Genomic DNA, 41,892 nt, shown 5'->3' with positions numbered 1-41,892 from the left:
CTGACGGGTGGAAAACTGAATATTTCCAAAGGCATGATAAGCAGACTAAACCGGGAGTTTGCTTTAAAAACTGAGCCTGAACGCAGGTCTGCCTATGTAGATATGCTGCTTTCCCCTGTTATGTATACGGATTGTACAAATGCCAGGGAAAACGGAAAGAGCTGTCAGGTATATGTCTGTGCAACACCGGACGGAAAAGCCCTGTACTTTGCCCGCGAGAAAAAGGGACACGAAGGAGTAAAGGGTACGGTTACAGAATACTATCAGGGGATCCTTGTCCATGACCATGATATTACCTTTTATAATTATGGAGCAGATCATCAGGAATGCCTTGCCCATGTACTGCGGTATCTGAAAGCCAGCATGGAGAATGAACCAGACCGTACCTGGAATAAAAAAATGCATGCACTGGTGCAGGAAATGGTCCACTTCCGAAATGGATGCCGGCAGCCACACGGACCAGATACGGAAATAGTCTCCGGATTCGAAAAACGATGCCGTGAGATACTGGAAACTGCCCAGAAAGAATATGAAGACATTCCGGCAAATGATTATTATAAAGACGGGTACAATTTATTCCTGAGAATGGAGAAATACATGCACAACCATCTGTTGTTCCTGCATGATATCCGGGTACCTGCCACGAATAATGAAGCCGAAAGGCTTCTAAGGAATTATAAGCGGAACCGACAGCCTCTTTCCTATAAAGTAAAAAATAGGGACACCCGCTTTTAACAAGTATCCCTATAATCTATCAATTATCTGATAGCTCTCTATTCATTTTCATATTCAGAATTCTTTGTGTTCCCCGTACCGAGGTCTAATGCAACAACAACGGTTACTTTCTTCACAAGGCTCTTTTCTTTGTGATTTTCGCCTATTTTTTTGAAACTGAAAAACTCCACAAAGTGCGTAAATTCAAAGATTTCTACATATTCTTCCTTTGTAGCAACACTACAGTCTCGACAGTTGTTTCAGTTTCCAAGGGAAGTTCTTTCACTTCCTCGCCATCAACAGGCACAGGGAAGTTGAACACAATCTTTCTTATCCAGCTTCCGTCTTTCCTTTTCTCCGGGAACATCTCAATTCGCTCGATAAAGGCTTTCATAAACTCTTTCTGTTCCGCTTCTGTTGCGGAATGGTAGACTTCATCAAATGCCAGTAAGAGCCGATAGATATTGTTACCGGAGATTTTCTCCTGCTGAATGCTGCGGATTTGACCTTGCAATTCGCCAATCTGAACTTCGATATCCTCTATTGTATCATACTGCTCATCATAGCGGCGCTGCAAGTCCAAAATCTTTCTGTCATAGTGGGCATCGTTGATGTCCAAGGTGTCCATCTGACGCTCCAAGCGGCTTTTCGTTCCAAAGGCTTGCTTCAACTGTCCTTGCAGGACGGCGATCTGCTTTTCCATATCCTCTGTATCAACAGCCGAGCCGATTTTCGCCTGAATCGCTTCTACAAACCGGGGATTGTTGACCATAGCGGATATAATCTTAGCCACAAACTTGTTGATCTCCGTCTGCTCGATATTCAGTCGGAAGCTGCACTCATGTCCGGTAGGTGTTACCGTGTTTTTGCAGTAGTAATAATACCTCGTTTTCTTGTCCTTGCTGTGAGCCCTGGCGATATTGCCGTACATACTCTTTCCGCAGCATGGGCATTTCAGAATGCCGGACAGGATGTGTGCATGATCTGGATTGTTGACCTTTTCCCGCTTAAAGGAATTGATCTTACGCTTTTCCTGTGCCAGATACCAATCTTCTTCCGAAATGATGGCTTCGTGCTGTCCCTCATAAATCGGGAACTCCGACTGCTCAACTACGTGCATCTCATTTCTTGTGCCTTGCTTCTTTTCCGTCCTGCGTCTGCCATAGGCGATCTTTCCCATGTAAACGGGATTGTCCAATACATCCTGCACGAAGTTCCTTGAAAATCCGGGAATGGTATTGTTCTGCCGCAGTTTCTTGATAAAGCCGTTGCGGTTCAGATATTTAGCAACCCCGGCAACGCCCTCGTTGGTGTGAATGTAGCGGTCATAAATGACACGGATTACTTCCACTTCATCCTCCGCAATGACCAAATCTCCGTTTTCCAGTTTGTAGCCATAAGGAGCGAAACCACCGTTCCACTTGCCCTCACGAGCCTTTTGCTCACGTCCTGCCATTGTCTGGGTGCGGATATTCTCTCGCTCTATTTCTGCCACCGCAGACAGCACGGAAATCATCAGCTTTCCGGCATCCTTTGAACTGTCGATGCCATCCTCCACGCAGATCAGATTGACACCGAAATCCTGCATGAGCTGCAAAGAGTTCAGAACATCCGCCGCATTTCTGCCGAATCGGGACAGCTTAAAGACCAGCACATAGGAAACGCCGTCCTTGCAGTCCTGGATGTCATTCAGCATCCGTTGGAAGTCCTGCCGCCCTTGGATATTCTTTCCGGAAAATCCCTCGTCAGAATACTCCCCGGCAATAACCATATCTTCGTATGCCGCATACTTCCTCAGCTTGTCACGCTGGGCATCCAAGCTGTACCCGTCAACCTGCATAGAGGTGGACACTCTTGTATAAATATAGCATTTAAGTTGTTTCTTTTTCAGAATCTCCACCTCCCTCATTCATTTCCTTTACCATAAGTCCCTCGTTGCGGATATAATACTCCAAAAGCCACAGCACATAATCCGGTGCATGGCGGTTGTCCAATTCCCACTCGGTCATAGTCCGGTAAGGGATATGGACGAGCTTGCAAAAATCTTTCCGGTTCAGTCCTGTGCTTTCCCGCAACTTGATAATTCTGTTCTTACAATCCATCTGTCTTTTCTCCATAAAAAACAAAAATACACGTTGCGTAATCATTATAGCATAGCCGCAGTGAATACGCAACGTGTAAATTGTAAATTTTTACGCAGCCTTATTCGTCAAAGGCTGTGCTTGATTACTTTCCTTGGAATGCTCCACTTTCTGAGGGGCATCCTGTTCCAATTTATCCAAAACCTGATGTCCATATTTCTGGAGCATCTGGCTCATAACATCCACACAGCGGACAAATGCCGCATTATATTTTGCATCCTCATAATATTTCTTCAATAGGCAGTTACCTCCATCAAATTTCCATGTCCTGTCCACGCTTACGGGCAGGTGCTTTGTGTTCCTGTGTTTCCTTTCCTCTGGCGAGGATGGAATTGATAAAAGCCCGAACCTTTTCGGATGCAATTTCCAGTGCATCCAGGAAAGGCTGGGCTTTTTGCTTCAACTCTTGATATTTTTTATTCGCTTCTTCACATCGCTGCTTCCAAATGGATGCAGACTTTTGAGCAGATTCCAGTTTCCCTTTCAATCGCTCATTCTCTGCATGAAAGAGAATGCCGTTGGTGGCATAGCGTTTCAACGTGTCGCATTCATCCGGTGTCAGCGTGATATTGTTTCCGAACGTGGCTTTCTTGCCCATCGCTTCAATATCCTGCACCGTAAGTGCAATGGCCTTTGCTGCCTTGGTTTCCTTTTGCAGAGCTTCCAGTTTCTTTTTCTGCTTTTCCGTAGCAGCTTTAGCATCCTCCAAACTCTGTTCTGCCTGTGCCACCTGTCCTGTCACAGCTTCCAAACGCTGCTGTTCCGCCTGCACCTTAAACTGTGTCACCGTCAGATGTTCCTCGGTGCTGCCACGCTCTCCACGCTCCACATCGGTATATCCGGCAGCACGCATGAAATTAAAAAAGTCATCCTGCAACACGCTGTAGGATGACCTTAAAATCTTTTTTCCTTTTTCATTGAGCTTGGGATTTCCGTCCTCGTCAAGCACCGGTTTGGAGTCCCATTTCTTACTTCGGCTGACTTGTGTGATCGTTTCCTTTACCGTTCCCCGGAGAGCTTCATCCTTACATCGCTTCGACCAAAGGATCTGCTTTTCCACTACCGGAATATAAACCACATGGAGGTGATAGTGGTACACATCCTCGCCAAGAGCTTCGGACATTGCCCGGTTGTGCTCATCGGCGTGCATCACAGCAGAGAGGATATACTGCTCACCGCCTACGATCTCCACGGCGGCTTTATAGGCATCAGCATAAAACTGTTTTGCAAATTCATAGCCGCCGTGGTTGTAGAAATAAGCGGAGTTCACATCAAAAACCAACTCGCCGTATTTGATGGCATCCGGTTTCAGACCTCTGGTGGAGATCACGCCATCCTGTTCCATTTGCTCAAACATTTTCACATAATCATCGGTGGGAGTCTTGAAGTGAACATTCAGCGGAGTGCGTTCCGGCACAATGTCTTGATTGCTGTAACTGTCCTTTTCTCGCTCATTGTGTTCCTGTATTTTTGCCACATCGTCCGGTGTCGGTAAGTCCTGATTCCGGGCTACGGTGCGGTCTATTCCATCATTTCTTGCCATAGATTTTTTGTCCTTTCCTTAAAATTTGCAGACAGCGGGGAGCTGCGGAGAGGCACTTTTTCAAAGTGTAATAACCCACTATAACACTTTCATCCATACTGGCTGCAAAGTGCCGTGGGCTCTCCGAGGGCTCTCCCGAGGGGGAGTGCGGTTGCTGCGGCAACCTCTGCTGACCAATGCGAAAATGTCTGCAACTTTTCCCATGGTCAGCCCGTCTGCATGAAGCTGTTCCGGTGAACTTCTCTTTGCAGACGGCGGCAGCGAAAAGCGTATCTTTCACTGCCATCCATAGACAGCACTGCGGTGTGCCTATGGGGACGGGAACTACGAGGGGATGTTGCCGGGGCATCACTTCTCCCGTCTTTGCTGCCATACGATGTCGTATCCCAGCACATCGGCAAGCTCCAATACTTCCTTGTATCGGATGCTTTCCCGCTGTAATTTTGCGGACAGGTTGGAAACGCTGTCGCTCCAACCGTACTCGTCCGAGAGCAGGTCAACTACTTCCTGCATAGTCATTCCGGCACGGATGATCTGTGCCTTGATTTCGTTGCGTACATTCATATTGTAAATTCCTCCATATTTTTGATTTACAATTCGGTGCAAAGGCTACTCCCCAAAGCGGAGCAGATGCACCGAACAGTGAAAAATCTGCTTTCTCCAAAATCGCTTTCATTTTGTGAGTGCGATACTCTGTCCATACAGGCATATATCCCACTTTGCTGTTCCGTGGGATTTTGTCTGAAACAGTGAAAACACCCATTGTTTCGTAAACTGGGTGCATGGTTTGGAGAAGCACGATTTGGTGAAATGGTTTCGTCCTGCGGTCAAGAACTTTGCTGTTTCCATTACCATTGATTTTCAATGCCCGAAAACAGGTCAGTTCTGACAGCTGATTATTCCTATAAAAAAGGAAAACAGGTAAAACGCTGTGTACATACATACAGAAAACGAAAGACAGGAATCAGTCCTTCCATTCCTCCGGTACGTACGTACATGGCGAAACGTCGTAAAACCCGTTTATATTAGGTCGTGCCACAGCTTCCACACCCATAAATCCCCATACCCGCCGTCCGGCTGAGTTGGTGATGTTGTTGCAATGCTCCAAATTAAATTTCTTTGCATTGGCAACCATGGCATCGCTGAAGCTGCGGGATTTCAGAGGGGCAAGGGAGTTTTCCTCACACCACAGGCGATAGATAGCGTAAAAGTCCTTGGAACTGATGGACGCATCCGCCTTGCGCCGGATATATCCCTCGGAATCCATGAAGTCAAAAATGTTGTTATTGTCACGCTTGACCGCTTCCCGGTTTTCACGGATGCGGTCGCTCTCCGTAAACTTAAAGTTGTTGGCAACAAGCCGCTGCAAGCCTTCAAATGCCCAGAGGAAAATCCCCTCGGCTTCGGCTTTCATCTTCTCTGCAAGATCGGGATCGTCGGCTCTGTCCACGGGCTTTTCCTTGGTAGTCAGCACAAGCTGTCTACGGTAAAAACCATCGCTACGGTCATACAGGGCTTGCAGATCGCCATTGCTGAATGCCATCAACCGGGCGAACATCCAGCCCTGATAGCTCTGTTTACCTTTGCGTTCCAAATCCATCTTGCCCTGTGCGGTTACAATGGATTTTACATAGTTGGTCTGGCGCAGAGCTTCCATCCGCATATCATCATCCACGCACAGCAGGATGTGTTCCAGATCGGCACGGGCGAAGCGGTTTTCGGAAATTTTACCGATACTGCCGTCTTTCATATTCGTGCCGAATATGGTGGACAGCACCGCACCGATTTGAGATTTGCCCTCGCCGCCGTTGCCCTTAATTACCATCATGCGCTGTCCCTTATTGGAGGGAATCAGGCAGTAGCCGATAAATTCCTGCAAGGTGGGAATATCTTCTTCATAGAGCAAACCGTCCAAAAAGTTCAGCCACAGGGCAGGTGCAGCAGCGTTTGGATTGTAGGAAACAGGCAAGCGGCTCTGTACAATTTCCTTTTTCCCCTCGATAAATCTCCCATCCAGCATGAGCGTTCCGTTGGCAACATGGATGCGGTCAGGCTGCGGCGGAAGATCCTCAACCATTGCTTCCAGTTTCAGCAATTCCATGATGTTTTTGATCTTCTGCGGTACGCTGCTGATGGTGTAGCTTTTCAGCTTTTCGTAGACCTCGCCCCGCAGGAAAATATCATCCGTCACCCGTCCATTGGGCGTAAAGAAAGCCCTGTTTGCAAAGATGATTCTGCGCTCCTGCAGAAATTCTTCACAAAACAGAGCTTCGTTGATGTTCTGCCCGTCAAACCAGACAGGCAAATTCATATCAGGCGTTTTCCGGTTCTTCGCCATGGTGCGCCACCTCCTTTTTCTTTCGTGCGGTGTACTCTTGCAGAAAAGCAATTTTGCCGTCCTGCATCAGTTTGTCCACCAGTGCAACCCGTTCTTCCAGATCACCCACCGTCAGCACATCTGCCATATATTCGATATGGCAGTGCATCTGGCAGGCTTCCACAAAACGGTCATCCAGAGCATCTTCCGGTGTCTTGGGTGCATATCGTACTTTCCAATCTTCCAGCAGATGCAGATAATCCGTCAGCACCCGGAAACACAGCATTTCATCCTCCCGGAACTGACGGATATAGGGACGCTTTGGCTTGACAATAGCTACGTCAGTGGGCGGTTTCGGGTCAAGCCCGAAGTCCGCAGCCAGCTTTTGTGCTGCTTCATAACTACTCAGATCGAACAGCCTTGCCACAAGGTCAATTACATCTCCCTTGGCTCCGCAGCCGAAGCAGAAGAAATAGTCCTCGTTCAGCCTCAAGCTCGGATGCCTGTCATTGTGGAACGGGCAGCAAGCCATACCGCTGCGGTTGACTTTCAGCCCGTAGTGTTCGGCGGCTTGCTTCACGCTGATCGCCGCCTTGATGTTTTCATAGATTGTCATAGAAAAACCTCCGTTCATAATAGTCTGGAAAGCACGAAGCACCCGCCGTGATTGGCAGGTGTTTCGCCCTTTCTACTATGGTTATGACGGATTTTTCAAAAAGCAGGCTAATGACAGGACAACCCCGTTTCAAAAAACAGGACAACTTTTTGGAGGATGTAGATTTCTTCACATTTGCATGGTATAATTAGAAAAACAAAAAAACAGGACAGGAGGGCAAGCATGAATCAAGAACTGATGACATTGGATTTTTGGCAGGACACGGTCATATATGAAGGCAAAACATTTCCTATCGGTACTCTTGCCTGTGATGCGCTGAATGTCCCTGCGGATACCATTGCTAAAATGAACGAGCAATGCGAGAAAATCAATCTGCTGCTTGGAATATTAAACACCGGACAGGATGCTTCTGCACTCTTTCCTATGGCAAAGGAAGCTGCGTTGGCAATGTTACATATTCTCAGTCAAACCCCACCGTTTTCCTATATGAATATCCCAAAGCACAGAGAACGGATTGAAAAAGTCTTTACTGCGGACAATGCGCTGAAATATGTGGAGTTTGCCATAAAAGCCGCAACCAATTCCTTGCAGTTTGAGGAAGTTCCGAACTATGCTGATGCAATCATGCTCCAGCGTTACACCGCTGTATTCGGGCATCTGGCATACTCTCTCGGAGAATACCAAGCCGCAATGCTTGATTTTGCGGAAAAATCAGACGGAAACGAAGCAGATCGCACCGCAGATGGCTTCGCCAAAATGTTCGGCAGCTATTTCCCGCCGGAGTTCTCTATCACAGAGGGCAATGCCTGGATGTCTACCCTGAACAATTCCGTTCAGTATGTATCAGTCATCCGTCCCGGCGAAAAAGTGGCAAAGCTGGTCAAGCGGATGCACTATGTATCCTTTGTAGGAATGTTCCGATCTGATCTTTTTGAGGGCTTGTGTGTCGGTCATGCACCGAAGAAATGTAAAATCTGCGGTAAATGGTTTCTGACTACCAACGCAAGGCATACCAAATACTGCGGCGGCTATGCGCCGGGGGACAAGCTACACCGCACCTGCCGACAGATCGGCAATCTGAAAGGCAGAGAACAACGGGAGCTTGCAGACGATCATCCTGTTATCCAGATATACGAAAAGCGGCTGAATACCATAAACCGCTATATCAAGCGTGGCAAACTGGATGAGGATTTAGCAGAGGTTATGAAGAAACTGGCGAAAGATAAGATGCTCCGGGCAAAAAGTAATGTCGCTTATGCCCAGGGTGCTTATGAAAAAGAAATGGAACAGGCTAATTTGAAGAAAGAAGCAATGAGAAAACTTTGAAGTTTGCAGGGGGAAATTTATGGATTACTGTGAAAACAATTTAACGTATCAGGACTATGTTTCATTAAGAAATTCTGTTGGTTGGGATAATTTTGCCGAAGAACAGGTTGCAAAATCTATAGGTAATAGTTTATATAGCGTCACTGTTTTAGAACATAATAACACTATTGCAATGGGAAGATTAATTGGAGATGGAATTTATTATCTGATAGCTGATGTAATTGTAAAACCAGAATTTCAGGGAATGGGGATTGGAAGTAAAATTATTGATATGCTTTTAACATATGTGGATAATAGAACTCCGATCGACGGCAGGTCAAGTGTTCAACTGATTGCCGAACAGGGTAAAGAAAACTTTTATATAAAAAAAGGATTTAAAATTATCCCACATCAATTTTGCGGCTCTGGTATGCGCAAAATCATTAGAAAGTAAAAATAAAAATTATGCTTCGATGAAGATATATAAACACCATTAATACGGAGGAGGTGCGCTATGTTGCATTCTTTTACATGGAATATGACCGGATACATACCAAAATACGCTGTCAATCCGCACGGTGATGGTATCATTCCCTATATGGCAGAGCGCATCTTCCAACTGGAACCGGAGCCGCCAGCGGTGGGCAGTCTGAATGAATATATCCTGTCTGCCTTGCGGGAAAAGAATTTGATATATTTCTCGTTCTTCCTCCACCATTATGAGCCACAGCTCAATAAGCGCATCAAAGGCTTTTGGGGTGTGGATGGCGGCGATCTGTACGATACAGACCGTTTTATAGATATAAAGCTCTCCTGCAGGGAACAAATGCTCCAAAAGCTGATGGACTATGATCCTGCCAAGGGTGCGGAGTATGCTACATACATTTTCCCGTTCATCCGGGATGCTATGCTCCGCTTCCGCATGGGCGAAGAAAAATGGTCGGTATCCTCTCTGACCAATTATAAAATGGTGCGGTCAATGGCTTGGCTGTACCATAACACCAAGGATGCGGTCAGCGAGTTTTCCAAAAAGTATAACTGTGACTTTGCCCTTGCGGAAGAATATCTGAGAGTTGTTCGAGGTATCCGCAATCAGCAACCATTCTATGTGACAGATGAGGACGGCGAGGAAACGGGCGAAGATGTTGCTCTTGATGATACTTGGAACTACTCCGACATCCTCTGGAACGGCATACAGGCAGAAAAGGTGCAGCGAGCTTTTGATAAGCTGAACTACCGGGAACAGACCTTGCTTGAAAAGCGGCTGGCAATCTGCATGACCTGCGGGCATGTCGGCTCATGGAAAGGCCGTCCCACCTTTGAGGAACTGGCTGTAATGTTTGAGGGCAGCACTGCCAGCGGTGCGGAGCGAGCCTACCGCAGAGCAGTGGACAAACTGACAGAATTGTTGGTTGCCGAGGGCGCAATCCATGCTGTCCGCTTGAAACAGAAATCCAAGACCAAACGAAAAAAGAAAATCGCCACCGCAATCTACGAATACCAAGCAGACTGCGACGGCGAATGGGGCCAGATTTCATTTGATTTTGAGAACGGCACATCAGAAATAGTCCGACTTGCCGATTGGGATACAATGAAAACAAACCGCTTTGCGAACAAGGCAATAGCCTACCTTCTAAACTGCGAAAACGAGAAGTTGCCAAAGGAAACGATAGTAGCGTTTGAACTATAAAAGGAAATTGACGAGGAACGAGAATGAAAACAATCGCAATCATAGATGATGATATTCATATTGGAGATATGCTGAGAGAAGTGCTGGTGCAAGAGGGCTATTCTGTTCTTCGTGCATACTCCGGCACAGAAGCGTTATATCTTCTTTCACAAAACAAGCCCGATTTGGTGCTGCTGGATCTGATGTTGCCGGGATTGTCTGGCGAGGAAGTTCTGCCCCACATTGAGAACATTCCTGTTATCGTTCTCAGCGCAAAAGTAGATGTGCAAGACAAGGTAAATCTTCTGCTGGGCGGTGCGGCAGATTACATGACCAAGCCTTTTGATACAAAGGAGCTTCTTGCCCGTATCACTGTTCAGCTCCGCAAGGCAGAACAACATGGCGAAACCAAATCTCTTTCCGTTGGCGATTTGGTTTTGGATATGGTTTCCCTTTCTCTGACAGTACAGGAGCAGCCTGTGAAGCTGACCCGAACGGAGTATGCCATCTTAAAACTGCTGATGGAAAATCCCAAACAGGTAATTTCAAAGAGTGTCCTGCTTGACAGAATCAGTCTGGACACACCCGACTGCACCGAGCGTTCTTTGAAGCAGCACATCAGCAATCTTCGTAAAAAGATGCAGGATGTCAGCGGTGTAGACTATATCGAAACAGTCTGGGGAATTGGTTTCAAATTGGCAGAACAAAAAATCTTGACCAAATCTTGACGTTTTTCTTGACCACTTTCTTGACTTTTGTTTTGTAAACTTAGGTCAGCAAAGGAGGTAATACAATATGAACTATATTTTGCAAACAAACAGCCTGACAAAAAAGTATAAAAACTTTCAGGCATTGAATGGTCTTACTATGAATGTTCCCAAAGGTTCCATCTATGGCTTTGTGGGAAAGAACGGCGCTGGTAAGACAACCCTGATCCGCTTGATCTGCGGATTGCAGGAACCGACTTCCGGTAGCTTTTCTCTGTACGGCATCCGCAATGACAGCAAGGATATTATCAAATCCCGCCGTCGCATGGGTGCTGTGGTGGAAACACCGTCCATCTACATGGATATGACTGCGGAGGAAAATCTGAAGCACCAGTATCTCATTCTTGGTCTGCCATCATTTGATTGTATTCAGGAATTGTTGAAGCTGGTAGGTCTCGACAACACGGGAGAGAAAAAAGCGAAGAACTTCTCCCTCGGTATGAAGCAGCGTCTGGGCATCGCTATCGCATTAGCCGGTGATCCCGACTTTCTTGTTCTTGATGAGCCTGTAAATGGTCTCGACCCTCAGGGTATTGTGGAAATGCGAGAACTGATTTTGAAGTTGAACCGAGAAAAACAGATTACAGTTCTTATTTCCAGTCACATTCTGGATGAACTTTCCCGTCTGGCTACTCATTACGGTATCATTGATAATGGTCGCATGGTGAAGGAACTGAGTGCAGAAGAACTGGACACAGTTTGCCGCAAGTGTGTCCGCATGGAAGTGACCGATACTTCTACTCTGGCTCGTGTGCTGGATTCCATGAATCTGGAATATAAAATTATCTCCGCAACAACAGCCGATGTGTTCGCAAAGATCAATGTGACACAGCTGACCGTTGTACTGGCAAAGGAAAACTGCGAAGTGCTGTCTATGCAGGAAAAAGATGAAAGTTTGGAGAGTTATTACATCTCTCTGGTTGGAGGTGATAATAATGCGTAAACTTTTTCGAGCAGCCTTTTACCGTACAGAGAATAAAAAAATGATTCGAATAGAATTAGTGATTGCTGTATTGCTTTCCGCATTCATCATCCTCAACGGTTACTTCCAGACGAATTTGACTAATGCATACATCTATAAGCTGGTCGCCCGTTTTTTTGGATATTCACCCCTGATGGGACCATTTATCGCCGTATTTGCCGCATATTTGTGGGGAACAGACTATGAATATGGAACTCTGCGCAATAAACTAATCTGCGGACACACTCGTGAAGAAGTTTATTTTTCCAATCTTCTCCTGACCATATGTGCTGGACTGAGTACTGCACTAATCTGGTTGATAGTTAATGGGATGCTGGGTATTCCGCTACTGGGTACGGCAAGCCTGAACCTCTCTTTGGGAGAGATGGCATTTTATATTTTTTCAAGCCTTTTGATGGTCGTTGCACTCTCCAGCGTATGTTGTCTGTTGGCAAGTCTGGCGGAGAACAAAAACTCAGCGACACTTCTTTGTCTGGGAGCTGTAGCTGCAATGGTCATAATCGGGATGCTCCTTTATGATCGTTTTGCAGAACCAGAGTTATTGGATGGATGGATGTGGAGTGATACAGACCCAACTGTGCGATGGCATCCCCAAAATATCAAATTCATCGGTGGAACATTTCGTATCCTGCTGGAATTTCTTATCTGTCTGACACCTGGAGGACAAGGTGTAATTCTTTGCGAAGAAGGGGTGGAACACCTGATTTTTCTTCCATTGTGCTCTGCGTTTGTAATTTTTTCAACATCTCTTATAGGAAGTCGTTCCTTTAAGAAAAAGAACCTAAAGTAAGGAGGTAGAAAGATGTTCCCTTGGATTTTGTGTTGTATTTTGCTAATTGTTGTATTTTTTCTAATCACAAAGATTATTTTTATAGAAAAAAGTATTGATGAAATTCATACAGAATTCCAGGAACGTCTTTCCTCCGACACAAACACTCTGATTGATATTTCTTCCAGCGACCCTCATCTGAGAAAACTGGCTTCGGAGATTAATATCCAGCTTCGATTGCTCCGCAAGGAACGCCATCGTTACCAACAGGGCGATCTGGAACTGAAAGAAGCTATCACCAATATTTCCCATGACCTGAGAACTCCGCTTACGGCGATAAACGGTTATCTTGACCTATTGGAACGAGAGGAAAAAAGCGAAACGGTACACTGCTATCTTTCTCAAATCCAAAACAGAACAGATGTTTTAAAAAATCTAACCGAAGAACTATTCAGATATAGTGTGGTTACTTCTTTTCAGGAACTGAAACCAGAACGTATGGATGTTGTCCGGGCATTGGAGGAAAGTCTGCTGTCTTTCTATGCGGTCATGCAGGAAAAAGGCATCCAACCGGAAATCGAATTGCCGGAGGAACCGGTTTTCCGTGAACTGGATGCAGGTGCGGTCAACCGTATCTTTTCCAACATTATCAGCAATGCGCTGAAATACTCTGACGGCGATCTGTCCGTAGTCATGGATAAGAACGGCTGTGTTACATTCAGCAACACGGCGCACAATCTGAATTATGTGACGGTCGGCAGATTGTTTGACCGTTTCTATACAGTAGAAGCCAGTCGCAATTCAACCGGTTTGGGATTGTCCATCGCCAAGCTGCTGATTGAGCGTATGGGCGGAAGTATTGGAGCAATCTACAACAATGACAAACTGCAAATCAAGATAATCTTTGCAAAATGAAATAAAAAAGAGTTTATATGAACGGAGGTGTTTTGATTATGAAGAAATACTTGAAGGAGATACTAATACTCTTAATTCAATTATTTATGTTTTATGTATTTCCATTATTTGCAGGACCAACAGACGTTATGGGAATGATAGTTTTGCTTATTTTAGCAACATTATTGCTTTCAATTCTAATTGGCAGCATTTCAAATCTGAAAGTAAAGTACTTGTATCCAATAATCATAGCAATTACATTTGTGCCATCTGTGTTTATATACTATAACGAGACAGCATTGATACATTCGCTTTGGTATTTGGCAGTATCATCCTTTGGTTTGATAATCGGCATGGTCATTCATAAATTGATTCTTAAAAAGTAGAAAGAGCAAAACTTTCAAAGGCTACCCAGTCAAAAAGATTGGATAGCCTTTATTTATGTTTTCTAAAATTAAAGTTGAATATCTGCCTTAGCCAATAACTATGGGCTTAGAGGTTTAGTGAGCCAGGCAAATCGCTCCAATCGCCGTATCCACAGATTTATACTCTGTAACAGTTTTTCAAATAGGTTTTGGAATCTCCGTTCAATATCAAATCAGCATATCCAATCGGGTCATTGTAAATCAGATAATCCAGTTCCGACCTCTGATACATATTGTCGGCAACCTCGTTCTCAACCGCAATCGTATCAATCGCAATCATACTACCATCAAAGAATTTCAGTTCCACACAAGCGGTATCCATGTTAAACTTACAAGAAATCAATCTATCCATAAGAAACCTCCATTTTACGGGATGTTATATCATCCCAAAATATTTGAATGCTTCTCGGATTGCTTTCTCTTTTTCCGGTGGACACAGAGGCTGTCTGGAATCTTCGGACTTCGGCAGATTGTAGTTCTTACCAACCTCAATCCCACATTTCCGCTTAATCTGTGAGATATACAGGTTTGATACCTTTAATCCGCTATGTTCCAGTACATAGTCCTTGATCTGCGTGTAGGTTGCCCCATCTTGAAATTCGGACATATCCATATCTTCTAAAGAGAACTCAACCCGAATCTTTTTCGAGTCGACCTCACCCTTGGAAAGCAAAACAACCGTCTCGACATGGCACGTCATCGGAAACTGATCAACCCCTCTTACCTTCTTCACTTCATACCCCAGTTCCCCGAGCACCTTCACATCGCGTGCGAGTGTCGCGGAATCGCATGAGACATACACAATCCGGTCCGGCTGCATGCTGGCCATGGTGTGGAGGAGATTTTCTTCACAGCCTTTGCGCGGCGGATCGACGACAATGACATCGGCATGCGCCTGTTCGCCCGGATGGTCTTTGGCGTACTGGTTGTAATAGGACGGAAGTATTTCTTCGGATTTTCCAACGAAAAATTCTGCATTTTCGATCTGATTGATTTTTGCATTATTTTTTGCATCCGCAATCGCTTCCGGGACAATTTCCACACCGTAAACTTTTTTTGCTTTCTGCGCAAGGAACAGCGAAATTGTTCCGATGCCGCAGTACAAGTCCCAAACGGTTTCATTACCGGTAAGACCCGCATATTCCAGGGCAAGGCCATACAGCCTTTCGGTCTGGGCCGGATTGACCTGGTAGAACGACAGTGGGGAAATCTGGTATTTTACATTTCCTATATAGTCGGTGATATAGCTCTGTCCCCAAAGACAATGGATTTCTTTCCCCATGATAACGTTGGTTCGCTCACGGTTTACGCTAAGTGAAATGCTCGTCATTCCTTTCAGTTCCGTCAGAGAGCCGATCAGTTTTTCCTCTGCCGGCAGCTTCTTTCCGTTCACAACCAGACAGACCATAATCTCTTTCGTTGTAAATCCAAACCGGATCAGAACGTGACGTACCAGGCCTTTGCCGGTCTCTTCGTTGTATGCCGGAACACGGTTCTCTTCCATCCACGTAAGCACACGGTTCAGGATTTCTTCATTTTGTTCCACTCCAAGATAACAATTCCGGTTTTCCATAATCTGATGCGTTCTTCCCGCATAAAATCCGGTGATCCGTTTTCCGTTTTTATCCTGGCCGATTGGAAACTGTGCTTTATTTCGATAGCGGAACGGAGTTTCCATCCCTACAATCGGCTCCATCGGTATTTCTGTCATACCGCCGATGCGCTGAAGATTTTCAGCGATCTTTTTTTCTTTAAACCGCAGCTGTTCTGCGTAGTCGAGCATTTGAAGCTGACATCCGCCGCAGGGACGTGCAACCGGGCAGATTGGCTCGACGCGGTGTTCCGAGGGCTTGATCAAGCGCATCAGCCGCGCGTAGCCGTAATTTTTCTTTGCTTTGATCACTTTTACCTCGGCAAGATCGCCGATGACGGTGTCCTTGACAAAGAGGGTATAGCCCTCGCATTTGCCTATACCCTCTCCGTCGTGTCCCATATCTTCAATTTTCACCGTCAGTACATCATTTTTCTGATAGCTCATGAAAAGTCTCCTGTTCTGCGGATATTGGATTCAAAAAATCTGTTGTAGCCAAGCCATTCATTACCGATCGGCGCTGCATCGAACAGCTCCGTCAGCGTTTCCATTTTGGCATCGGCATTGTCTGCAAGATTCAGCGCTACGGCCTCTACCATTGCCGGTTTTTTCGGGGAACCGTATTCCAGCTCTCCATGATGTGCCAAAATGCAGTGTTTCAGCTGGTTTTCTAACTCCAATGGAAAATCAGCTATTTTCTGTGCCGCATCGTGCACCATCTCTGCCCCGATCATAATGTGGCCAAGAAGCTGTCCGTCGTCGGTGTAATCATTCTGCGGAAATAATGAGAGCTCTTTCGTTTTTCCGATATCGTGCAGAATTGCCGCTGTAATCAACAGATCACGGTTCAGAATCGGATACGATTTTGCCATAAAATCGCAGAAACGGGTGACACTTAACGTATGCTCCAAAAGGCCGCCGACAAATCCGTGATGCACGCTTTTTGCCGCAGAGCTCATGCGGAACCGTTTTGCGGTCTCCTGATCCTGGATGAAATAATACGTCAGCAGTTCGGAGAGATACTGATTTTTCACCGTTCCGATCCAGGAGAGCAGCTCCTGATACATCGTATTGATGTCGTAACGGCTCGTCGGCAGATAGTCCGCCGGATTATATTCGCCCTCTTCCGCTTTTCTTGCATTTTTAATGGAAACCTGAAGTGCTCCATTGAAACTGGAAACATCTCCCATAATATCTACATAATCCAGTGCTTCAAATTCACGGATTCCCATAGAATTCGGATCCCAGATTTTCGCATCGATCGTACCGGTTTTATCCTGTAAGATCACGTTTTCGTACTGTTTTCCGTTTTTGGTAACAGCCGACTGTTTATGTTTGCAGAGATAAATTCCGGAAATGCGGTTTCCTTCCCGGAGTTCGTTGATATACTTCATAAAAATAAATCCTCTTTTTCTAAAATAAATGCGGACACAGTGTTCCGTTTTTGTTTCTATGATGCCGTTTTTATGATGCAAAGCCTGTGCTCCTGCATGCCTTACCAATTCTACCAGATTTTCCTGCAGAATGCACGTATTTTTTCATCCGCCAGTGGAAAACCATTCGAAAAGAAAAGCTTCCGGAAGCCCCACCGGCTGAAACCGGCTTTTTCTGCTCCCGAAAGCCTCTGTTTTTTATACTTCCCCAATCGTCACATCAAACGTCATCTCCGCATACCCTTCGGCGCCTTTCCGCATCGCCGTCACGGTAACCACGTCTCCTGTGCTGTATTTGCCAAGCTGTTCATGGTACTGTTTGATCGTCTCAACCTTGTGCTCCCCGAGCTTTACAATCACATCGTACTCTTTCATGCCCGCCATCATCGCCGGAGAATCGTCTGCGACGCGGCTGATGAGAACGCCTTTTGGGATGCCGGTTTTATCGGAAAGCTCTTCTGTGACGTCCTGCCCGCGGATGCCGATATAAGCGCGGCTCACGTTGTTGGAAAGATTTTCGATCAGCTTTTTGATCTGGGAAATCGCAATGCCCGTCACCACGTTGTTTCCCTTGGCACTGTAGCTCTGTGCGATAATTCCCACAATTTCGCCGTCGAGATTCACCAGAATACCGCTGCCGTCCGTGCTGCCGAGAATATCAGTGGTGAGCAGATTGTACTCATTGTCCAGCGCGGAAATCTTGTTCGTAACCGAAGTCACCACGCCGTACGCTATCGAATCGCTGTAGCCAACCGGACTTCCGACCGCCACGACCGGATCGCCCTGGCTCACAAGATACGAACTGCCGAGCGGCGCAATCGCAAGACCGTCCCGCGTCTCCTCATCCAGCTTCGATTCGTCCACCTTTACAATCGTAAGGCCGGTGCTCGGATCGTGGCGCTGGTATGTGGCATCCACCATAGTCTCATCCCAGAACGTGACCTGAATCCGCTCCACATTTTCCACAATGCGGTATTCCGTCAGAATAAAGAGATCCTGCCCGTTGTCCGCAACGATCAGGCCGGAAATCTGCTGCTGGTTTTCATAGTTCTGGTTAAAATAGTCCATCTGATTCGTAATGCCGATGACGGTAACCAGCGCTCGTTTTGGTTTTTCCGTTACTTCCAGCATATCCTGGTAGAGCGCTTCATAATTTTTCAGGCTGCTGTCCTTTTCCTCCGCATCCGTTTCCCCATCGACACTGGAAACCTCACCGCTCTCCTCCGTCTCTTCGGAAGTGCTGTTTTCTGTTCCCTCTGCCGCTCCGTTCTCCTCCGTGCTTTCGGAAACCGTACTTTCGGATACACTGCTTTCTGAAGTACTGCTATCCACTGTGGAACTGCTGATTTCCGAACCGGAACCGCTGCTGTCTACCGGCGCACTCGCAGAAGATGCCGTAATCGTCTCATCCGGCTCCTGTCCATTGTTCGGGTCTTCATCACCCGGGATATCCACTTTGGCTGGCGGCTCCTCTTTTGTGATGGCACCTGCAATCTTTGGTTCTGTCACCGCAAATACCGCGGCCGCAACCAGACCTCCAAGTGCTGCAATGACCAGCCATCCGGCGATCAGAAGAACAATCTTTTTCCAGTCGGGCGGCTGCTTTTTGATGCTCTCTTTCATGAATTTGTAAGGTTTTGGGTCATTTTCCATACATTTCTTTCTCCATACATCTGTATTCCATACCGAACTGCTCTGCGCATATGCGCTTCCGCAATCTTCACATATATAAAAACTTTACCAGATAGATATGAACATTTTATGAAGACTGTTACATTTTTTTCTCATTTGCGCAACATCCTTGATTTTCTCGTTCTTGGGGTTTCTTTCTTTTCTTTTTTAAGGTATAATTGGTGGAGTGGAAAAACCTGTGACCCACATTCCACTTCCGGTCTGTACTTCCCGTGCAGATATATGATCAGATCGCTACTGTTCACTCAGCAGTGAAACACTTGCTGTTTCGCTGCGTAAGAAAGTGATTCAGGTGTGAGCAGCCCTCCTTTTGCGAAGCAAAACTTTAAATAAGGGCTGCGAATGTTACAGTTCGCAGGGTACCTGTAAACTGTAACATCAGATCCGTGCGGTATTGCATCAAAAATACCGCGTTATCTGTAGACAATGACTGAATTATGAATTACGAAAAGGTAAGTATTATGAATCAGAAAGCATTAAAAACGCTCGAATACGACAAAATTATCGAACAACTGGCTTCGTATGCCAGTTCTCCGCTGGGCCGGAAGAAATGTCTGGAACTCGTTCCTTCTTCTTCCCTCTCCCAGATTACACGGATGCAGCACGAGACACACGACGCGCTCACCCGGCTCTTTAAAAAAGGCCACATTTCCTTTGGTGATGCCAAAGATATCCGCGGCGCATTAAAGCGTCTCGAAATCGGCAGCTCCATGAACATCACGGAGCTTCTGCAGACCGCCGCACTTCTGGAAAACACGGCACGCGTCAAGGCGTACGGCCGCCGCGAAAATGCGGACCAGACGCCGGACAGCCTCGAAGATCTCTTCGAAACACTGGAGCCTCTGACGCTGCTTTCCACGGAAATCCGCCGCTGTATTCTCTCCGAGGATGAAATCAGCGATGATGCAAGCCCGAATCTGCGCCGCATCCGTCGTTCCATCAAATCGTGTGAGGAAAAAATCCACAGCCAGTTAATCTCGCTCGTCAACGGTTCCTACCGCACGTATCTGCAGGATGCCGTCATCACGATGCGCGACGGCCGCTACTGTATCCCGATCAAATCCGAGTACAAAGGCCAGGTTCCTGGCATGGTACATGACCAGTCCTCGACCGGTTCCACCTTCTTTGTCGAGCCGATGGCCGTTGTCAAACTGAACAACGATATCCGTGAGCTGGAAATCGAAGAAGCAAAAGAAATCGAGGTCATCCTCTCCACCTTAAGTGCTCAGGCGGACCTGCACCGCGATGAGATCCGTTACGACCTCGAAAACATGGTGGAGCTTGACTTCATCTTCGCGCGCGCCGCTCTTGCAATGGAGCAGAACGCCAATGAGCCGATCTTCAACACCGAAGGTAAAATCCACCTGCGCAAGGCACGCCACCCGCTGATCAATGCGAAAAAAGTCGTTCCGATTGATCTGTCGCTCGGCGAAGATTTCGACCTTCTGATCGTCACCGGACCGAATACCGGCGGTAAGACGGTTTCCTTAAAGACGGTCGGACTCTTAACACTGATGGGCCAGTCCGGACTTCACATTCCGGCACTCGACCGCTCCTCCCTTTCTGTTTTCGACGAGGTTTACGCCGATATCGGTGATGAGCAGAGCATCGAGCAGTCGTTGAGTACCTTCTCCTCCCACATGACGAATGTGGTTTCCTTCCTCGACAAGGCAGACCGCAATTCCCTCGTCCTGTTCGATGAGCTCGGCGCCGGTACCGACCCGACAGAGGGCGCGGCGCTTGCCATCGCGATCCTCTCTACGCTCCACGAGCGCGGCATCCGCACCATGGCAACGACACACTACAGTGAACTGAAAATCTATGCCTTATCCACACCGGGCGTGGAGAATGCCTGCTGTGAATTCGATGTCGAGACTTTAAGCCCGACATACCGCCTGCTCGTCGGCGTTCCTGGAAAGAGTAATGCGTTTGCGATTTCCAGCAAACTCGGCCTGCCGGACTACATCATCAACAAGGCAAAAGACGAAATCAGCGAGCAGGATGAATCGTTTGAGGACGTTCTGACCACTCTCGAGCAGAACCGGATCACGCTGGAACGCGAAAAAGAAGAGCTTGCCCGCACCCGCGCGGAAGTCGAATCCCTGAAGCAGAGCCTTGCCAAGAATCAGGAACAGATCGATGCAAGAAAAGAAAAGATGATCTCCAATGCAACCGAGGAGGCACAGAGAATTCTCCGCGAGGCGAAGGAATACGCCGACCAGACGATGCGCGATTTCCAGAAATTTGGAAAAGAGAATGTTTCCGTCCGCGAAATGGAGCAGAAACGTACCGCTCTGCGTGAAAAGATGAACAAGCTCGATAAGAAAAAGGCGAAGGAAGTGCCGAAGCGCACCGGAAATCTCCGCCCGCAGGATCTTCATCTCGGCGATGCCGTCAAAGTCTTAAGCATGAATCTCAAAGGTACTGTCAGCACCCGCCCGGATTCGAAGGGAAATCTCTTCGTCCAGATGGGTATCATGCGGACCAAAGTGCATATCTCCGACCTTGTGCTGATCGACGAGGCTGTCATTACCGGCCCGTCCATTTCCCGCACAAGCAGCGGAAAATCGAAGCTTTCCAAGGCTGCCACGATTTCTACCGAGATCAATCTGCTCGGAAAAACGGTGGATGAAGCGGTTGCCGAACTCGACAAATATCTCGATGACGCTTATCTCTCCCATCTGCCGAGTGTCCGCGTTGTCCACGGAAAAGGAACGGGCGCACTGCGGAAAGGCATTCACAATTATCTGCGCCGCCAGAAACACGTAGCGGACTTCCATTTAGCGGAATTCGGCGAGGGCGATGCCGGCGTTACGATTGTTACGTTTAAGAAATAAAAACTCAGGAAAATATGGGACGGAACGCATACTGTATGCGGTTCCGTCCTGTCCCCAGTGAAGGAGAATCTTTTATGGCTTCCAAACAGAAAATTCTGATCGTCGATGACGATAACAATATCGCAGAACTGATTTCTCTCTATCTGACCAAGGAATGCTATGACACAAAAATTGTAAACGATGGAGAAGAGGCTGTCCGGGAGTTTCACTCCTTCCAGCCGAACCTGATTCTGCTCGACCTGATGCTGCCCGGCATGGACGGCTACCAGGTCTGCCGCGAAATCCGGCACGATTCCGATGTTCCGATCATCATGCTCTCGGCAAAGGGCGAGGTGTTCGACAAAGTCCTCGGCCTGGAGCTCGGCGCGGATGACTACATCATCAAACCATTTGATTCCAAGGAGCTCGTTGCCCGTGTGAAAGCAGTGCTGCGGAGATTTCAGCCATCACGCACGATCCCGGTGTCCGCGACCGCAGGAAAATGTGTCGAGTACCCGGATCTTATCATCAACCAGACGAACTATTCCGTCATTTACCAGGGCCGCACCGTCGATATGCCGCCGAAGGAACTGGAGCTTCTCTACTTCCTTGCTTCCTCACCAAACCAGGTCTTTACGCGGGAACAGCTCCTCGACCATATCTGGGGCTATGAGTACATCGGCGATACCCGCACGGTAGACGTTCATATCAAACGTCTCCGCGAAAAAATCAAGGACCATGCCTCCTGGGCCATCACGACGGTCTGGGGCATCGGTTACAAGTTTGAGGTCAAAAAATAATGCGACGCACGCTTTACCGGAAATTAATTCTCATTTATGTCATTCTCGCCATTGCCGGCTTTACGCTGATCTCAACGGTCGGCTCCCGCATGGTAGAGGACAGTCTGATCTCCAGCGCGAGCACCAGTCTGTACCGGGAGGCCACGCAGATCGCTTCCAGACAGGGCGACCTTTATTACCACAGTGAGCGTTCCCTGACGGATCTTTACAATTCGCTCAGTGCACTGGCTTCCTATCACAATTCCCGGATCTGGCTCATCAGCGCAGACGGGGAAATTCTGCTGAACACGGCAGCTGCGCTCGATGAGGAAAACCCGGAGATCATCGACGGTTTTGATCCGGTTGCGCTCGGCAGCGAGTATTACAGCACGGGAACGTTTTTCGGCTATTTCGAAGACAAGATGCTGAGCGTCATGGTTCCCGTCACCTCCGATTTGCGGATCAAGGGCTATGTCGCCATCCACCTTCCGCTGCAGGACGTCTATCAGCAGAGGGAAAGTCTGCTGGCGCGGATTGATTTTCTGTTCCTGCTCGTGTTCGGACTCTCGTTTGTGATTCTGATCTTTTTCTCCCTCGTCGTGTACCGGCCGCTGAAAAAGATCATCAACGGTGCAAAGGAGTATGCCTCCGGCAACCTGACCCACAAAATTGATGTTAAATCTCACGATGAGATGGGGTATCTCGCTTCCACGCTGAACTACATGTCCGGCGAGCTGAACAAGACCGGCGAATACCAGCGGAAATTTGTGGCGAACGTCTCTCACGACTTCCGCTCACCGCTGACCTCGATCAAAGGCTACGTGGAGGCAATCCTCGACGGAACGATTCCGCCGGAAATGCAGGAAAAGTATCTGAAAATCGTTCTGTTTGAGACAGAACGGCTGCACAAGCTGACGCAGAGCCTGCTGACGCTGAACGACATCGACGATAAAGGGAATATGCTCGATCTGACCTCGTTTGACATCAACGCCGTCATCAAGGATACCGCCGCTTCGTTTGAGGGAACCTGCACGAAAAAGCGGATTTCCATTTCACTGATCCTCGCATCGCGTACTTTGTATGTCTGCGCCGATATGGGAAAAATCCAGCAGGTGCTGTACAATCTGATTGATAATGCAATCAAATTCAGCAACAACGATTCCACCATCACGGTTGAGACAACGGAGAAGCACGGAAAAGTCTTCGTTTCCGTCAAGGATACCGGCTGCGGCATTCCAAAGGCAAGCATTACCAAAATCTGGGAGCGCTTCTACAAGCTCGATGCCTCCCGCGGAAAAGACCGCAAAGGAACGGGACTGGGACTTTCGATCGTCAAAGAGATCATCGCTGCGCATAACCAGAATATCAATGTCATCAGTACAGAGGGCGTTGGTACGGAATTTATCTTTACACTCGCCAAAGGCGAAGCACCAAAATAAGCCCCTCCGCCGAGGGGCTTTTTTGCCAGACATATCAAACTAACTCTGGAGGTAATTTTCACTATGAACCCAAACACCATTGATTCCATCATCAAACAGCTCATTGCATCCCACACCACCATTTCCACCATGGAAAGCTGCACTTCCGGCCTGATCGCCTCCCTGATCACCGACACCGAAGGCGCCTCCGCCATTTTCCCCGGCGGCTACGTAACATACCTGAACGAAACCAAAGTCCTCGTCGGCGTCGACCCTGCCGTCATCAAAACCCACGGCGTCTACTCCCCCGAATGCGCCGAAGCCATGGCCCGCACAGCACAGAAAAACCTGCATACCGCCATCGCCATCGGAATCACCGGCACAACCGGAAACCTCGACCCGAACAACGCTGACAGTGTACAGGGCGTCGTTTACTTCTGTATTTTATACAAAGACCAAGCCCACACCTTCACCTTCCAGACCGACGTCTCCGGCATGACCCGAAACGAAATCAAACATCTTTACGCAGAGCAGGTCTTTGCCGAATTGAAAACACTCCTCACTACCCCATGAAGAAACGGAGCTGATCCCTCATGAAACAGACCAAAAACCTCCCCTTGACCCTCAACATCGTCACCGCCCTCCTCCTCGCCGCGACCGCCTTTTTTATCTATCTCCACGCCGCAGCCCACACCGATCTCTCTCTGACGCTGGCTATCACCTTCGCGACCACCACCTACCACTTCGCCATCCGCCTCCTGACCGGCTTCGTTTTCCAACATATAATGAAAAACCATGCCGATCTTACCCGCTCCTGGTACCAGCTCCGCCCCTTCGAGCAAAAGCTCTACCGCACTCTCCGCGTCAAGACCTGGAAATCGAAACTTCCTACTTACTACCCTGATCTCTTCGATCCCAGCCTCCACACCCTCCCCGAAATCGCCGGCGCCATGTGCCAGGCTGAACTCGTCCACGAAGTCATCATCCCCTTAAGCCTCCTCCCTATCCTAGCCTCCCACTGGTTCCACGCCTTCCCCGTCTTTCTCCTGACCTCCCTTGCCGCATCCCTCTTCGATCTCCTCCTCGTCATCACCCAACGCTACAACCGCGACAGAATCCTTCGGATTCTTACCAAAAAGAAAACCAACGAATCCCTTTTTCCCCACAAAAAAAAGACGTAACGGCTTTTCCATCACCTTTACGTCTTTTTCTCCTTTTTCCCCAGCCGAGCGCAGCAATGGCGTCCGCCTGCGCAATCAGGGGCTTCGGGCCGCAGGATGTGGAAACGGAATCCCGTCCGTCTACCTCCACTCATGCGTCCGCAAATGCCCCGCGAGCTGCATATGGTCAAAGTTATTCTGCCGCAGTGCCTCGTACAGCACAATCGCCACCGAGTTTGACAAATTCAGCGACCGGATATCATTAATCATCGGAATCCGCACCGCCGTCTCCTGATTGTCATACAGAATATCTTCCGGAATCCCCGCACTTTCCTTCCCGAACATAATAAAGCAGTCCTCTTCATACTGCACATCCACATACGTCTGCGGCCCCTTCGTCGTCGCATAGTAAATCTTCGCCCCCGGATTTCTCTCCTGAAAATCCTCGTAACTCTCATACACCGTCACATCCAGCTTCGGCCAGTAATCCAACCCCGCGCGCTTCACCGCCTTGTCCGAAATATCAAACCCCAGCGGCTTAATCAGATGCAGCCTCGTCCCCGTCGCCACACACGTCCGTCCGATGTTGCCTGTATTTGCCGGAATCTCCGGCTCATGAAGAACAATATTCAAATGTGCCATTTTACCAATCACTCCTGTCGTATATTTAAGCCTTATCTGCCAACCCGGTACATCTCATCCATCTGCGGCTTGTCCAGATACCGGACCTCTTCCCCATTCCGGAGAATCCGGTCCTTCCCGGATGTCGTCCGTCCAATCATCGCCGATGGAATCCCTTCGAGTGCCATTTTCTGCACCAGCCCCTCGCCGTCCGCAGCCGCAATCAGCAGCGATCCCGTCGAAAGCATCTGATACGGATTCACCCCGAAAAACTCACAGATCTCCACCGTCTCCTGCCGGATCGGAATCCTCTTCAGTGCCACATCAAGCCCGACACCCGCGCCGTCCGTCATCTCCCAGAGCGCCCCGAAAATCCCGCCCTCCGAGAGATCCTGCATCGCAGCCGCACCGTGCTCGACCGCAATCTCCGCCTCACGGCAGACAGAGTAATCCTCCGAAAAATCCGCCGCCCCATGGATAAATCCCGGAGAAAATCTCGTCAGAAGCTCATCCCTTCTTGTCTTTGCCAGATAAGACACCGCGCCGAGCGCAATCCCCTTCGTCACGACAAGATCCAAATCCGCTGTCACACACGACGGATCAAACAGCCCCGTACGCGTTGTCCCGCCTGCCGCCGTCACGGTAAGCACCGGATACGAAACCCCGTCCGTCACCTCCGTATGCCCGCCGATCACCGCAGTTCCATACCGCCCACACGCACCGTCAACTGCCCGCATCAGCTTCTTTAAATCCTTTTCTTCCATCGCCTCCGGCAGCATCAGCGACACCAGCACTCCTTTTGCCGATGCCCCCGCCGCAGCCACACTGTTGCACACCCGGCAGACCGCGAGCACCGCGTCCTCCGGATCCTTCACCAGCACCGGCGCACACGAAAACACCTGCGTCTCCTTTTCTCCTGCAATTGCCGATACCCCGCGTCCGACCGCCGGCCCCGCTGCGTCCTCTCTTTTCTGCCCCAGCATCTTAAACACCGAGCGCACCAGCACGCTCTGCTGTAATTTACCCTTTCGCATCCCTTGTCCTCCTCGAACTTCCTGTTTCAAACGAAAAAGCAGACGGAATCCGTACTCCTTTTCCCTCTGCTTTCCCATTTTTCACGGAAAATGTTACAGTTCACTGGTTCCCAGCGAACTGTAACCAGAAAACGCCTAGTCCTCATCGTCCTCCGTTTTCTCTGTATTGCTGCTGTCGTCCGTCTTTTCCGTATCATCCGAATCCGAATCATCGCTGCTGTCTTCCTTCTTCTCCGAAGAACTCGATGACGAACTGCTCTGGCTGTATTTCGCTGCAATTTCCTTTGCTTTTGCAAGATCATTTGCCGCAATCGCCGCCTGCATTTCCGCACGCGCCGCTGCATTGTCCGTTTTTGTTCCCACGGTATAGACATTCGATGTCATGCGGTAAGTGCTGGAATTCACCTGCTCCTTCGTCTCATTTCCATTGTCATTCACAATCTTCCACAGCCGCGCCGTCGAACCCTGATAGCCGTACGATGTCTGTTCAATTGTTCCAAACGATGCATTCGCATCTTCCGTCAGGCTCGGCGTCGGATCCTCCGTGCTTGTCGTCTCACTCTCATAGCGGACCGTGCGGTTCGGATCTCTCGTCTCATGGCCATAGATGGCAAAATGCAGGGTGCTTCCATCCGCGCTCGCCTCAATGTAAATCGGCGCATCGGTGTTGTTCACGAATTTCAGGTCTTTCAATCCTTCTGCAATCGCCGCATCCATCGACGGATCCACATAGTGGACAATCATGGAATGGCTGTACCGCTCCGTCACCTCAAGTTCCGCTTTCAGAACCGCAACATAAAGCGTTGTAGAAACCTGGCAGATACCGCCGCCGTACGAATCGACGACCTTGCCCATCTCATACGATGCCGCCAGTGCATAACCATTTTCCGCATCAAACGGCACAACGACCGCCTCTACGGAAAATTCCTCGCCCGGCTGTACCAGCGTTCCGTTAATCTTCTCTGCGCCGACTGCGACATTCTGTTTTCTGCCGCTCGTACCGTTGCCATACTCCGTCGTACCCTCGCCGAGCAGATCTTTGACAAGTGCAAGCTGCTCCGGATTGCCGCCTGCCGGTGTTTCTTCTGTTACCAGTTCTACGCCGCCGATGCCGCCCCGCCAGCTTGTCGTCAGGTAATTGACAACCTTCGCCGTGGACTCATCCACGTTGACGCTGCATCCGGTCTGGCCCGGATTGACGATAAATTCGCCGTTTTCGCGGGTCAGCGTTGCATCTGTTGCCTCGCGGTTCAGCACGGCCGTGTTGTTTTCTACCGCCTGGCGCGCTGCCTCGCCATCGACTGTATATTTCAGGGAAAACGTCACCGTCTCTCCCTTTTTGAGCCGGTTCTGTGTCAGGAACCGCTTCAGTACATTGCCTTCCTGCCCGATTGTGACGGCTTCTCTTGCCACCTCCGGGTTGGCACAGGAAAGTCCGAGATCCCCTGCTGTCACCTGTGCATTCTGCTCTCCGGCAGACAGGTTGATAACCGAGGGTTTTAACTGTTCAATTTTGTCGTTTACTGCCTGTGTGATCTGCTCTTCGGTCATACCGCCGACGGAAATGTCTTCTACATAGATTCCGTCCAGCGCTGTCCGGTCATCCGCTTTGACCGGTTCTGCCAGAAAGCAGAATGCGAATGCGATAAGCATCACCAGCATGCCTCTCATTTTTCTGCTGTTTTTCATACTGTGCCTCTTCTTGATCCGTTTCCCATTTCAATCTGTCTTTTACAGAATCTCTTTACACCAGCCATAAAAGTGCTGGAAGAACCATACCAAGCACCATAACCACTGCAAGAATCAATGCCAGTATCTTTGCTGCATTTCTCTTCTTTGCCAGCGGATCTTTCTTCTTTTTCTGTGCCTCTGTCGGGGCTTTTCGATTGACTTTATTACTCATCGTTCCATCCTTTCTTTTTCTCTTCTATTTTTTCTCAGTTCTCTGTCGTTTTTCCATTCTTCCATGTGCCAGAATAATCTGATCGATCATGCGGGATGCACGGCTTTTTGTGAGTGCTCCCCACTCCGGTTCGAGATCCAGCTCATGGTACCGGATCAGATCCGCCAGATATTTTTTCTGTGCCTCCGTCGCCGGAACCTCACGTTTCATTTTGGCCTTCAGAGGTGCTGCGGCAAACCATTCCGGGTGATCTTCCGAAAATCCTTCTTCCAGTTTTCGGAACAGTGCCAGCGTTTCCAGCACATCGTCCATTGCACGGTGTGCGTGTTCCCGCGGGATCTGATAGTAGCCGCAGAGTGCTTCAAGGCTTCTGCTCTCCAGATCCGGGAGGGCTTTCCGTGCAATTTTCAACGTATCCCACGCTTCTTTTTCAAAGTCCAGACGGGCATTGACGGCTGCCTGTTTGATAAAGCTGTAATCAAACAGAATATTGTGTCCCAGAAGCGGAAGATCCCCGCAAAAGTCCAAAAATCCGCGGACTGCGGTCTCCACATCCGGTGCATCCGCAATCATCTCATCCCGGATGCCGGTAAGCGCCGTGATCCGCTCCGGTACTTTTCTGCCCGGGTTCACAAACGTCTCGTACGATGCCGCCACCTTACCGCCTTGCACCTTTACCGCACCAATTTCCAGAATCTGGTCTTCCTTCACCGAAAGGCCTGTCGTCTCAAGGTCCAGTACTACAAAATTTTGAATTTTCATACGTATTTTCCTTTTCGGATCGCGTTTTATAGCGCAATATTAGTATCTCATGTTCTTTCAAAATGTCAAGCGTAAAAACAGCTGCCACAGTCAATCATCTCCGCATTTCCGGTCAGCGGATCGCGCTCCTGATAATCAAACAGAAGTACCGTCCGCGCCTTTTCCCCGCTTCCGAGCACATCATAGTCAAAAACTTCCAGATGTGTCATGCGCTGCAGCTGTTTCCAGTCATACGCATGATAGGACGGCAGGAGTGCTCTTGTCTCTGCTTCTTTCTGATAAAAATCACGCGATTCGTTTTTCCATTCGGAGGGGTCCTTTGCAAAATGCGGCCTCGTCTTCATATTTTCACGTGCGTACAGATCAAGTACCATCATCTGACGGAAGAACGCTTCGTCCTGCTGCTTTTCGTCCCGTAAAAACTCGAGCAGAATTTCATACCGCCCAATCCGGTTGTGCGCTGCTTCGCTGTAGCCCTTCGCACGGTAGAAATCGCCAAGCTCCTGAAAAAAATCGAAGGGATTCTCATATAATTTTTCAATCATCGGCAAGGTGTGGACAAACTGACCGCTGTTGTAATAGACTTCTACCATCTCCTCCACGTCTTTGAGTTTCAGCACATCGTCATACGGCAGCCATTTCGTGTACAGCACCTCATATGGCTCGCGCTCCTGATAATGACAGTCATACTCCGCTGTATGCTCATACATGAAAGAACCGCGCAGCACTTTTAAAAATCCAAGCTGTAACTGCTGCGGCCGCAGTGCATAGACATCTGCGAACGAACGGCGGAAGCTTGCATAATCCTCATACGGCAGTCCTGCGATCAGATCGAGATGCTGGTGAATATTTCTTCCTTTGGCAATCCGGTTTACAATCTCTGTCACTCTTCCAAAATCCATCTTCCTGTGGATCGCCTCGATCGTCTGCGGATTTGTGGACTGTACGCCGATCTCAAGCTGTACCAGCCCCGGACGCAGGGTATTCAAAAGTTCCAGTTCCTCCTCCGTGATCAAATCGGCGGCGATCTCAAAATGGAAATTCGTCACACCATTATCATGCTCTGCAATAAATTTCCAGATTTCCATCGCATGGTCTTTCTTGCAATTGAAGGTACGATCCACAAATTTGACCTGCGGCACCTTCTGCTCCATGAAAAAGGCGAGTTCCTTTTTGACCAGATCCAGATTCCGGAAGCGGAGCCGCTTGTCAATCGAGGAAAGACAGTAGCTGCACGAAAATGGACAGCCGCGGCTCGACTCATAATAAATGATGCGGTTCTCAAATTTTTTCAGATTCGCGTATGGGAAATCCACTTCGGACAGATCCATGACCGGACGCCATGGGTTGCTTTTAATCGCTCCGTCTGCATCACGGTATGTAATACCATGGATCTCCGTTAACGTTTTCCCTTCTGTGCCGTTCTCCTGATTCTGATAATATACGGCCAGTTCACGGAACGTCACTTCACCTTCGCCTTTCATAATTCCGGCAAGGAACGGATACTGCTCCAGCATCTCCTCCGCGTGATACGACACCTCCGGTCCGCCAAGCCAGATCTTCGTCTTAGGACTGATTTTGTGATATTCGGTAATCAAATCCTCGACGATGGATATATTCCAGATATAGCAGGAAACGCAGACGACATCCGCATGCGCCAGAAACAGACTCCGCAGCATGGAATCTTTCGACTGATTGATCGTAAACTCACGGATTTCCGGGAACACACCGGCTTTTTCCGCGCTCGCCTGCAGCGTGTAAACTGCGAGATTGGAATGAATATATTTTGCGTTGACCGCAGTCAGAATAATTTTCATAATAACTCTAATACTTCTCCTTCGTTCCTCTTTGCATACCCTTTATACTACCACATTCTCGAACGAAAATACACCGTCATTCCGCCAAAAGCATAAATTTTTCACATTTTCCCGACAAAACAGTTGCAATTTTCGTGAATTCATGTTATATTAACAAAGGTTTCCAACAGGAAATCAAAATGCCCAGATAGCTCAGTTGGTAGAGCAGAGGACTGAAAATCCTCGTGTCGCTGGTTCGATTCCGGCTCTGGGCATTTTTTTGTTGCTCGAAATCAGCATACACGTCAAAAAACTCTGCACCGGCACCGGATTTTTCTCCGAATACGGTACAGAGTTTTTCTTTTATCAGCATCACTGCCCGGACAGCACTTACGGGTTCTTCCGAAGTTCTGCCTCTTCCGCCAGATCCTCTGCCAGAATCGGGCGGTCTTTGTAGTAATACTTCTCATCATTTTCGTTGATCTCGCGGATCACGCGGCACGGGTTTCCGGCTGCCACGCAGTTGGCCGGGATATCTTTTGTCACAACGCTTCCTGCTCCGATCACGGTGTTATCTCCAATTGTCACCCCCGGGCAGATCGTTACGTTTCCGCCGATCCAGCAGTCATTGCCGATCGTGACGGGATCTGTGTACATGTATTCCCGCATCTTTGGATTAATCGGGTGACCGACTGTTGCAATTGTGACAGCCGGTCCAAACATCACGCGTTCGCCGATGGTGATCTGGCCGTCGTCGACGAAATTGCAGTTGAAATTAATGTAGCATCCATCCCCAATAGAAATGTGTGTGCCATAGCAGAAATACAGCGGCGGCTCAATCCATGCGCCTGTTTTCTTTCCGAAGATCTGCTCCATCAGTTCAAACCGTTTGTCAATCTCCTCCGCCGATGTCTCATTGAACGCTTTCATCAGCAGTTTTGCTTTCGTCCGCTCTGCGGGCATTCCCTCACACATATCCGTAAACAGATATCCTTCACGGATTCTGTCTTTCATTGTTTTTGCCATAAGAAATCCTTTCCTCTCAGATTCCTACAGATCTTTGATGACCTCCCATGCCTCATCATCAAATTTGCGGTCTCTGAAATAATACTGTTTATCCTCTTCTGTAATTTTCCGGATGACACGGCACGGATTTCCTGCCGCGATTGTCCAGTCCGGAATATCTTTTGTTACAACACTTCCTGCCCCGATCACGACATTGCTTCCGATATGTACGCCCGGCACAATAACCGTGTTTCCGCCAAGCCATACGTTGTCACCGATCGTTACCTCTATGCCGTATTCATAAGCGGAATTTCTTGCTGCCGGATGCACCGGATGACCTGCCGTATAGATGGCTACGTTCGGCGCCATCTGGCAGTTGTCCCCGATTTTGATTTTTGCCACGTCAAGCATCATGCAGTTATAGTTTGCAAAAAAGTTTTTTCCGACTTCGATATGGGAACCATAATCACAGTAAAACGGTGGGTTGACAAACGCCCCCTCTGATTTTCCAAACAGTTCTTTTACAATTGCCGCAATCCCGTCGAAATCGGAACGGTCGATCGTGTTGAGCCTCTGGGTCAGTCTTCTTGCGTTCATCTGCTGCTCCATCACCTCTGCATCGGAAATATACGGTAACTGCTGATCTCTTCTGTCTACATTTTTCATGATTCCATATCCTCCCTGGTAATGTTGTTCACCCACTGATATTTTTTATAATGCTTATAAACGGCAGGCAGTTTGATCATCTCGTCGAGATTTAATAAGAAATATACGACCATGACCGGCGTTTTGAACACAAACGCTGCCAGTGCTCCGATCGGTACGACAATCACCCACAGAGTGATCGTGTCGCAGATCATGCCAAACCGGGTGTCTCCGCCGGAACAGAAGATTCCGCCGACCACCGTCGCATTCATCGTCTTTCCGATCAGATAGTAGGCACAAATCAACAGCATCCCCTGCAGATAGCCTTTTGCCGTCGGACTCATCGTCGTACATGCCCGGACAATCAACGGACTTACCGCCAGCAGAATGAGGCCGGAAATAATTCCCGTTGCCAGTGCCAGATGGCATAACCGGTCGCCGTACTCTCTCGCTTTTTCCAGATTTCCGTCGCCAAGCTCATTTCCCACGAGGATGCCGCTTCCGCCGCTGATTCCGAACGCCACACAGAGAAGAATGTTCTTTGTGATGTTGGCAATGGAATTCGCTGCAACCGCGTCGCTTCCCATGTGGCCGAGGATGACGGAAAACATGGTAAATCCGCAGCCCCAGGCGAGCTCATTGGCAAGGATCGGCGTTGTGTAGCGTGCAAAATCCTTTCCGAGAAGCCCACTGTTTTTCAGCAGATATTCCACTCTGACCTTTACCGTATCGGTCCGCATATTTTCGATGAAACAGAGACCAAACTCCACGATACGTGCCAGCAGAGTTGCCACTGCCGCTCCGGCAACCGCCATTTTCGGAACCCCAAACAGGCCATAGATAAAAATCGCATTCAGGATCAGATTCAGCACGGTGGCACTCGTGCCGTAAATTGTGCTCCGCGTTGTTCTTCCCGTATTTTTCATGATGCACAGATAAACCTGTGAAATTCCGGAAAGCAGGTAGGACCAGCCGGCAATTTTCAGATAGCTGCTGCCAAGCCGGATCAGATCCTCCTCACTCGTAAAAATCCGCATCAGAAGCTGCGGGGCAAAAAAACATGCCAGAAAGAAGATGACGGAAATGACTGCTGCAAGCCGGAAAGCGAGCGCCATAATTTTTTCCACGGCTGTTTTATCCCCTTTGCCCCAATACTGCGCCGCCATGACGGTCGTTCCAATGGTGATGGCCGCATAGAACAGGCTCAGCACAAACGTGATCTGCGTGGCAAGAGAGACCGCCGACAGCGAGCTCTGGTCCAGCGTGCCGACCATCAGGGCATCGGATGCACTGACGAGCGCATTCATCACATTCTGGATCACCATCGGAACGAGGAGCGCCAGCAGTTTCGGATAAAATTCCGGATCTTTTTCCCTCGTTCTTCTCTGATTTTTCATGCTTTTCCCCCTTTTTCCTGTTTTATTCCATACACGTATATGTTATAATCATATTATCTTAGGTTTAGCGTTTTTTCTACGACAATATTCCTTATTTTTTATCATTATTGTACTTTTTAGACAAAACGAAAGAGGATGTATTTATGGTCAATGATCCTATTACAAAAATCATGCAGGATGCGTCCGAAGTTGTCCGCTACGACGAGGTCGGCATTCCGCTTTATATCCAGGAAGGACTCCTTTCCGCCTACCCGGACCGCCGGGCACTCTGCCACTGGCACGAAGATATTGAGTGGCTGTATGTCCGCTCCGGTCAGATAAACTACTATATTAACGGAAAACGTGTCCTCTTAAAAGAAGGCGAAGCCATCATGGTCAATTCCCGCCAGATGCACTACGGGTACTCCGAAAGCGGGCAGGACTGTGATTTCATCTGCATTCTGTGCCATCCGAAAATTTTTACAACGAACAGTGTCCTGTACCAGTCGTACATCACACCGGTTCTGTCAAATCCGTCGCTGGAATATCTTCACTTAAAGCCAGATCATCCGGAGGATACCGAAGCGCTGCAGCTTCTGCCTGAAATTCTCCGCATCAAAAAGGAGCATCCGGCGGCCTATGAAATGGAAGCTGCCGCACTTCTGTCACTTTTATGGTGCCGTCTTCTGCGCAGCCATCCGATGATGCCAGACGAAGCGGCCGCAAAACCGCAGGAGCCAGACCTTCTCATGCAGCGCGATATGGTTTCCTATATTTACAACCACTACAGCGAATCCATCAACCTCGACGAGATTGCCGCCGCGGGAAAAGTCTGCCGGAACAAATGCTGCCAGATTTTCCGCCGTTATCTGAACCAGAGCCCGATTGATTTTCTGAATCACTACCGGCTCGAGGTGAGCTGTCATCTTTTAAACACCACAAAGCTGTCGATCGCGGAAATCTGTACGGCATGCGGGTTTAATCACCAGAGCTATTATTCCAAGATTTTCCTGCGCACCTACAACTGCACACCACGGGATTTCCGGAAGCGGGCAGAGGAGAAAAAGACAGCGGAACCTTCCGAAGAAATTTAATTTTTCTATTTCACGCTTTTTTGTTAAAAAAGACAGGAATTTTGCTAGACATTTTTCCCATCTCTGTTATAATAAAGTTACCAAGGTGTTGCGCTAAACCTCACTAAAACATCATATTTTTTAATTTCATTTTATAAGGAGGATGACATGATTAAAAAATTTGTCTACGGAACCCCATTTGAGACCGAAGCTGTTGTAAAAGAGATCCCGGCTTCCGAAGGAAACCCGGATTACGGTACCTTCTCCACCGAGAACGGCTTCTCCTTCACCACCAAACTTGCTGACGATGACATGGTATTCGGACTTGGTGAAGCCAACCGCGGTATCAACAAACGCGGCTTTCTTTACATCAGTGACTGCGCCGATGATCCGAATCACGTAGAGAGCAAAACCTCTCTGTATGCAGCACACAACTTCATCATCATCTCCGGCAAGACACACGCAGGATTCTTCTTCGATTATCCGGGCACCCTGCGTTTCGATATCGGCTACACCACTTCCGATACGATGACCGTTTCCTGCGAAAACGCCGATCTCTACGTTTACATGATCACCGGTGATTCCGATCTTGATATCGTAAAACAGTTCCGCGGCATCATCGGACGCAGCTACATTGCTCCGAAGTTTGCTTTCGGTTACGGCCAGAGCCGCTGGGGCTACAAAACAGAGGATGATTTCCGCACGGTAGTAAAAAAATACCGCGAAAACCATGTGCCGCTCGATATGGTTTACATGGATATTGACTACATGCAGGATTACAAGGATTTCACCGTAAATGAAGAACGTTTCCCGGATTTCGAGGGATTTGTACAGGATATGAAAAAAGAAAAGATCCATCTCGTTCCGATCATCGATGCCGGTGTGAAAGTCGAAAAGGGTTATGACATTTACGAAGAAGGCTGTGAAAAAGGCTACTTCTGCCGCCGTGAGGATGGATCCTACTTCGAAGCTACTGTATGGCCGGGCTGGACTCATTTCCCGGATGTCTTAAATGCAGATGCCAGAAAATGGTTTGGCGACAAATACGATGTTCTCGTTTCCAGGGGAATCGATGCCTTCTGGAATGACATGAACGAGCCATCCATCTTCTATTCCCAGGAAGGCCTTGCTGATTTCAGGGAGACTGCAAAGAAATACGCAGAAGGTGACCCGGAGGTTCCGCACTACATGGTAGGTGGAAAACTCCAGGCACTTGCAAATAACCATGAGGACTATAAACGCTTCTATCACAACGTAAACGGCGAACAGGTCCGCCACGACAAGGTACACAATCTGTTCGGCTACAACATGACCCGTTCTGCCGGTGAAGCTTTTGAACGAATTTCCCCGGATAAGCGAATCCTGATGTTCTCCCGTTCTTCCTACATCGGCATGCACCGTTACGGCGGAATCTGGACCGGAGACAACTGCTCGTGGTGGTCACACATCCTGCTGAACCTGAAGATGATGCCGTCCCTCAACATGTGCGGTTTCCTCTATACCGGAGCTGACCTCGGCGGATTCGGTGCAAATACCACAAGAGACCTGCTGCTCCGCTGGCTGGCACTTGGTGTTTTCACTCCTCTGATGAGAAACCATGCCGCACTCGGAACACGCGAGCAGGAACCTTACCAGTTTGAGCATATCGAGGACTTCCGCAATGTCATCGGTGTCCGCTACCGCCTTGTTCCGTATCTGTACAGCGAGTACATGAAGGCTGCTTTAAACGATGATATGTACTTTAAACCGCTTGCCTTCGTTTACCCGGATGACAAGCTGGCAAGAAATACAGAAGATCAGTTGATGATCGGTAATGAGATCATGATCGCACCGGTTTATACCCAGAATGCGATTGGCCGCTACGTATACCTGCCGGAAGAGATGATCTTCGTAAAATTCCTCGGCGACGGAACGATCCATCAGGAAGTTCTGGAAAAAGGCATCCACTATGTAGAAGTTGCCCTGAACGAGGTTCCGCTCTTCATCCGCAAAGGCTGCGCAATCCCGGTTGCCGATTTCGCAGAGTCCGTACCGGAAATCGACGAGAGCACAATCCAGATGATCGGATATGAAGGTGCTTCCTACGAGCGCTATACCGATGACGGAGTTTCCCGTATCTAATACAGAAAACAGTTTTTTCACGCAAAAAGGCGGGAACCCTCTATGTTTCTCCGGGTTCCCGCCTTTTTTCTTTTCGCTTTATTCTGTTTTCGGCAGCCGCACCTCTACGACGGCTCCGTAATTTTCATCCATATTGGAGCACGTAATGCTCGCCCGTTCCCCGTACATCAGTGCCAGACGGCGTTTGATATTGGAAATGCCGACATGGTGGCGGCCGTGATAGATAATCGGCGTGTCATGTTCGATCGCATCCAATGCTTCTTTTGAGAACCCGTTTCCGGTATCGGAAATACAGATGTAGAGATATTCACCGTCTTCATACGTTTCATTTGTCAGATACAGGGAAATCTCACTCTTCCGGTCCAGGGATACACCGTGTACCACGGAGTTTTCCACCAGTGTCTGCAGCAGAAGAGACGGAACCTTCCATTCTCCGATATCACCGTCCGTCGTCGCTTCAAAGGAAAAGGCTTCTTCCCCGTACCGCAGCTTCTGGATGCGGATATATGCCTCAATATGCTCCAGTTCTTCCTCTACATCTCGCTGTTTTTTGGAATCCTGAAAAATATAGCGCATATAATCCGACAGCACTGTTGTAATTTCCACAATCTCTCCCTCATTATTCTTATCTGCAATGCCATGAATCAGGCTCAGGCAGTTCAGGAAAAAATGTGGCTTGATCTGTTCCTGCGTATATTCCAGCTCTGCTTTCTGTTCGGCAAGCTCTTTTTCGTAAATCGCAATTTTCAATCCCTGTATTTTCCGCAGCAGTTCCTTAAATTTACCACTCACAGACTCCAGCTCTAACAGATTATTGCTTCCATCGTCATTCAGACTCTGCTCTTTTTCCAGCTCCTCCAGTTTTTGTCCGAATTTTTCCATCGGTTCCAGAATCCGGTGGTAATATGCTGTAATTTCCAATGCGCAGACAAGCAGAAGAACCGCGATCAGGACGACGAATGCAATTTGCATAATCAGGACATTCTCAAGAATACCGCCTCCCGGCAGAACCATGAGGTTGATCTTTCCGACCGTGCCAAGCTGGTAGGAATAGACCGTCGCATTTTTCTCCTTTTTCTTTCCCGCTTTGGAAAAATCGATAATCTCATTCTTATATTTTTCCGATGTATCTGCCTGCGTCATGACACGACCTCTGGCATCTACCATAAACGGAATGACATCATACTCCTCTGTTTTGGCGCGGATGGTCCGGAAAATCAGATTCAGATTAATGACACAGCCGATGACTTTTTTGTTTTTCGCGTACCAGCCGACAATATAGTCGTCGTCGCCAAACGTAATCACAGTCCATTGTGTGCTGATCGAATCCTTTGATGTCATAATCTGCAGATAGGACATCAGCATCTGATTCAGTGTTGTCATTCCCTTACTCTCGGTAAACATAGTTCCGCTGTCCGTAATCAGAACATTGGCTTTCTGACCGTAGACGAAGAAGGTCTGTACCTCATGGTAACGGATTTTCAGCACACGGTTTCGCTCCCGCAGCGTCTGCTCCATTTCATAATACTGAGCATCTGTCGATGTTATCTGATCCGGGATTTCTTTGATGTTGCTGTCAGAATCCAGCAGATAGATCAGTTCACTGTTGATCTGCGACATATCACGGTTGATCTGATCGACATAGAGCTTTGCCGTATCGGCAATATATTTATCTGCCAGCTTGCGGTTTTCCCAAACGCCCCAGAGCAGGCAGACAACAAGCCCCATCAGAACCAGAAAAACCGGAGTTCCAAGCCGCAGGGACGTATCCTTCAAACTGCGTATTCGAACGCTGCGCAGCATCCTTCGTTTTCCTTTCTGCCAGAGATTCATAAGCGCATCCACCCCTCCTTTTTTTCTGTCTGCAGAGCGACTGCCGGATGCCGCACCTTACCTCGCAGCTCCGGCAGTCCTTTTACACTCACGGAATGTATTTGCAGCTATGTTCTTTGTAACACAGCCCATTATACCATATTTTCCGGCTTTGTCCATGCAGAGTCCGTGTTTCATATGGTGAGAACAGGATTCTCTGTTCCCGCTCGCCTGGTACCGGTGAACGGGAACATTTTCTTATTCCGAGAAAATATTCAGCAGATGTTCGGTATCTGCTCCTTCCTTTACGAATACCGGAATAGTATCCATCGGAGCAGCAACCGTTACATGCTGTCCTCCCTCATACTTCTCTCCGGTCCATGCGTTAAACCATGCCGTTCCGGCCGGAAGATAAACCTCGCGCTCCGTTACGTGATCCTCCATCACAGGTGCAACATAGAGATCCGGTCCGAACAAATAAGCGTCCTCCACATTCCAGCTTTCCGGATCTGTCGGGAAATCATAGAAAACAGGACGCATCACCGGGGTTCCGTCCTCATGTGCTTTCTTCATCTGTACCCGGATATAATCTCTCAGTCGCTCACGCAGGAAAATATATTTCTTTGAAATCTCATATGCCTCATCGCTAAAGCTCCAGATCTCATTGTCACTGCCGGATCCGATCTGTTCTGCACCGTAGCCCTCCTGTGGGTTGCGGTTTCCGTGCAGACGCATGACAGGGCAGAAGCATCCGTACTCAAACCAGCGGATGTACAGACGATGGAAATCCGGGTCATCGGTTCTGGCACCGTGGAAACCGCCGATATCGGTGGTCCACCACGGAATACCGGCAATCGCCATGTTAAGACCTGCCTGTACCTGGCGCCGGAAGCACTCGAAGGTACTTACAATATCGCCTGACCATACGAGTGCACCATATTTCGCGCTGCCTGCCCAGGCAGAACGGATCAGGCTGATCGGCATGGTATCGCCTTCTGCCGTCATGCCGTCATAGAACGCTTTCAGATAATATTTCGGATAAATATTTCCGACCTCCTGTACGCTTCCGAGCTGATAACGGTAGTTCTTGAAATCATAAACGCTGTATTCCGGCTCTGCCACGTCCAGCCAGAAGAGTCTGGCACCCTGATCGTAATAATTTTTCTTGATCTTCTCCCAGACATATGTTCTTGCATCCGGGTTAGTCGCATCGAAGAAAACTTCATTTCCACCACAGAGCATCGTCAGCGGTACACCATGCTCCGTGCGAACCAGATAGCCCTTCTCTTTCATCTCCTCGAAGTTTTCGGAATAAATGTCAACGGTCGGCCATACCGACACAACAACCTGAATTCCCATCTCCTTTAATTCGCGGCACATGCCCGGCACATCCGGCCAGTATTTCGGATCAAATTTGAACTCGCCCTGCTTTGTCCAGTGGAAGAAATCGACGACAATCACATCAAGCGGTACGCCAAGCTCTTTGTATTTTCTTGCTACAGACAAAAGCTGTTCCTGATTCCAGTAGCGGAGCTTACACTGCCAGAAGCCCATGCCATATTCCGGCATCATCGGCGGTTTTCCGGTCAGCGTCATATAATTCTCCTCGATCTTTGCAGGCGTATCACCTGCAATCACAAGATAATCGATTTCTTTCCCGGATTCCGTTACCCATTCCGTTCCATTATTAGCAAACATCACCTGGCCGACACCCGGGTTGTTCCATAAGAAGCCGTAGCCGATACTGGAAAGATAGAACGGAACACTGACCTGAGAGTTTCTCTGCGCCAGCTCCAGCATGCAGCCCTTCAGATCCAGCTCATGCTGCTGATACTGTCCCATTCCGAAGATTTTCTCGCCTTTTCTTGCCACAAAACGCGCCACAATACGGAAATTATCCCCGACACCGTTGCTGTACTCGCGTCCCATGATGTTGAGCGGCATGCTTTCCTCGTCGCGCAGGCGGCGGAAATGCTCCTTTAACAGAACTCTTCCATCCTCATGATAGAACGTAATGACGCTGCCGGAATCGATCACCGCATGAAGCTTTCCGTTTGTGATTTTTCCGTAGGAAATATCCGTTCCCTCGTACATATTGGCAAAGGCTCCGCCTTTTGCTGATGGATCCTCAAAGATTTCAACCTCTCCTGCATGCGCGTCCTTTGCTTCCAGTGCCCAGTCACGGCCGGTAAAGCTTCGATTTTTTGTCGCACGCACACGCAGTGCATCTTTCCCCCACGCTTCGATGCAGACGGTCTCGCCATCGTAAGAATAAATTAACTTCCCCTCTTTTTCCAAAAACATGTAAAAATCCTCCTTTTGTCAAAAACGGCAGGTCATTTCTGGCCTGCCGTTTCTCCTGCTGTTTTGCACTTCAAACATTGACCCGCCGGATCAACGCCTGATGCTTACAGGTAATGTTATTTTCTGTTTATTCTCCCAGATTTTCTTTGTATGCATTGTAAGCATCTGTCTGAATCTGGAGGAACTCGTCAATGCCCATAGCTTTGAGCTGATCGATGTAGGAATCCCACTCATCATCGATGCCGCCGTCTACTACCCAGTGAGCATACTGTGCTTCTACATATTTGTAGATATCGGTTCCGATTGCAGTGATTCTGGAAAGGTCTTCGTCTGTATACTGAACCATCGGGAATCCGCAGTTTTTCTCAGTATCAACATATTTCTCGTTGATTGCATCGTCTGCCAGTTT

The 41,892-nt window shown here is 48.5% G+C and carries 39 protein-coding genes and 1 tRNA gene (1 of these 40 only partly in view); 17 read left to right on the top strand and 23 right to left on the bottom strand.

All coding sequences use genetic code 11. The features are described 5' to 3' along the window. Positions 1-735, top strand: a 735-nt coding sequence (locus ACY2VW_RS00790) for an IS66 family transposase (protein ID WP_461876664.1), incomplete at its 5' end; no start/stop codon positions are given. 193 nt (positions 736-928) lie between these two features. On the opposite strand, the gene ACY2VW_RS00785 is transcribed toward ACY2VW_RS00790, so the two are convergent. The 7 genes from ACY2VW_RS00785 to ACY2VW_RS00755 form a co-directional block, all read right to left on the bottom strand. Then, positions 929-2,605: a recombinase family protein gene (locus ACY2VW_RS00785; protein WP_461876670.1), complete on the bottom strand. Its 1,677-nt coding sequence runs from the start codon at positions 2,603-2,605 to the stop codon at positions 929-931. Then, positions 2,586-2,816, bottom strand: coding sequence for a helix-turn-helix domain-containing protein (locus ACY2VW_RS00780; protein ID WP_055303625.1), 231 nt, complete (start codon positions 2,814-2,816; stop codon positions 2,586-2,588). Before ACY2VW_RS00780 ends, ACY2VW_RS00785 begins: the two co-directional genes overlap by 20 nt. Before the next feature lie 90 nt (positions 2,817-2,906). Beyond that, positions 2,907-3,092 (bottom strand): hypothetical protein, encoded by a 186-nt coding sequence (locus ACY2VW_RS00775; RefSeq protein WP_055303624.1) that lies wholly within the window; start codon positions 3,090-3,092, stop codon positions 2,907-2,909. A 16-nt stretch (positions 3,093-3,108) separates the two neighbouring features. Next, on the bottom strand, positions 3,109-4,398 hold the full coding sequence (locus ACY2VW_RS00770; protein WP_055303623.1) for a plasmid recombination protein: 1,290 nt from the start codon (positions 4,396-4,398) through the stop codon (positions 3,109-3,111). A 348-nt stretch (positions 4,399-4,746) separates the two neighbouring features. Further along, positions 4,747-4,962 carry a hypothetical protein gene (locus tag ACY2VW_RS00765; RefSeq protein ID WP_031473406.1) on the bottom strand — a complete coding sequence of 72 codons (216 nt, stop codon included), beginning with the start codon at positions 4,960-4,962 and terminating at the stop codon, positions 4,747-4,749. A 400-nt stretch (positions 4,963-5,362) separates the two neighbouring features. After that, a complete protein-coding gene (locus tag ACY2VW_RS00760; protein WP_461876663.1) occupies positions 5,363-6,736 on the bottom strand; it encodes a DNA primase family protein in 1,374 nt (457 codons plus the stop codon). Next, positions 6,711-7,331 carry a CHC2 zinc finger domain-containing protein gene (locus ACY2VW_RS00755; protein ID WP_461876662.1) on the bottom strand — a complete coding sequence of 207 codons (621 nt, stop codon included), beginning with the start codon at positions 7,329-7,331 and terminating at the stop codon, positions 6,711-6,713. The genes ACY2VW_RS00760 and ACY2VW_RS00755 overlap by 26 nt, the downstream gene beginning before the upstream one ends. A 222-nt stretch (positions 7,332-7,553) precedes the next feature. Here ACY2VW_RS00755 and ACY2VW_RS00750 point away from each other — a divergent pair, with 222 nt between their 5' ends. From ACY2VW_RS00750 to ACY2VW_RS00715, 8 genes are all read left to right on the top strand, one after another. Beyond that, a complete protein-coding gene (locus ACY2VW_RS00750; protein WP_461876661.1) occupies positions 7,554-8,657 on the top strand; it encodes a DUF6076 domain-containing protein in 1,104 nt (367 codons plus the stop codon). 19 nt (positions 8,658-8,676) lie between these two features. Next, on the top strand, positions 8,677-9,090 hold the full coding sequence (locus ACY2VW_RS00745) for a GNAT family N-acetyltransferase (protein WP_238033134.1): 414 nt from the start codon (positions 8,677-8,679) through the stop codon (positions 9,088-9,090). 60 nt (positions 9,091-9,150) lie between these two features. Next, positions 9,151-10,326: a sigma-70 family RNA polymerase sigma factor gene (locus ACY2VW_RS00740; RefSeq protein ID WP_461876660.1), complete on the top strand. Its 1,176-nt coding sequence runs from the start codon at positions 9,151-9,153 to the stop codon at positions 10,324-10,326. Positions 10,327-10,349: 23 nt separating this feature from the next. Beyond that, positions 10,350-11,033: a response regulator transcription factor gene (locus ACY2VW_RS00735; RefSeq protein WP_055303618.1), complete on the top strand. Its 684-nt coding sequence runs from the start codon at positions 10,350-10,352 to the stop codon at positions 11,031-11,033. 67 nt (positions 11,034-11,100) lie between these two features. Continuing rightward, on the top strand, positions 11,101-12,015 hold the full coding sequence (locus tag ACY2VW_RS00730; protein ID WP_055303617.1) for an ABC transporter ATP-binding protein: 915 nt from the start codon (positions 11,101-11,103) through the stop codon (positions 12,013-12,015). Further along, positions 12,008-12,844, top strand: coding sequence for an ABC transporter permease subunit (locus ACY2VW_RS00725; RefSeq protein ID WP_158557451.1), 837 nt, complete (start codon positions 12,008-12,010; stop codon positions 12,842-12,844). The genes ACY2VW_RS00730 and ACY2VW_RS00725 overlap by 8 nt, the downstream gene beginning before the upstream one ends. Positions 12,845-12,856: 12 nt before the next feature. Next, on the top strand, positions 12,857-13,738 hold the full coding sequence (locus ACY2VW_RS00720) for a sensor histidine kinase (protein WP_055303615.1): 882 nt from the start codon (positions 12,857-12,859) through the stop codon (positions 13,736-13,738). Positions 13,739-13,776: 38 nt separating this feature from the next. Further along, on the top strand, positions 13,777-14,103 hold the full coding sequence (locus ACY2VW_RS00715) for a hypothetical protein (protein ID WP_055303614.1): 327 nt from the start codon (positions 13,777-13,779) through the stop codon (positions 14,101-14,103). Between the two features lie 157 nt (positions 14,104-14,260). Here ACY2VW_RS00715 and ACY2VW_RS00710 read toward each other — a convergent pair whose 3' ends face one another. From ACY2VW_RS00710 to ACY2VW_RS00695, 4 genes are all read right to left on the bottom strand, one after another. Further along, complete coding sequence (locus tag ACY2VW_RS00710) at positions 14,261-14,494, bottom strand: DUF6061 family protein (RefSeq protein WP_055303613.1); 234 nt, start codon at positions 14,492-14,494, stop codon at positions 14,261-14,263. Between the two features lie 24 nt (positions 14,495-14,518). Next, positions 14,519-16,180 carry a 23S rRNA (uracil(1939)-C(5))-methyltransferase RlmD gene (gene rlmD, locus ACY2VW_RS00705; protein WP_461876659.1) on the bottom strand — a complete coding sequence of 554 codons (1,662 nt, stop codon included), beginning with the start codon at positions 16,178-16,180 and terminating at the stop codon, positions 14,519-14,521. Continuing rightward, entirely contained in the window at positions 16,177-17,127 is a 951-nt protein-coding gene (locus ACY2VW_RS00700) for a 3'-5' exoribonuclease YhaM family protein (protein ID WP_461876658.1), read from the bottom strand. Before ACY2VW_RS00700 ends, rlmD begins: the two co-directional genes overlap by 4 nt. Positions 17,128-17,364: 237 nt before the next feature. Beyond that, on the bottom strand, positions 17,365-18,819 hold the full coding sequence (locus ACY2VW_RS00695; RefSeq protein WP_461876657.1) for a S1C family serine protease: 1,455 nt from the start codon (positions 18,817-18,819) through the stop codon (positions 17,365-17,367). Between the two features lie 500 nt (positions 18,820-19,319). Here ACY2VW_RS00695 and ACY2VW_RS00690 point away from each other — a divergent pair, with 500 nt between their 5' ends. The 5 genes from ACY2VW_RS00690 to ACY2VW_RS00670 all read left to right on the top strand — a co-directional run bounded on the left by ACY2VW_RS00690 (position 19,320) and on the right by ACY2VW_RS00670 (position 25,052). After that, positions 19,320-21,695, top strand: a complete 2,376-nt coding sequence (locus ACY2VW_RS00690) for an endonuclease MutS2 (protein ID WP_055220632.1) — start codon at positions 19,320-19,322, stop codon at positions 21,693-21,695. Between the two features lie 74 nt (positions 21,696-21,769). Then, positions 21,770-22,474 (top strand): response regulator transcription factor, encoded by a 705-nt coding sequence (locus tag ACY2VW_RS00685; RefSeq protein WP_022461607.1) that lies wholly within the window; start codon positions 21,770-21,772, stop codon positions 22,472-22,474. Next, positions 22,474-23,892, top strand: coding sequence for a HAMP domain-containing sensor histidine kinase (locus ACY2VW_RS00680; RefSeq protein ID WP_461876656.1), 1,419 nt, complete (start codon positions 22,474-22,476; stop codon positions 23,890-23,892). Before ACY2VW_RS00685 ends, ACY2VW_RS00680 begins: the two co-directional genes overlap by 1 nt. Positions 23,893-23,955: 63 nt before the next feature. Beyond that, positions 23,956-24,444, top strand: coding sequence for a CinA family protein (locus ACY2VW_RS00675; RefSeq protein ID WP_461876655.1), 489 nt, complete (start codon positions 23,956-23,958; stop codon positions 24,442-24,444). A 20-nt stretch (positions 24,445-24,464) separates the two neighbouring features. Next, a complete protein-coding gene (locus ACY2VW_RS00670) occupies positions 24,465-25,052 on the top strand; it encodes a glycosyl-4,4'-diaponeurosporenoate acyltransferase CrtO family protein (protein ID WP_461876654.1) in 588 nt (195 codons plus the stop codon). A 120-nt stretch (positions 25,053-25,172) separates the two neighbouring features. On the opposite strand, the gene trmL is transcribed toward ACY2VW_RS00670, so the two are convergent. The 6 genes from trmL to ACY2VW_RS00640 form a co-directional block, all read right to left on the bottom strand. Further along, positions 25,173-25,673: a tRNA (uridine(34)/cytosine(34)/5-carboxymethylaminomethyluridine(34)-2'-O)-methyltransferase TrmL gene (gene trmL, locus ACY2VW_RS00665; protein ID WP_461876653.1), complete on the bottom strand. Its 501-nt coding sequence runs from the start codon at positions 25,671-25,673 to the stop codon at positions 25,173-25,175. A 32-nt stretch (positions 25,674-25,705) separates the two neighbouring features. Then, the gene (locus ACY2VW_RS00660) at positions 25,706-26,686 is read right to left on the bottom strand and encodes an AIR synthase-related protein (RefSeq protein WP_461876652.1); all 981 of its coding nucleotides are present in this window, start codon (positions 26,684-26,686) and stop codon (positions 25,706-25,708) included. 135 nt (positions 26,687-26,821) lie between these two features. Next, positions 26,822-28,375: a VanW family protein gene (locus tag ACY2VW_RS00655; protein ID WP_461876651.1), complete on the bottom strand. Its 1,554-nt coding sequence runs from the start codon at positions 28,373-28,375 to the stop codon at positions 26,822-26,824. Between the two features lie 55 nt (positions 28,376-28,430). Further along, on the bottom strand, positions 28,431-28,589 hold the full coding sequence (locus tag ACY2VW_RS00650) for a hypothetical protein (RefSeq protein ID WP_022462412.1): 159 nt from the start codon (positions 28,587-28,589) through the stop codon (positions 28,431-28,433). A 24-nt stretch (positions 28,590-28,613) separates the two neighbouring features. Then, the gene (locus ACY2VW_RS00645; RefSeq protein WP_461876650.1) at positions 28,614-29,351 is read right to left on the bottom strand and encodes a 3'-5' exonuclease; all 738 of its coding nucleotides are present in this window, start codon (positions 29,349-29,351) and stop codon (positions 28,614-28,616) included. Between the two features lie 65 nt (positions 29,352-29,416). Further along, positions 29,417-31,168: a B12-binding domain-containing radical SAM protein gene (locus ACY2VW_RS00640; protein WP_461876648.1), complete on the bottom strand. Its 1,752-nt coding sequence runs from the start codon at positions 31,166-31,168 to the stop codon at positions 29,417-29,419. Positions 31,169-31,349: 181 nt separating this feature from the next. Here ACY2VW_RS00640 and ACY2VW_RS00635 point away from each other — a divergent pair. Next, a tRNA-Phe gene (locus ACY2VW_RS00635) sits at positions 31,350-31,422 on the top strand. Positions 31,423-31,537: 115 nt separating this feature from the next. Here ACY2VW_RS00635 and ACY2VW_RS00630 read toward each other — a convergent pair. From ACY2VW_RS00630 to ACY2VW_RS00620, 3 genes are read right to left on the bottom strand one after another with little or no spacing between them, the layout of a single operon-like run. Continuing rightward, on the bottom strand, positions 31,538-32,173 hold the full coding sequence (locus ACY2VW_RS00630; RefSeq protein WP_461876647.1) for a sugar O-acetyltransferase: 636 nt from the start codon (positions 32,171-32,173) through the stop codon (positions 31,538-31,540). 24 nt (positions 32,174-32,197) lie between these two features. Then, entirely contained in the window at positions 32,198-32,818 is a 621-nt protein-coding gene (locus tag ACY2VW_RS00625) for a sugar O-acetyltransferase (RefSeq protein WP_461876646.1), read from the bottom strand. After that, positions 32,815-34,194, bottom strand: a complete 1,380-nt coding sequence (locus ACY2VW_RS00620; protein ID WP_461876644.1) for an MATE family efflux transporter — start codon at positions 34,192-34,194, stop codon at positions 32,815-32,817. Before ACY2VW_RS00620 ends, ACY2VW_RS00625 begins: the two co-directional genes overlap by 4 nt. 143 nt (positions 34,195-34,337) lie before the next feature. On the opposite strand from ACY2VW_RS00620, the gene ACY2VW_RS00615 reads away from it, so the two are divergent. Both ACY2VW_RS00615 and ACY2VW_RS00610 read left to right on the top strand, forming a co-directional pair. Beyond that, positions 34,338-35,267, top strand: a complete 930-nt coding sequence (locus ACY2VW_RS00615; protein WP_461876643.1) for a helix-turn-helix domain-containing protein — start codon at positions 34,338-34,340, stop codon at positions 35,265-35,267. 147 nt (positions 35,268-35,414) lie between these two features. Continuing rightward, positions 35,415-37,367 (top strand): glycoside hydrolase family 31 protein, encoded by a 1,953-nt coding sequence (locus ACY2VW_RS00610; RefSeq protein WP_461876642.1) that lies wholly within the window; start codon positions 35,415-35,417, stop codon positions 37,365-37,367. Between the two features lie 78 nt (positions 37,368-37,445). Here the strand turns inward: ACY2VW_RS00610 and ACY2VW_RS00605 are convergent, their stop codons facing one another. The 3 genes from ACY2VW_RS00605 to ACY2VW_RS00595 all read right to left on the bottom strand — a co-directional run. Then, positions 37,446-39,200 carry a sensor histidine kinase gene (locus ACY2VW_RS00605; RefSeq protein ID WP_461876641.1) on the bottom strand — a complete coding sequence of 585 codons (1,755 nt, stop codon included), beginning with the start codon at positions 39,198-39,200 and terminating at the stop codon, positions 37,446-37,448. Between the two features lie 237 nt (positions 39,201-39,437). Beyond that, positions 39,438-41,483, bottom strand: coding sequence for a glycoside hydrolase family 31 protein (locus tag ACY2VW_RS00600; protein ID WP_461876640.1), 2,046 nt, complete (start codon positions 41,481-41,483; stop codon positions 39,438-39,440). A gap of 127 nt (positions 41,484-41,610) precedes the next feature. Next, a protein-coding gene (locus ACY2VW_RS00595) for a type 2 periplasmic-binding domain-containing protein (protein ID WP_461876639.1) crosses the window boundary here: on the bottom strand, positions 41,611-41,892 show its final stretch. It continues 1,392 nt past the right edge of the window; the window shows 282 of its 1,674 coding nt (coding positions 1,393-1,674); its start codon lies beyond the right edge, outside the window; its stop codon occupies positions 41,611-41,613.

It is taken from the genome of Fusicatenibacter sp. (assembly GCF_977045365.1).
Note: the sequence above shows the minus strand (reverse complement) of the source record. Positions and strands in the feature narration are given on the sequence as shown.

What these genes read in the sequence shown, in the direction of transcription:
- ACY2VW_RS00620 (WP_461876644.1), bottom strand. Translation starts at nt 34,194, where the DNA reads ATGAAAAATCAGAGAAGAACGAGGGAAAAAGATCCGGAATTTTATCCG.
- ACY2VW_RS00710 (WP_055303613.1), bottom strand. Translation starts at nt 14,494, where the DNA reads ATGGATAGATTGATTTCTTGTAAGTTTAACATGGATACCGCTTGTGTG.
- ACY2VW_RS00640 (WP_461876648.1), bottom strand. Translation starts at nt 31,168, where the DNA reads ATGAAAATTATTCTGACTGCGGTCAACGCAAAATATATTCATTCCAAT.
- trmL (WP_461876653.1), bottom strand. Translation starts at nt 25,673, where the DNA reads ATGGCACATTTGAATATTGTTCTTCATGAGCCGGAGATTCCGGCAAAT.
- ACY2VW_RS00605 (WP_461876641.1), bottom strand. Translation starts at nt 39,200, where the DNA reads ATGAATCTCTGGCAGAAAGGAAAACGAAGGATGCTGCGCAGCGTTCGA.
- ACY2VW_RS00755 (WP_461876662.1), bottom strand. Translation starts at nt 7,331, where the DNA reads ATGACAATCTATGAAAACATCAAGGCGGCGATCAGCGTGAAGCAAGCC.
- ACY2VW_RS00735 (WP_055303618.1), top strand. Translation starts at nt 10,350, where the DNA reads ATGAAAACAATCGCAATCATAGATGATGATATTCATATTGGAGATATG.
- ACY2VW_RS00630 (WP_461876647.1), bottom strand. Translation starts at nt 32,173, where the DNA reads ATGGCAAAAACAATGAAAGACAGAATCCGTGAAGGATATCTGTTTACG.
- ACY2VW_RS00680 (WP_461876656.1), top strand. Translation starts at nt 22,474, where the DNA reads ATGCGACGCACGCTTTACCGGAAATTAATTCTCATTTATGTCATTCTC.
- ACY2VW_RS00760 (WP_461876663.1), bottom strand. Translation starts at nt 6,736, where the DNA reads ATGGCGAAGAACCGGAAAACGCCTGATATGAATTTGCCTGTCTGGTTT.
- ACY2VW_RS00625 (WP_461876646.1), bottom strand. Translation starts at nt 32,818, where the DNA reads ATGAAAAATGTAGACAGAAGAGATCAGCAGTTACCGTATATTTCCGAT.
- ACY2VW_RS00740 (WP_461876660.1), top strand. Translation starts at nt 9,151, where the DNA reads ATGTTGCATTCTTTTACATGGAATATGACCGGATACATACCAAAATAC.
- ACY2VW_RS00750 (WP_461876661.1), top strand. Translation starts at nt 7,554, where the DNA reads ATGAATCAAGAACTGATGACATTGGATTTTTGGCAGGACACGGTCATA.
- ACY2VW_RS00765 (WP_031473406.1), bottom strand. Translation starts at nt 4,962, where the DNA reads ATGAATGTACGCAACGAAATCAAGGCACAGATCATCCGTGCCGGAATG.
- ACY2VW_RS00725 (WP_158557451.1), top strand. Translation starts at nt 12,008, where the DNA reads ATGCGTAAACTTTTTCGAGCAGCCTTTTACCGTACAGAGAATAAAAAA.
- ACY2VW_RS00730 (WP_055303617.1), top strand. Translation starts at nt 11,101, where the DNA reads ATGAACTATATTTTGCAAACAAACAGCCTGACAAAAAAGTATAAAAAC.
- ACY2VW_RS00770 (WP_055303623.1), bottom strand. Translation starts at nt 4,398, where the DNA reads ATGGCAAGAAATGATGGAATAGACCGCACCGTAGCCCGGAATCAGGAC.
- ACY2VW_RS00720 (WP_055303615.1), top strand. Translation starts at nt 12,857, where the DNA reads ATGTTCCCTTGGATTTTGTGTTGTATTTTGCTAATTGTTGTATTTTTT.
- ACY2VW_RS00685 (WP_022461607.1), top strand. Translation starts at nt 21,770, where the DNA reads ATGGCTTCCAAACAGAAAATTCTGATCGTCGATGACGATAACAATATC.
- ACY2VW_RS00745 (WP_238033134.1), top strand. Translation starts at nt 8,677, where the DNA reads ATGGATTACTGTGAAAACAATTTAACGTATCAGGACTATGTTTCATTA.
- ACY2VW_RS00695 (WP_461876657.1), bottom strand. Translation starts at nt 18,819, where the DNA reads ATGGAAAATGACCCAAAACCTTACAAATTCATGAAAGAGAGCATCAAA.
- ACY2VW_RS00670 (WP_461876654.1), top strand. Translation starts at nt 24,465, where the DNA reads ATGAAACAGACCAAAAACCTCCCCTTGACCCTCAACATCGTCACCGCC.
- ACY2VW_RS00690 (WP_055220632.1), top strand. Translation starts at nt 19,320, where the DNA reads ATGAATCAGAAAGCATTAAAAACGCTCGAATACGACAAAATTATCGAA.
- ACY2VW_RS00615 (WP_461876643.1), top strand. Translation starts at nt 34,338, where the DNA reads ATGGTCAATGATCCTATTACAAAAATCATGCAGGATGCGTCCGAAGTT.
- ACY2VW_RS00600 (WP_461876640.1), bottom strand. Translation starts at nt 41,483, where the DNA reads ATGTTTTTGGAAAAAGAGGGGAAGTTAATTTATTCTTACGATGGCGAG.
- rlmD (WP_461876659.1), bottom strand. Translation starts at nt 16,180, where the DNA reads ATGAGCTATCAGAAAAATGATGTACTGACGGTGAAAATTGAAGATATG.
- ACY2VW_RS00715 (WP_055303614.1), top strand. Translation starts at nt 13,777, where the DNA reads ATGAAGAAATACTTGAAGGAGATACTAATACTCTTAATTCAATTATTT.
- ACY2VW_RS00650 (WP_022462412.1), bottom strand. Translation starts at nt 28,589, where the DNA reads ATGAGTAATAAAGTCAATCGAAAAGCCCCGACAGAGGCACAGAAAAAG.
- ACY2VW_RS00660 (WP_461876652.1), bottom strand. Translation starts at nt 26,686, where the DNA reads ATGCGAAAGGGTAAATTACAGCAGAGCGTGCTGGTGCGCTCGGTGTTT.
- ACY2VW_RS00645 (WP_461876650.1), bottom strand. Translation starts at nt 29,351, where the DNA reads ATGAAAATTCAAAATTTTGTAGTACTGGACCTTGAGACGACAGGCCTT.
- ACY2VW_RS00700 (WP_461876658.1), bottom strand. Translation starts at nt 17,127, where the DNA reads ATGAAGTATATCAACGAACTCCGGGAAGGAAACCGCATTTCCGGAATT.
- ACY2VW_RS00675 (WP_461876655.1), top strand. Translation starts at nt 23,956, where the DNA reads ATGAACCCAAACACCATTGATTCCATCATCAAACAGCTCATTGCATCC.
- ACY2VW_RS00780 (WP_055303625.1), bottom strand. Translation starts at nt 2,816, where the DNA reads ATGGATTGTAAGAACAGAATTATCAAGTTGCGGGAAAGCACAGGACTG.
- ACY2VW_RS00610 (WP_461876642.1), top strand. Translation starts at nt 35,415, where the DNA reads ATGATTAAAAAATTTGTCTACGGAACCCCATTTGAGACCGAAGCTGTT.
- ACY2VW_RS00655 (WP_461876651.1), bottom strand. Translation starts at nt 28,375, where the DNA reads ATGAAAAACAGCAGAAAAATGAGAGGCATGCTGGTGATGCTTATCGCA.